General features: G+C 56.3%; 38 protein-coding genes and 1 tRNA gene (2 of these 39 cut by a window edge). 23 read left to right on the top strand and 16 right to left on the bottom strand.

Annotation, left to right across the window (positions count from 1 at the left end; all coding sequences use genetic code 11):
* From Q4G72_RS08605 to Q4G72_RS08580, 6 genes are all read left to right on the top strand, one after another.
* Positions 1-390, top strand: the 3' end of a protein-coding gene (locus Q4G72_RS08605) for a glycosyl hydrolase (RefSeq protein ID WP_303311012.1). The gene continues 810 nt to the left of window position 1, outside the view; the window shows 390 of its 1,200 coding nt (coding positions 811-1,200); its start codon lies beyond the left edge, outside the window; it ends in the stop codon at positions 388-390.
* Between the two features lie 622 nt (positions 391-1,012).
* Complete coding sequence (locus Q4G72_RS08600; protein WP_303311011.1) at positions 1,013-3,742, top strand: Ig-like domain-containing protein; 2,730 nt, start codon at positions 1,013-1,015, stop codon at positions 3,740-3,742.
* A 263-nt stretch (positions 3,743-4,005) separates the two neighbouring features.
* Positions 4,006-5,118 (top strand): GDP-mannose 4,6-dehydratase, encoded by a 1,113-nt coding sequence (gmd, locus tag Q4G72_RS08595; protein ID WP_303311010.1) that lies wholly within the window; start codon positions 4,006-4,008, stop codon positions 5,116-5,118.
* Positions 5,119-5,147: 29 nt separating this feature from the next.
* Positions 5,148-6,104, top strand: coding sequence for a GDP-L-fucose synthase family protein (locus tag Q4G72_RS08590; protein WP_303311009.1), 957 nt, complete (start codon positions 5,148-5,150; stop codon positions 6,102-6,104).
* A gap of 58 nt (positions 6,105-6,162) precedes the next feature.
* Positions 6,163-7,413, top strand: a complete 1,251-nt coding sequence (locus Q4G72_RS08585) for a glycosyltransferase family 61 protein (protein WP_303311008.1) — start codon at positions 6,163-6,165, stop codon at positions 7,411-7,413.
* A 45-nt stretch (positions 7,414-7,458) separates the two neighbouring features.
* On the top strand, positions 7,459-8,499 hold the full coding sequence (locus tag Q4G72_RS08580) for a glycosyltransferase family 2 protein (protein ID WP_303311007.1): 1,041 nt from the start codon (positions 7,459-7,461) through the stop codon (positions 8,497-8,499).
* A 109-nt stretch (positions 8,500-8,608) separates the two neighbouring features.
* On the opposite strand, the gene Q4G72_RS08575 is transcribed toward Q4G72_RS08580, so the two are convergent.
* The 7 genes from Q4G72_RS08575 to Q4G72_RS08545 all read right to left on the bottom strand — a co-directional run bounded on the left by Q4G72_RS08575 (position 8,609) and on the right by Q4G72_RS08545 (position 16,228).
* The gene (locus Q4G72_RS08575) at positions 8,609-9,961 is read right to left on the bottom strand and encodes an NAD(P)H-dependent oxidoreductase (protein WP_303311006.1); all 1,353 of its coding nucleotides are present in this window, start codon (positions 9,959-9,961) and stop codon (positions 8,609-8,611) included.
* Positions 9,962-10,012: 51 nt separating this feature from the next.
* Positions 10,013-10,555 (bottom strand): dTDP-4-dehydrorhamnose 3,5-epimerase, encoded by a 543-nt coding sequence (gene rfbC, locus Q4G72_RS08570; RefSeq protein WP_303311005.1) that lies wholly within the window; start codon positions 10,553-10,555, stop codon positions 10,013-10,015.
* 69 nt (positions 10,556-10,624) lie between these two features.
* Positions 10,625-11,716 (bottom strand): NAD-dependent epimerase/dehydratase family protein, encoded by a 1,092-nt coding sequence (locus Q4G72_RS08565; RefSeq protein ID WP_303311004.1) that lies wholly within the window; start codon positions 11,714-11,716, stop codon positions 10,625-10,627.
* 150 nt (positions 11,717-11,866) lie between these two features.
* Positions 11,867-12,760: a glucose-1-phosphate cytidylyltransferase gene (gene rfbF / locus Q4G72_RS08560; RefSeq protein WP_303311003.1), complete on the bottom strand. Its 894-nt coding sequence runs from the start codon at positions 12,758-12,760 to the stop codon at positions 11,867-11,869.
* Between the two features lie 243 nt (positions 12,761-13,003).
* The gene (locus Q4G72_RS08555; RefSeq protein ID WP_303311002.1) at positions 13,004-13,777 is read right to left on the bottom strand and encodes a WecB/TagA/CpsF family glycosyltransferase; all 774 of its coding nucleotides are present in this window, start codon (positions 13,775-13,777) and stop codon (positions 13,004-13,006) included.
* Positions 13,778-13,912: 135 nt separating this feature from the next.
* Positions 13,913-15,310 (bottom strand): exopolysaccharide biosynthesis polyprenyl glycosylphosphotransferase, encoded by a 1,398-nt coding sequence (locus Q4G72_RS08550; protein WP_303311001.1) that lies wholly within the window; start codon positions 15,308-15,310, stop codon positions 13,913-13,915.
* 237 nt (positions 15,311-15,547) lie between these two features.
* The gene (locus Q4G72_RS08545; RefSeq protein WP_303311000.1) at positions 15,548-16,228 is read right to left on the bottom strand and encodes a metallophosphoesterase; all 681 of its coding nucleotides are present in this window, start codon (positions 16,226-16,228) and stop codon (positions 15,548-15,550) included.
* Positions 16,229-17,075: 847 nt separating this feature from the next.
* On the opposite strand from Q4G72_RS08545, the gene Q4G72_RS08540 reads away from it, so the two are divergent.
* Positions 17,076-30,782, top strand: coding sequence for a DUF4082 domain-containing protein (locus Q4G72_RS08540; RefSeq protein WP_303310999.1), 13,707 nt, complete (start codon positions 17,076-17,078; stop codon positions 30,780-30,782).
* Positions 30,783-30,987: 205 nt separating this feature from the next.
* On the top strand, positions 30,988-31,581 hold the full coding sequence (locus Q4G72_RS08535; protein ID WP_303310998.1) for a glutathione peroxidase: 594 nt from the start codon (positions 30,988-30,990) through the stop codon (positions 31,579-31,581).
* A 30-nt stretch (positions 31,582-31,611) separates the two neighbouring features.
* Here Q4G72_RS08535 and Q4G72_RS08530 read toward each other — a convergent pair whose 3' ends face one another.
* Genes Q4G72_RS08530 through Q4G72_RS08515 form a run of 4 tightly spaced genes read right to left on the bottom strand, consistent with a single transcriptional unit; the run spans position 31,612 to position 35,336 of the window.
* Entirely contained in the window at positions 31,612-32,523 is a 912-nt protein-coding gene (locus tag Q4G72_RS08530; protein WP_303310997.1) for an SMP-30/gluconolactonase/LRE family protein, read from the bottom strand.
* 15 nt (positions 32,524-32,538) lie between these two features.
* Complete coding sequence (locus tag Q4G72_RS08525; RefSeq protein ID WP_303310996.1) at positions 32,539-33,528, bottom strand: 2-dehydro-3-deoxygalactonokinase; 990 nt, start codon at positions 33,526-33,528, stop codon at positions 32,539-32,541.
* 18 nt (positions 33,529-33,546) lie between these two features.
* Positions 33,547-34,695 (bottom strand): galactonate dehydratase, encoded by a 1,149-nt coding sequence (gene dgoD, locus Q4G72_RS08520; protein ID WP_303310995.1) that lies wholly within the window; start codon positions 34,693-34,695, stop codon positions 33,547-33,549.
* Positions 34,692-35,336, bottom strand: a complete 645-nt coding sequence (locus Q4G72_RS08515; RefSeq protein ID WP_303310994.1) for a bifunctional 4-hydroxy-2-oxoglutarate aldolase/2-dehydro-3-deoxy-phosphogluconate aldolase — start codon at positions 35,334-35,336, stop codon at positions 34,692-34,694. The genes dgoD and Q4G72_RS08515 overlap by 4 nt, the downstream gene beginning before the upstream one ends.
* A 200-nt stretch (positions 35,337-35,536) precedes the next feature.
* Here Q4G72_RS08515 and Q4G72_RS08510 point away from each other — a divergent pair, with 200 nt between their 5' ends.
* Both Q4G72_RS08510 and Q4G72_RS08505 read left to right on the top strand, forming a co-directional pair.
* Complete coding sequence (locus Q4G72_RS08510) at positions 35,537-36,853, top strand: family 1 glycosylhydrolase (RefSeq protein WP_303310993.1); 1,317 nt, start codon at positions 35,537-35,539, stop codon at positions 36,851-36,853.
* Between the two features lie 17 nt (positions 36,854-36,870).
* Entirely contained in the window at positions 36,871-37,614 is a 744-nt protein-coding gene (locus Q4G72_RS08505; protein ID WP_303310992.1) for an SDR family NAD(P)-dependent oxidoreductase, read from the top strand.
* 103 nt (positions 37,615-37,717) lie between these two features.
* Here the strand turns inward: Q4G72_RS08505 and Q4G72_RS08500 are convergent, their stop codons facing one another.
* Together Q4G72_RS08500 and Q4G72_RS08495 are read right to left on the bottom strand one after the other, a co-directional pair.
* A complete protein-coding gene (locus tag Q4G72_RS08500; protein WP_303310991.1) occupies positions 37,718-37,933 on the bottom strand; it encodes a hypothetical protein in 216 nt (71 codons plus the stop codon).
* 603 nt (positions 37,934-38,536) lie between these two features.
* Positions 38,537-38,610 (bottom strand) — tRNA-Ile (locus Q4G72_RS08495).
* 151 nt (positions 38,611-38,761) lie between these two features.
* On the opposite strand from Q4G72_RS08495, the gene Q4G72_RS08490 reads away from it, so the two are divergent.
* Genes Q4G72_RS08490 through Q4G72_RS08475 form a run of 4 tightly spaced genes read left to right on the top strand, consistent with a single transcriptional unit; the run spans position 38,762 to position 41,951 of the window.
* Positions 38,762-39,427, top strand: coding sequence for an HAD family hydrolase (locus tag Q4G72_RS08490; protein WP_303310990.1), 666 nt, complete (start codon positions 38,762-38,764; stop codon positions 39,425-39,427).
* Positions 39,390-40,622 (top strand): site-2 protease family protein, encoded by a 1,233-nt coding sequence (locus Q4G72_RS08485; protein ID WP_303310989.1) that lies wholly within the window; start codon positions 39,390-39,392, stop codon positions 40,620-40,622. Before Q4G72_RS08490 ends, Q4G72_RS08485 begins: the two co-directional genes overlap by 38 nt.
* A gap of 39 nt (positions 40,623-40,661) precedes the next feature.
* Entirely contained in the window at positions 40,662-41,297 is a 636-nt protein-coding gene (locus Q4G72_RS08480) for a hypothetical protein (protein WP_303310987.1), read from the top strand.
* Between the two features lie 9 nt (positions 41,298-41,306).
* Positions 41,307-41,951 carry a hypothetical protein gene (locus tag Q4G72_RS08475; protein ID WP_303310986.1) on the top strand — a complete coding sequence of 215 codons (645 nt, stop codon included), beginning with the start codon at positions 41,307-41,309 and terminating at the stop codon, positions 41,949-41,951.
* 57 nt (positions 41,952-42,008) lie between these two features.
* Here the strand turns inward: Q4G72_RS08475 and Q4G72_RS08470 are convergent, their stop codons facing one another.
* Positions 42,009-43,205: a phosphoglycerate kinase gene (locus Q4G72_RS08470; protein ID WP_303310985.1), complete on the bottom strand. Its 1,197-nt coding sequence runs from the start codon at positions 43,203-43,205 to the stop codon at positions 42,009-42,011.
* Between the two features lie 202 nt (positions 43,206-43,407).
* On the opposite strand from Q4G72_RS08470, the gene Q4G72_RS08465 reads away from it, so the two are divergent.
* The 9 genes from Q4G72_RS08465 to Q4G72_RS08425 all read left to right on the top strand — a co-directional run bounded on the left by Q4G72_RS08465 (position 43,408) and on the right by Q4G72_RS08425 (position 53,146).
* A complete protein-coding gene (locus Q4G72_RS08465; protein ID WP_303310984.1) occupies positions 43,408-44,010 on the top strand; it encodes a porin family protein in 603 nt (200 codons plus the stop codon).
* 60 nt (positions 44,011-44,070) lie between these two features.
* The gene (locus Q4G72_RS08460; RefSeq protein WP_303310983.1) at positions 44,071-46,779 is read left to right on the top strand and encodes a D-alanine--D-alanine ligase family protein; all 2,709 of its coding nucleotides are present in this window, start codon (positions 44,071-44,073) and stop codon (positions 46,777-46,779) included.
* Positions 46,780-46,863: 84 nt separating this feature from the next.
* The gene (locus tag Q4G72_RS08455; protein WP_303310982.1) at positions 46,864-47,649 is read left to right on the top strand and encodes a PASTA domain-containing protein; all 786 of its coding nucleotides are present in this window, start codon (positions 46,864-46,866) and stop codon (positions 47,647-47,649) included.
* 383 nt (positions 47,650-48,032) lie between these two features.
* The gene (locus tag Q4G72_RS08450) at positions 48,033-49,781 is read left to right on the top strand and encodes a T9SS type A sorting domain-containing protein (protein ID WP_303310981.1); all 1,749 of its coding nucleotides are present in this window, start codon (positions 48,033-48,035) and stop codon (positions 49,779-49,781) included.
* Between the two features lie 78 nt (positions 49,782-49,859).
* Positions 49,860-50,162, top strand: coding sequence for a rhodanese-like domain-containing protein (locus Q4G72_RS08445; RefSeq protein ID WP_303310980.1), 303 nt, complete (start codon positions 49,860-49,862; stop codon positions 50,160-50,162).
* Positions 50,163-50,359: 197 nt separating this feature from the next.
* Positions 50,360-50,815: a MarR family winged helix-turn-helix transcriptional regulator gene (locus Q4G72_RS08440; protein WP_303310979.1), complete on the top strand. Its 456-nt coding sequence runs from the start codon at positions 50,360-50,362 to the stop codon at positions 50,813-50,815.
* 31 nt (positions 50,816-50,846) lie between these two features.
* Positions 50,847-51,281, top strand: a complete 435-nt coding sequence (locus tag Q4G72_RS08435; RefSeq protein WP_303310978.1) for an organic hydroperoxide resistance protein — start codon at positions 50,847-50,849, stop codon at positions 51,279-51,281.
* Positions 51,282-51,375: 94 nt separating this feature from the next.
* Positions 51,376-52,368 carry an NADP-dependent oxidoreductase gene (locus tag Q4G72_RS08430; protein WP_303310977.1) on the top strand — a complete coding sequence of 331 codons (993 nt, stop codon included), beginning with the start codon at positions 51,376-51,378 and terminating at the stop codon, positions 52,366-52,368.
* Between the two features lie 97 nt (positions 52,369-52,465).
* The gene (locus Q4G72_RS08425) at positions 52,466-53,146 is read left to right on the top strand and encodes a type 1 glutamine amidotransferase domain-containing protein (protein WP_303310976.1); all 681 of its coding nucleotides are present in this window, start codon (positions 52,466-52,468) and stop codon (positions 53,144-53,146) included.
* 201 nt (positions 53,147-53,347) lie between these two features.
* Here Q4G72_RS08425 and Q4G72_RS08420 read toward each other — a convergent pair whose 3' ends face one another.
* Both Q4G72_RS08420 and Q4G72_RS08415 read right to left on the bottom strand, forming a co-directional pair.
* Positions 53,348-55,267 carry a RecQ family ATP-dependent DNA helicase gene (locus tag Q4G72_RS08420; protein ID WP_303310975.1) on the bottom strand — a complete coding sequence of 640 codons (1,920 nt, stop codon included), beginning with the start codon at positions 55,265-55,267 and terminating at the stop codon, positions 53,348-53,350.
* A gap of 81 nt (positions 55,268-55,348) precedes the next feature.
* Positions 55,349-57,671: the 3' portion of a cation-translocating P-type ATPase gene (locus Q4G72_RS08415; protein WP_303310974.1), read on the bottom strand. It continues 233 nt past the right edge of the window; the window shows 2,323 of its 2,556 coding nt (coding positions 234-2,556); its start codon lies off the right edge, out of view — the gene reads right to left on this strand; it ends in the stop codon at positions 55,349-55,351.

Genomic DNA, 57,671 nt, shown 5'->3' with positions numbered 1-57,671 from the left:
GCCGGCCACGATATCCGCTACTTTCAGAACCGGGTGGTAAACAGCGCCCAACTGCCCGATGGCCGTTACCTGCCTTCTACGTTTGCTGGGCTGGCTGTCTTTAATCATTACAATTCAGACTCCTCTATGTTCAACCGCCACAGCATCGACCATAATGTGGTGGGCTACAATAACCAGAATTACAGCATACCTGTGCCCGGCCGGCATGATGAGAACCCCCATGCCTGTGCCACCTGCTCGGCCCAGCAGCACCTACCCAACCCCATAACCTTGCGTACAGAGCAACTGGAGTGGCGCCTGTGGAAGCGCAAGCTCCGCCGTCATCGGGTAAAAGTGGGGGCTACCATAACCAAGCCACCCATACAAGCCAACCCATTGGCCCAGCGCTGATTATCAGAAAACACAAAAAATCTTCCCTCAGGAAGATTTTTTTATGCCCTTGTGAGCAAATCAGTTACATCAAAAAATCTCATTCCGGCTTATATAACCCGGTTACGATATGGATTTTCTATTGAATCTTATTTTAGTCCTATATACATAATTTTGTCGTTGATGTCTGAGTCATTTTATCTTTTGTACATTTGTAATGAATCACGGTATCAGATTTATGACTTTTACAAGTTTATTTCTGATCTGCTTTTTCAAAATCGGGGCATAGTTCGCTGAAAAGGGGATTTGAATTGCACCGGAGTGAGAAGCGAGGAGACAGACGCTTTATGAAGCGTGCTGTTGGAAAGAGTAGAGTAGTGCTGCCGAAAACCTGTAGTAACAGGTAATTAACAACTTTTTAGTTTGCTACTCCGACCTTCTGCGCAGAAGGCCGGCCATCAGGAGCCCGGGGGCTTGCGCACCACCAGGCAAGGAAACAAACAAAATCAGGCTGTTTTGGCCGCTGCCTTCCACGAAGGCAGTAATTGCACAAAAATGAGCTAGACATCTGAACCTAATTAAAACATAAGCGGGTTTAGCTAGTCATTCATTTCCCTGTTTTTCATTTTTTACAAAACACAGAATGCAAAAAACCTCTGGAAACTGGTTTGGGTACGCCCACAACACATCATCCTCTGGTGCACGCTTTCTGCCGCTGTTGGCGTTCGTGCTGTTGGTATTAGGGTTTGGTCCGGCTACATTCCGGGCTTCTGCGCAAGCACCCAACGTGACCTATCAAGGTCCTATTACAATTTCTAAAGGCGGTACTTACACGGGCAACTACCGTAGTACTGATTCCAATACGCCGGCCATTAAAATTGCCACTTCCGAGCCGGTTATTCTGGAGGGCTGCATCATTGCCAGTGCCGGCGACCATATTTCGGCCATTAATGGTGGTGCTGTTCTTACCGTACGCAACTGCAAAAGCTATGGCCTCGCGCCTAGCCAAGATAATATCCGCCGCGGCCGTTTCCTGGCTACGCACGCTGCCAAGTCGATTCGGGTGGAAAACAACTACCTGGAGCAAACGACGGGCATTACCATTCACCAATGGAGTGGTGATGGTTCACCCTCCCAAACCCTAACGGTTCTGCGCAACCAGGTGCGGAACATTGATTCCCGCTACCGCAATGGTGGTGGCACCAAAGCCAACTTCATAGGTCTGGATAAGGTTACCAACATTGGTAACATTGAAATTGCCTGGAACGAAGTAGTAAACGCCCCAAACAACTCGCTGGTAGAAGATAACATCAACTTCTATAGCTCGGGCGGGGTATCGGGTGCCTGGGCCAAAGTACACGACAACTACATCCAAGGTGCCTATCCGTACCCGGCTACTGCTACGTCTTTCTACGGCACGGGCATGATTACGGACGGCCTGAAGGACGGTGCTTTGCCGGCCTACATCGAGTCTTTCAACAACCAGTTTGTCAGCATCTGTAACGGTGGTATGAACCTGGCTGCTGGCCACGATATCAACTACCACCACAACCGGATTGTAACGGCGGCGCTGCTGCCGGATGGCACCACCAAATTGCCCTCGGCTTATTCTGGTGTAGCTATCTTCAACTACAACAACCTGTCGAGCAGCGTTTTCTACAACCATAAGGTAGATAACAACACCATCGGCTACGTGAAGTGGGGCTATAACCGCCCTTACGCTAACCGGAATGATGAAGCCGACTACGGCCTGCAGATTGCGACCAACACCCAACACCTGCCCAACCCCATTACGCTGGATACGGAGAAGAATGAGTGGACGATCTGGCAGAACAAGCTGAGCAGCAATAACGTCAAGATTGGCAATGGCGGCAGCGGTGGCGGTACATCCACTACTCCTCCTGCTACCACTACGCCCACGGCGAACAAGGTGCCAACCGTAAGCCTGACGGCTTCGTCTACCTCCCCTGCAGTAAACACGGCCATTAAACTGACGGCTTCAGCTTCGGATGCGGATGGCAGCGTAAGCAAAGTAGAGTTCTTCTCGGGTGCTACCAAGCTGGGCGAAGACACCTCTTCTCCTTATGAGCTGAGCTGGACGCCAACAGCGGCTGGTTCGGTAAGCCTCACGGCTAAGGCTACCGACAACGCCGGTGGCACTGCAACCTCTTCGGCAGTGAGTGTAAGTGTGCAGGCTGCTACCAGCACCACGCCTCCTACTAATACAACTCCTCCTGCTACAACTACACCAGTGGCCGGTTCTTTCTACCGGGCTATTGACCTGAACGGAGTAGCCTCGACCATTGATGGCAAGAACTGGGAAGGCAATGCCGCCCCTAACTACACCATGAACGGTACGCTGCACAACAGCACCACGGTGGCCCTGAACCCAAGCACAGATGCCACTCGCACGAACATGATTCGTTCTTCGAAGTACACCAATGCGGTAGACTTCAAGATGAGCAGCGTAGCTAACGGCAGCTACCAGGTGTACCTGTACGTGTGGGAGGATAATAACTCAGAGACCTATAACGTATTAGTAGAAGGTCAGCAAGTACAGTCCAGCATTGCCTCAGGCAGCGCCGGCACCTGGAAGAAGCTGGGGCCATATGCGGCTAACGTAACCGATGGCGTGCTGAACGTGACGACCACCGGCGGTACGGTAAACCTCTCCGGTGTGGAAGTATACAAGCAAACCACTTCGACTACTCCTCCGGCCACCACTACGCCTCCGGCAACAACGACCAGCACGACCTTCTACCGGGCTATTGACCTGAACGGAGTGGCCTCGACCATTGATGGCAAGAACTGGGAAGGCAATGCCGCCCCTAACTACACCATGAACGGTACGCTGCACAACAAGACCACAGTAGCCCTGATTCCTAGCACGGATGCTGCCCGCACGAACATGATCCGTTCTTCGAAGTATACCAATGCGGTAGACTTCAAGATGAGCAGCGTAGCTAACGGCAGCTACCAGGTGTACCTGTACGTGTGGGAGGATAATAACTCAGAGACCTATAACGTATTAGTAGAAGGTCAGCAAGTACAGTCCAGCATTGCCTCAGGCAGCGCCGGCACCTGGAAGAAGCTGGGGCCATATGCGGCTAACGTAACCGATGGCGTGCTGAACGTGACGACCACCGGCGGTACGGTAAACCTCTCCGGTGTGGAAGTATACAAGCAAACCACTTCTACGGCCAGCATCTTCACGCCTTCTGCAGGTTCCCTGAACGTAGCCTCAGTTCCGGCAAGCGTATTCCCTACGCCCATGGCCGGTGGCCTGGTGCAGTTGCCCTCTCTCACTGCCTCGGCAGTAGTGGTACCAGCACTGAATGCCCGTCAGTGGGTGCTGGCTCCTAAAATTGGCTAATCCTTCCTAAATACTGGCGGTGCCTGCACCGCTTGCCCTACTCGAAAAGCCCGATTCAGATGAATCGGGCTTTTCTGCTTTCCGTCTATTGCTGACCCCAAGTGAGGAAAACTATAGCTAACAGCGCTTTGTATTTAAACACAATTAAAAATAAATTATTTAATAAAATTAATTGACATTGTCATTATAAATGCAATTATTTGTAAGGATAGTTCTAACAATGGATTATTCAGCTTGGCTTTCACTTTTGATTAGTTCTACTTATGAAACGAGCTCTTATCACTGGCATTACCGGACAGGACGGCGCTTACCTCGCAGAGTTGCTGCTGGAAAAAGGATACGAGGTACACGGCATTAAGCGGCGCACCTCTTTATTCAATACCGACCGAATCGACCATCTCTATCAGGATCCGCACGAAGCTGATATCCGCTTCCGCCTGCATTATGGCGACCTGACGGACTCCACCAACCTGATCCGCATTATCCAGGAAGTGCAGCCCGATGAGATTTACAACCTCGGAGCTATGTCGCACGTGAAGGTGTCGTTTGATACCCCGGAGTATACTGCCGATGTAGACGGCCTGGGCACGCTGCGCATCCTGGAAGCGGTACGCATTCTGGGCCTGACGCAGAAAACCCGCATTTATCAGGCTTCTACGTCAGAGCTTTATGGGCTGGTGCAGCAGGTACCGCAGAGCGAAACGACGCCTTTCTATCCCCGCTCGCCCTATGCTGTGGCCAAGCTCTACGGCTACTGGATTACGGTGAACTACCGCGAGGCCTACGGCATGTTTGCCTGCAACGGCATCCTGTTCAACCACGAGTCGCCGCTACGGGGTGAGACCTTTGTAACGCGCAAAATTACCCGTGGCGTAGCCCGCATTGCGCTGGGGTTGCAGCCCAAAATCTACCTGGGCAACCTGGACGCCAAGCGCGACTGGGGCCATGCCAAAGACTACGTAGAAGCCATGTGGCGCATTCTGCAGCAGGACACACCCGAGGACTTCGTCATTGCCACGGGCGTAACCACTACCGTGCGCGAGTTTGTACGGCTGGCGTTTGCCGAATTGGGCATTGAGGTAGACTTCCACGGCGAAGGCGTGCAGGAAACCGGCTTTGTGGTGAAGTGCCATAACCTCGACTACCAGCTGCTACCTGGCCAGGAAGTGGTTGCCATTGACCCCGCCTATTTCCGGCCCACGGAGGTAGAGCTGCTTATTGGCGATGCCACCCGTGCCCGCACCCGCCTGGGCTGGGTGCCGCAATATGACCTGCCTGCCTTGGTAAGTGACATGGTACAGGCCGATGTGCTGCTATTCCGGCGCGATGCCGTGCTGCTGGAAGCCGGCCACCGCATCCTGAATTATTACGAATAGTTCTCGGTGCCTTACCTCTCTCCCCAAGCATGGAAAAGAACGCCAAAATATATGTAGCCGGGCACCGCGGAATGGTGGGCGCCGCGGTGATGCGCCTGCTCAGACGCGAAGGCTATACTAACCTGATAGTGCGTACCTCCCAGGAACTGGACCTGCGCAACCAGGCAGCCGTTGACGAATTCTTCGCCCAGGAACGGCCCGACTATGTGTGGCTGGCCGCGGCCAAAGTGGGCGGCATTCACGCCAACAATACCTATCGCGCCGATTTCATCTATGATAATCTGTTGATTGAAGCCAACGTCATTCATGCCAGTTTTCGGCAGGGTGTGCGTAAGCTGCTGTATCTGGGGTCTTCCTGTATTTACCCCAAGCTGGCTCCGCAGCCTATCAAAGAAGAGTATTTACTCACGGGCCCGCTGGAGGCTACTAACGAGCCTTATGCCATTGCCAAAATTGCCGGCCTCAAGCTCTGCGAAGCCTACCGCGCTCAGTATGGCTGTCAGTTTATTACGGTGATGCCCACTAATCTTTATGGCCCCCACGATAATTACGACCCCGAAAACTCGCACGTGGCCGCCGCCCTCTTGCGCAAGTTTAGCGAGGCCGCCGAGGCCGGACTGCCCAGCGTAGAAGTGTGGGGTACCGGCACGCCCCGCCGAGAGTTTCTGCACGTCGATGACCTGGCCAGCGCCTGCCTGCACCTGATGCAGCATTACGATGGCGCCGAGCCCGTGAATATTGGCACCGGCGAAGACCTGAGCATCCGGGAGCTGGCCGAGCTTATTGCGGAGCTATGCGGTTATAACGGCGACATTATCTTCAATTTTTCTCGCCCCGATGGCACCCCACGCAAACTATTGGATGTAAGCCGGCTGCATGCTTTGGGCTGGCACCACCAGATTGAGCTGCGGGAGGGACTGGCCCAGGTAATAGCCGCCGCCGACTGGCGACTCCATGTACATCATTCCGCTACTATGATGGTCTGACTCACCTTCTTCTAATGGCACCTCCCCTATCTTCTTTATCCTTCATTCCGGTGGGCATATGCATAATATAGTAGCCCGGGCAGGGCGTAAGGCTAGCCGCTTTTTTCGCGAAATAGTCCCCTATCAGTTGCATTACCGGCCCATTGGCGTACACCCCAGCAGCCGGGAGTTGTCTGCCCGTCCCGGCAGCCAGGTGGCATACTATGAGGTGGTGCCGGCCGGTGTTTCTCACGTGCATGTGCCCGATGACTTTTATGAGCAGGCGTCCAATTTCGGGGGGCTCTACAGCAAGCCCAACCGCACTGAAGAAGTCCCCCCTGCGGCAGTGGTGGTCCTGAAGAACGGCCGAATCTACGCCGATAACCCTAACAGCGTGGCTGTAGTGGCAGCCGATGGTGGTTTGGTAGGCGACATATCCTTTCAGTTTACCAAAAAGGCCTGGGACCTGCTGGATCCGGCCAGCAATAATATCTTTCAGCAGCGCTTTTTTCAGGAGCCACTGGAGGTAGCGGGCACAGTCTGCAGCCTGCTTTCGGGCGGAGGCGCGGCCAATGGCAACTACTACCACTGGATTATCGATTCGCTGCCGCGCCTACACCTGGTGCGCGAAGCCGGGCTGCTCCACAGCACCGACTTTTTTTTAGTGTATGATAAGACCCTGCCGTTTGTAGCGCAAACCACCCAGCAAATGGGAATCCGCCCAGAGCAGCTGCTTGATGTAAAATCGCACCCCCATGTGCGGGCAAAGCAACTGGTAGTAACAACTGCCGTGCGCGGAACCCGCACGCATACGCCCACCTGGGCCTGCGACTTTCTGCGGGATGTGCTCCTGCCCCCACCCCAAATAGACCGGCATTTTGGAGCCTACATCTATATCAGCCGCCGCGACGCGGCGTTCCGCCATGTAGTGAATGAGCCCGAGCTGGAGGCCATGCTACGGCCCTACGGGTTTGAAACGCATATACTTACCCCGTATTCCCAGGCCGAGAAAATTGCGCTATTTGCCCGGGCCCGGGTTATTGTGGCGCCCGTGGGGGCCGGCTTAGCCAATATTGTCTTTAGCTCGCCTGGCACCCAGCTTATTGAGCTGTTTCCGAAGAATTTTGTGGTAGCTGATTTTCTGGAGCTCAGTGCCCGGTTAGGCATGGGCTACCAGCATCAGGTATGTGCCTCGCCCCAAGCCAGCCATTCCCGCTTAGCCGCTAATGCCGACCACTTACTGGTAGACCTGCCCACCCTGCGCCGGCAGGTAGAGCACGCTATGCTTGAGCATTTTTCTCCAGCTTCTTTCGCTCAAGCTGGGTTTTAAGTACTGGCTGTGGGCCCCACCTGTTTCTTTAGCTCTTCTACTGCCATGGTTACCGCCTCCGCCCCCGATGTCATTGCCACAACCCAATCACCTGGCACCGACAGCACTTCCCCCCAGGCACTGGTTACGCTCTCCATTGTAACCTGGAATAGTGCTGAATGCATTGAGGCCTGTCTGCGCTCCGTACTCAACCAGTCGTACGCACAGTTTGAGTTGTGGGTCGTAGACAATGCTTCTGCGGATGATACCTGCGCAATTGTGGCGGCTCTGGCAGAAACCGATAACCGCATCCGGCTGCATCAGCTGGACCAAAACACCGGCTTTTGCGGGGGGCATAACTATACTCTAAACCGCACCAGTACCGAAGCTGTGCTGCTGGTAAACCCCGATACGGAGCTAGCCCCAGATTACCTGGAACGGGCACTAGCTGCCCTACGCAAAGAAGAGGACCTGGGCGTGGTATGCGGGCTTTTGCTACAAAGCCGGGAAGATGATGCCCGCATTGACAGCGCCGGCATGCTGGCGCTGCCCGATGGGCGCTTTGCGCTGCGTTTGCATGGAGTGCGCCAGAGCCAGGCCGGGAAACTAACCTCACAATACGTAGATGGGGCGGATGGCGCCCTGCCCCTTTACCGGCGGCAGTTTATTGATGATTTGCGGGTAGAAGGCGAGTTTTTTGACCCACGTTTTTTTGCACACAAAGAAGACTGGGATATAGCCTGGCGAGGGCAGCTGCTTGGTTGGCGTACGTTGTTTGAGCCAGCCTGCCGTGCCATTCATCCGCGACAGTTCCAGCCAGACAACCTGCGCGTGCGCCTGCGTATGAGCCGAAAGGTACGGGCAAATGCCGTCCGTAATCAGTGGATCATGCTGATCAAGAATACGCCTAAAACCAAAGTTTGGCAGCTGCTGACCCGGGCCCTCCCCCGGCAGCTGGCTATTCTGGGCTATTTGCTGGTGGCTGAGCGGAGTTCCTTAAGTGCCGTGCGCTATGTATGGCAGCATCGGAAGGCTATCCTCGCTTCCCGCCACATTATTCAGAGTCGTGCCCGGGCTGCCTGGGCACCGGCACGCCTGGCCCAATAGCCGCTTACATTAAGCCTGTTAGCATAAAGCCGACTGGCCCGGATGTGTTCCTGCATAGGAAGCACATCCGGGCCAGTCGGCTTTATGCTATGTTAACAGGCTTTCTATATCAGGGAGCGGCGGGTGCCATATTCTGAACTACTTGCCCCACTACTGAGGGAGCGGGCAGTGGAAAGCGCGCTTCCTGCTCCTGCCGGAGCCTGTCAATCAGGCGGCCATCGGGAAGCTCTACGTCATGGTAAGTAAGCACCTGATCCTGTGGAATATCATGGCGCAGGCGGCAGCCTTCGGCTACGCCCAGGGGCAGCAGGTTTTGCTGGCGGGCTACTTCGTAGTTTTCTGCCAGGCCATAGGTATGGTAATGGCCAATGCCATCCAGGACTTGCCCGGCAAAGAGTGGCACTTTCGCGGCGGTAATCACTTCTACAGTGGGGCGGCCTTGGGGAGCCAGCGCGGCATCCTGAAACAGTACCGCCCGGGCCACGGTGGTGGGTGTTTCGAAATGACAAAGGTGATAGGGCGTATAGAAGCAGTACAGCGGGCCGGGTCCCAGCTTATAAAGCTTAAGATAATGCTGCTGCACTGGGTCGTCGTGGGTGCCCAGCACAAATACGCCGGGGCCGGGCTCGGCCCCTACCACGTAGTCTACAATGCCGGGGCCGCCATCCAGCAGGTGCTCATGCGGGTACCATTCGGCGGCTTTGCTGATGGGCGTGCCCGTGGGTACTGTGGGGCCATACATACCCCGCTGGGCTACGCGCATCCCCAGAGCATTGGCTATACAGGCCTGCTCAAAGCTGATTTTGCTGCCATCGGCAAAGCTGGTCACCATACTCGGGTTCTGGCCCCACTGCCGGGCAAACCCTTCCTGCGTGGTGGGGTTACGGTACGGGTCGTGCAGGCCTTTGATGTTGCCGCACAGCACGGGTTTCACCCCCAGCCCTTTTACAAACCGCACCAGGTTGAGCGTAACGCCGGGCTGGTCGCCGTCTGAAACAGAGTAGATAACGCCGGCTTCATCGGCGTATGCTTTCAGAATAGCTCCCACGGTACCATCCAGCTCGGCATTCAGCAATATGAGGTGCTTGTGGTGCCGGATAGCCTCCAGCGCCACATGGGCACCATGCTCTACCGCACCAGTCACTTCAATTATGGCATCAATGCCTTCGGCGCGGCATACCAGCAGGGCATCATCCGTTACGGCCGGCACGCCCTGCCGAATGCATTCCTCCAGTTGCGCCACTGAGGCTACCTCCCGTACCGGACCGCTGCCAGCTGCCAGATAGGCCTGGCGCGCTTTGTCTACGGAGCGATTCGCAATAACGACCAGTTCCATGCCGGGCACGTAGCGACAGATCTGCAGCGCCACGCCCCGGCCCATAAACCCCGCCCCCACCATGGCCACGCGGATAGGATTCTGGGCCTGGGCCCGTTTCTGCAAAGCCGTATCAACTAAAATCATATCCTAAAAGCGTAAAAAGTGAACGGGGAGGGCCGGCGTTCCAGCCCTGCTCTACTGTGGTATCAGGAGCTGAAAATCAGGATGGTTGCTGTCTTTTGCTGAGACGAGCTTGGGGGGAAATGGCCACTTGATGGCAATAGCCGGATCATTCCAGCGCAGGCCACGCTCGGCGCCCGGCGCGTACTTAGCCGACACCTGGTAGAACACATCCGAATTATCTACCAGCGTGAGGAAGCCGTGCGCAAACCGCTCGGGCACCAGCAGCATACGGAAGCTGTCGGCAGTAAGCTCTACGCCCAGCCACTGCCCGTAGGTGGGCGACTCCTCGCGCAAATCCACAATCACATCGTACACGGCTCCGCGGGTGCAGCGCACCAGCTTGGTTTCCTGATGTGGCGGCAGCTGATAGTGCATGCCTCGTAGGGTACCCCGCTGGGGGTTGGAGCTAACATTAGCCTGCAGCGGCGGATATAAAATGCCGTGCTCCCGAAATTCATCCTCACACCATGACCGTGCAAAAAATCCCCGCTCGTCGCTCATTCGCTCCACATCAATGATGTAAGCCCCAGGTAGTTCAGTCTCAGTAAAAATCATAATTGCATATGGTTTAGGGAAAAATGGAAGAGAGACACAGGGAATAAGCAGGGAAAGCAAAACAGATAATTAAGCTACCGCCACGGGCACCGCTGCTGGCGCCACCACACGGACCGGTGCCCAATACAGCGCATCGGTCAATTGCTGGCTTTCACGCAGGTCGGTGAGCACCCGCAGGCGCATGAGGCGGGAAGAGCGGAATTCCGGGTCGCGAAAGCCCATAGAAAGCAGCCCGTCACGCAGTTCGGCAATGGTATCGGTTAGCTGATGCCGGGGCTGATGCTCGGGGGCCAGGGCTCGGAAAAGGCTGAAGTCGACGCGGTAAGAGCGTTTGTCCGGCGGGGCATCGGCGTTGAGCTCCACGGTGGTGCCGGGCAGGGCGTGAGCTACCGCCTGGGCCAGGTCGCGCACCTGATAGTTCCACTCGTCGCAGCCAGCATTAATGGCCAGGAAGGCGCCACCCAGCATGGCCGGGCGCTGCACGGCCCACTCAATGGCGCGGGCCATATCCAGCACATGTATGAGGGGGCGCCACGGGGTGCCGTCGCTCAGGATACTGATGCGGCCGCCGGCCACGGCCCCGGCCACGAAATCGTTGAGCACCAGATCCAGGCGGAGCCGGTCGCTCCAGCCGCAGGCAGTGGCAAAGCGCAGGCAGGTTACCCGGAAATTCTCATCGGCCAGTGGCGCCAGGTCCTGTTCACTCAGCACTTTAGAGCGAGCATAGGCCGTGAGAGGATTCAGGGAGGAGGTTTCCGTTTTGGCCCCCTCGCCCCCTGCACCATACATGCTGCAACTGCTGGCAAATATGAAGGAGCGCACGCCCGCGGCTTTGGCCTGACGCGCTATTTCAATGCCGGCGCGGTGGTTTACTTCCAGTGTTACGTCCTCAAAGGCTTTGCCCATGGGGTCGTTGGAAATGGCCGACAGGTGGACTACGGCATCTACTCCCTGCAGGAGCTCGGCCGGAAAGCGGCGCACGTCGCCAAAGACTTGCCGGTTCAGGCGGGTTTCAGGCAGGCGGGTGGCCCCGGTCAGACAGTGCGCGAAGAAGCCGGTGTCGTAGCCCAGTAGCTCGGCCTGCGGAAAGCGCTGCCGCAGCTGGCGCACTACGCCCGGACCCACATAGCCCATATTGCCAGTGATGAGAATACGATTCATAGTGAAAGATTTGATGGAGAAACAGTTAACACTTTTATATTATATACTATTAATAATCATGCAATTACGTTAATACAACAAAGACATAGTTGAGGTATAAAGGCCGGCTGCCTCTTGTAGAAGGCAGGCTAGCAACTACTTAGAATTCGATTAATCGACTGGGATAATGGTGGGGTTGGCTACCCGCTCACCATGGGGCGCCTGCACCGGAGTGGCCAGGATTTCAGCCAGAACAGGATCCGGGCTTTCGGGTTCGGGTGCATCTGTCCATACTTTCCAGCTGGCCTCGCCTTTGGTCCAAAGCTCATCCAGCAGGTTCCGGTCGCGGAGAGTATCCATGGGCTGCCAGAAGCCCTGGTGGCGATAGGCGGACAGTTGGCCGCTGGCAGCCAGCCGCTCCAGCGGATCTTTTTCCCACACGGTGTCGTCGCTGTCAATGTAGTCGAGCACGCCGGGCTCCAGCACAAAGAAGCCGCCGTTTATCCAAGGCGTAGCTTCCCCTTCGGGCTTTTCTGTGAAGCTACCAATAGTGCCCTCGCCCTCACTTAAATTAAACACGCCAAAGCGCCCTGGCTGGCGCACCGCCGTGAGGGTAGCCAGGCTGCCTTGCTCCCGGTGGAAGCGCACGGCAGCCCGAATGTCCACGTCGCCTACACCGTCGCCGTAGGTCATGCAGAAAGGCTCATTGGGACTGAGGTGTTCCCGCACACGGCGCAGGCGGCCACCCGTCATGGTTTTTTCGCCGGTATCCACCAGCGTCACCGTCCAGGGCTCCGCGTGGTTGCGGTGTACCTGCATTTCGTTGCGGTCCATGCGGAAGGTGACATCAGAGTTCCGCAGGAAATAATCGGCGAAATATTGCTTGATCATATGCCCTTTGTAGCCGCAACAGATAACAAAGTCGCGGATACCATGGTGGGCATATATTTTCATAATGTGCCACAGTATGGGCCGTCCTCCTACCTCTACCATGGGCTTGGGCCGAATCCCGCTTTCCTCACTGATGCGGGTACCGTAGCCCCCGGCTAGTATCACTGCTTTCATGGGAGAGAGACTGTTTAAGAGTGATAAAGAATAGAATAGAAGACAAGTGAAGTTGCTCTGCACCACTTCAGATTGAGAGTAGTACAAGTTGTATGAATGTAGTAATTATTATAATAATGTCAATAAAAATTATAAATAAATTTTACAATAATTATATCTACAATCAGCAAAGTACACGCATAACAATATCCTTCACCGGGGTAGGTTAGCAGGTAATCCAGGCTTTAAGGGTAGCTGGAAGCGCTATTGCGCCGCTACAGAATGGCGGTTTGCCAGTTGGGCCAGCATGCGGGCCGCTACCAGGTACACAAAGCGGGTATTGGTAGTCAGGTAGCGGCGCCACAGGCGCCGGGGTTCCAGCCACAGCCGATAGGCCCACTCCAGCCACAGGCGCCGGGCCCAGGGTGGCAGGCGGCGCTCCAGACCGGCATACACCATAAAGGCCTGGCCTACACCCAGCATACAGGCCGGCACTCGTCCCTTATGGGCGGCCATCCAACGCTCCTGGCGCGGACATCCCAGGGCCACAAATACCAGATCGGCGTCGCTGGCGTTGATGGTAGCCACGTCGGCCTCATCTTCGGCGGGGGTTAGCGGGCGGAAAGGTGGCGCCAGCATCCCGGCAATTCGAAGCGTGGGTAGCTCCCGCTCCGCCCGGGTGGCAATAGCGGCCAGTACTGCGGGGGTAGTGCCGTAGAAAAATACTGATTTTCCCTGGCGGGCAGCGGCTTCCAGCAACTGCGGCAGCAAATCCATGCCGGCTACACGGGGCTGTGGACCACCACCAAACCACCGCACACTGGCCGCTACGGGGCTGCCATCGGGGGCTACCAGGGCCGCCTGGTTTACAATAAGCCGGAACTGCGGGTGGCGGTGCGCTTCCACCACCATATGAACATTGGCAAAGCACACGTACTCCGAGGCCCGCCGGGTAGCCAGCGCCAGAATACTGTCCACAAACTGCTCCGTTGTTCCGGTTGAAATCCAGGTGTCCAGCACCAGCTGTTTGGGCAGCATCTCTTTTCCCTTATTGGTTAATAGTAGATTTAACAAGTTGCCGGTGCACCCAGCTCCTGAAAGGAATAGGTGGGGCTGGAAAACCGGCAGCAGCTTTTGCCGGATCATATGCCTGCAAAAGCAGTTTGCGGCTCCTTAGTAAGCATTTTTTTCGCCCTTTACCATGTTCCAGACGGTGCGGCCGATAATCTTCATATCCAGGCTAAACGACCAGTTCTCCATGTACTGCAGGTCATACTCCACCCTTTTTTCCATGGCCTGGGGGGCGCGGGTTTCACCACGGTAGCCATTTACCTGGGCATATCCGGTAATGCCCGGCGTTACGGCATGGCGCATATGATAAGTGGTGATATACTTGGAGTATTCTTCCAGCTGACTGATCATATTGGGCCGCGGCCCTACCACCGACATGTGGCCCAGCAATACATTAAAGAACTGGGGCAGCTCATCCAGATTGTATTTGCGCAGGTAGCGGCCCACGCGGGTAATGCGCGGATCCTGCTGGGTGGCCTGCAGCTCGGGGTTCGGGTGGTCGGCGCGCATGGTGCGCAGCTTGTAACAGGGAAACAGCTGGTTGCGCTTGCCGGGCCGCATCTGCTTAAAGAACACAGGTCCGGGAGAATCCAGCTTGATGAGCAGCGCCAGTACGGGAAGCAGCACCGGAAAAATACCCACAATCACAAACAGCGAAAAGCACACATCGAACAGGCGTTTCAGGGTTTGGTTGTAGCGGATGCCCAGCGGCTGACTGCGAATAGTGAGAATAGGCAGATGGTCGTAGAAATATACGTTCACCTCTTTGTGCACTGTACCGCAGAAATCGGGGATGATGCGGAAGGTTAGAAAATGCTCGTCGGCAAACTGGGAAAGCTCCTCAATGAGGTGCCGCCGGTCCATGGGCAGCGTGAAGTACAGCGTATCAATCTGGGCGCGCAGGCAATAGTCTTTTAAGTCCTGCAGGGGGCCGCGCACTAAGGGGCGCAAGCCGGGCGCCACGGGCTCATCGGCAAAAAAGCCCATAAACTCGTCGCCAATAGGGTCGTGCGATACCAGGAACCGGTACAGTTCCTGACCGGAGTCGCCGGCTCCTACAATTACGTAGCGGCTATGCGGCCGGGATATTACTTTGTGATAGGTGCGATACAGAAAAGTAAGGAGGAAGCGCATGCTCACGACGCCTACCACCGAGAAGGCATATACCGTAAACAGATAGCGCAAAGGCACCCAGTATATCTGTAGCAGCAAAGCCCCCAGCAACACCACTGCGGCATGCAACAGGAACGTGCGCAGCAGGTACATGAGCTTCTCCGGGTAGGTTATCAGCTTATCTACCCGGTAAATATTGGCGTACTGCCCGGAGAGAATCCACCAGAGCATGCCGAAAATAACGAACAGCAACGGAGTGTAGCCCTCAAAGCCCCAGCTGGTATATAGCACGCGGCTGGTAAGACGGAATGCCATAAAAATGACCAGCACGTCCACGATTGGGAAGATAAGGCGTGAACCGTCTGAATAGTGTCTATAACGTTCCATAAAACTTCTTCACAGCTACCAATTACACTTTATGTGACACCCTAAGTACGGGAATATTTATGCTTTAATCAATATTATTTATAACAATTTTTAAGTTTTAAACAATTTTATTTTAAAAAATTACTATAATTCAATTGGTCTAAAAAAGGTACTGCTTCTGATTAACGGGTTAAAAAGCCAAGCTGCGCCACTTTTTCTGACTAGTTGCCTTCTTACCTTATATCAGGTAGCAGTTGGCTAGCGCCCTTGTATGCCCGGGTAGAGTTCGGGCACTATATCACTCTGCACAAACTCTTTGGTGCGGACGTTCATCATGCTTAATCGGCCGGAAAAGCCGGCTCCCTGATCCAGGTTCCATACGTTGGCCCGCTGGCAGGGCACCTGGCTCCAGTTCCAGGTAGGCGTATGGCCGATAAAGCATTCCTGGTACCCCAGGGCCTCCTCTTTCCTGTTCCACAGCTCCCGCGACCATATTAATTCATAGGGGTCTTGCTCGGCAATGGGCTCGGTGGGGTCGTAGCCAGCGTGCACGTAGAGGTTGTTTTGCTCGTCTTCAAAGTAAGGCCGCTGCTCCCCGAAAAAATCCTTAAAGTGCCGTCCCAGGTCCGCTTTTAGCACTCGTTTATAGGCCTCTAAAGTAGCCTGGCCGCCCTGCATGTACCAGGAGAAGTTTATATCTGCTTCCGAAGACTGGGTAGCCAGCCACTCCGCCGCCCACCAGTCGTGGTTGCCTTGCAGCCAGATGCTGTTGGAAATATTTAATAGCCGCTCGACACACTCCGGCGTTTCCGGCCAGCCGTCCGCTACGTCGCCCAGCTGAATGAGGCGGTCAATGCCCGGCCGGAACGGGCTGCGGTCCAGAACTTGCTCCAAGGCCCGGAAGGCTCCATGAATGTCCCCGATTACATAGGTTTCCATGCTTATCTGTACGGACTTTCAGGAAATGGGGGTTGCCGGACACGGCTGCCTTTACCATGGAATTCCGGGGCGAGTATTACTTACTGAATAGCCACATGCTATGGTCTACACTGCCCTCTGGATAAAGGCTAAAGCCCGGGCTTAAACTCCTCCTTCCCATTCCCATAGAGGGTGAAACAGCCTTACAGCCGGAATGGCCAGGTATTGACCATCTGTACAGGCCTGCCTGTCTATGCTAATATGACGCAGGGAAATGCAACCGGCACCGCATAGCATGTATATACATAATTATCAACTAGTTGATATCAATTAATTGCATTTCTACAGTTGAGGTTAGGAGGTGTCTGTTAGGTTATATTGGGAAAATCATAACATCACTCCAATACAAAAATCAGGTGTATAATTCTGCCTTTACAGGCAAAGCAAAATTTTTTATACATATCTTACTATTACTAAAACACGCCCACTTAGGGCTTATTGCTGTTCGCTAAGCTACCCTCCTACCGTTTACTACCCTATTACTTTTAATTCCACATTTAACCACTACCCTAACGGAGGAAGACAACCTCTAACTGCCCATACGATAGTGCGTATGGCTTGACCTACTTATCCACTACACACCTACACCCTTTTTCTCGAGCTTACCAACTACCCATTGTTATCGGTGGGCATAGGAAATTTTTGTGCCTACTGCACTATGTAGCCCCTTTTTCTAATCGGCTACCTACTACCCCCTCCCTTTTTCTACCCTGACTTATCATCCTGTAAAACAGGGTTCAGGACTTTATTGTGCCCATTGCACTATGGGGAGGGGAAATCTATTGACTTCACTAAACCTGTTATACTCATGGAAACATCTGTCACCACAACCACATGTTGTCGGCATTTTCAGGCATTCCGATTCTCCGTTTTCATTCGCTGTTTTACCTGTATCGCCAGACTTTTAAGTATTAAATCCGCTTTTCAGACAAATTATCCTATTCCACTTAAAACCCTGCTGATTGGAATATTTTGCCTCTCCATTACTACTTCCTGGGCCCAAACCAGCAATGCCATTGTTACCGAAAATGCAAAGGCAGGCACTCCTGCCTCGCAATGGCAGATTAATGGGGCCGGAGATTTATCTATTCAGGGGTTTACTACGGATATCAGCTATAACAAAGGCGACGTTGCACGTTTTAAGATTAAAACCAACGCCAGTAATTATACCATTAACGTCTATCGGTTAGGCTATTATAATGGCAACGGCGCAAGGCTGCAAGGCTCCGCCGCCGTGAGTGCCAGTCTCCCCCAGGCACAGCCCAACTGTGTTACTGACCCGACCACGGGCTTGCTGGATTGCGGCAACTGGTCGGAGTCGGCGAGCTGGCAGATTCCAACTGACGCAGTTTCCGGGGTGTATATTGCCAAGCTCACCCGGGCCGATAACGGCGGAGCCAGCCATATTGTGTTTATTGTGCGGGATGATGCCGGCACCTCTGATCTGCTGTTTCAGACATCTGATGCCACCTGGCAGGCTTACAACATTTACGGCGACAACAATAACGGTAAAAGCTTATATACCGCCGTTTCCGGAAGCAAAGCCTCCAAAGTCAGCTACAACCGTCCCTTTGTAACGCGCAATGGCGGGGGCGGTGGCGGCGCCTCAGAAGACTGGCTTTTCAACGCCGAGTACCCCATGATTCGCTGGCTGGAGGCCAATGGCTACGACGTGAGCTATAGCACCGACGTGGACACCGACCGGCGCGGCAACCTGCTTACCCGCCACAAGGTGTTTATGTCGGTGGGGCACGACGAGTATTGGTCGGCCACGGCGCGGGCCAACGTAACAGCGGCTCGCAACGCGGGCAAGCACCTGGCCTTTTTCAGCGGCAACGAAATATACTGGAAGACCCGCTGGGAAGCCAGCAATGGCCAAACGCACCGCACCCTGGTTTGCTATAAAGAAGGAAACAGCGGCGAAAATACCTGCGGGGGCAAGTGCGACCCTACGCAGGAATGGACGGGGCTGTGGAGAGATGGGTGTGATTTTACCAGTACCGGTGGCGCATGCCGCCCGGAAAATGAGCTCAGCGGCCAAATCAGCTGGACGGAAGCCAGTGGACCCATTAAAGTGCCGGCCAGCTATAAGAACCTGCGTTTCTGGCGCAACACCAGCGTAGCCACGCTGGGCACTGGTGCCACGGCCACCTTCACCGATGGCACCATTGGCTATGAGTGGGACCCGGAGCAGGAAGAATTCCGCAGCTCCTACCCCGCCGGTCGTATTCTTCTTTCTCAGACCGATTTGGGCGGTAAAACCCACCATATTTCCCTCTACAAGCACAGTAGCGGGGCTCTGGTATTTGGAGCCGGCACCGTACAATGGTCGTGGGGCCTGGACAGCAACCACGACCGGGGCAGCGCCGCCGCCAGCCAGGATATGCGGCAGGCTACTGTAAACCTCTTTGCCGATATGGGCGTGCAGCCCGGCGCCCTGCAAGCTGGCCTGGTAGCTACCACGGCATCTTCTGATGCCCAGGCCCCCACAGTGGCTATTACAGCGCCTACCCAGGGTGCCTCGCTGCCCGCGGGGCAGGCTGTAGCGGTTTCCGGCACTGCCTCTGATGCCAATGTGGTAGCCGGCGTTGAAGTTTCCACGGACGGCGGCGCTACCTGGCGCCTGGCCACCGGTACCACTTCCTGGACGTATTCCTGGACCCCGGCAGCCCAGGGTCAGGCTACTATTCAGAGCCGGGCATTTGATGATTCCGGAAACATGAGCGCCCCTGTGGCAGTGAATGTAACCATTGGCCAGGGAGGTACACAGGTATGCCCCTGCACAGTGTTTCAGCCGACAGCAGTTCCAACCGGCACCCTGCAGAACGACAACAACCAGGCTATTCAGGTGGGTATGAAGTTTCGGGCCAGCACCAGCGGCTATATCACTGGGGTGCGGTTCTATAAGCAAAGCGGCAACACCGGCACACACATTGGGCAGCTGTATAGCAACACGGGCACGCTGCTAGCCCAGTCTACCTTCACCAATGAAACCGCCAGCGGCTGGCAGGAAATAGGCTTTGCCAACCCGGTAGCCGTTACGGCCAATACTACCTACATTATTTCCTACCACAGCGCCGCCGGCTATTATTCCGCCAATGATTTTGGGTTTACCTCGGCCATCGTGAATGAGCCCCTGCGTGGTTTGGCGAATAATGATGACGGGAAAAATGGGGTGTATGCCTACTCGCCCACTCCCGCTTTCCCTACCAATAACTTCGAGTCCAGCAACTACTATGTAGATGTTGTTTTCAATACGACGGTAGGGCCAGATACCAATCCACCTACCGTCGTTTCTACCTCCCCTGCCAATAACGCGGCGGGCGTACTGGTTTCTGCCAACATCAATGTTACGTTTGATGAAGCTCTGGCCCCCGCTACAGTGTCAGGTTCTACCATTCAACTGTTGCAGGGTAGCACCCCGGTAGCGGCCAGCGTAACCTACGATGCCAGCAGCCGCACCGCCACCCTCAACCCTACCAGCGACTTAAGCTATTCTACTTCCTATACGCTGGCAGTGAAAGGGGGCACTACCGACCCCCGCATTAAGGATTTGGCAAATAATGCACTGGCAGCCAACTATAGTGCGTCCTTCACCACCCAGGGCGTTCCGCCACCCCCACCCCCACCTTTACCCTCGCCTAATGATGGCCCCGGCGGCCCTATCCTGGTTATCAGCTCCTCCAGCAATGCATTCAGCCGTTTCCCGGTAGAGATTCTGCGGGCAGAAGGCTTCAATGAATTTGCGGCCAAAGACATTTCCGAAGTGCGCAGCAATACGGCACTGCTGAACAGCTACGACGTGATTGTGCTGGGCAATATCCCGCTGCAGGCCGCAGATGTAACCCTGCTCACGAACTGGGTAACGGCGGGCGGTACGCTCATTGCCTTCCGGCCCGATGCGCAGCTGGCCTCCCTGCTGGGCCTGACGCCCGCCGGCGGTACGCTTTCGGATAAGTACTTATTGGTGAATACAGCCAGTGGCCCTGGCGTAGGCATTGTAAATGAGACCATTCAGTTTCATGGGGCCGCCGATTTGTACACCGTGCAAACGGGTACTATCAGCCTGGCTACTTTGTACTCCGCGGCTTCTTCGGCTACCAGCAACCCGGCTGTTACCCAGCGCCTGGTGGGCACCAACGGGGGCAAAGCCATTGCTTTCACCTACGATCTGGCCCGCTCTGTAGTATACACCCGCCAGGGCAACCCCGCCTTTGCCGGGCAGAAGCGCGACGGCCAGAGTGGCCCTATCCGCTCCGATGACCTGTTTTTCCCCGACTGGGTAGACCTGAACAAGGTATCCATTCCGCAGGCCGATGAGCAGCAGCGCCTGCTGGCCAATATTATGGTGCTGGGCAGCAAGAAGCCCCTGCCCCGGTTCTGGTACCTGCCCAAAGGCCTGAAAGCCGCCGTGATTATGACCGGCGACGACCATGGCAGCGGCGGCACCAAGCCTCGCTTCGACAGCTACCTTCAAAAAAGCGCCTCCAACACGGCCCAGGCCGTAGCCGACTGGACGGCCGTGCGGGGTACATCCTACATCTACCCCAACACGCCTATCAGCAACGCAGAGGCTGCCGCCTACGAAGCCCAGGGCTTTGAACTCAGCCTGCACCTGAACACAGACTGCGCTACCTGGACGCCGACTACCCTGCTGGGGATGTTTAACACCCAGCTGGGCAATTTGGCGGCAAACTTCCCCGGCCTCACTCCCCCTTCCACCAACCGCACGCACTGCATATCCTGGAGCGACTGGGCCAGTGAGGCTAAAATACAGGCCCAGAAAGGTATCCGGCTGGATGCCAACTACTACTACTGGCCCGGCGCCTGGATACAGAACCGCCCTGGTATGTTTACCGGCTCCGGTATGCCCATGCGTTTTGCTGATCTGGATGGTACCCTTATCGATTGTTATCAGGCCACCACGCAGCTCACCGACGAGTCGAACATTACAGTTTCCACGCACATTAACACCCTGCTGGATAACGCCCTGGGCGCCAAAGGCTACTACGGTGTATTTACGGCCAACATGCACACTGATTTCCTGACCGAAAGTGTACAGGGCTCCGACGCAATTATTGCTTCGGCCCAGCAACGGAATGTACCCGTCATTTCGGCCAAGCAAATGCTGACCTGGCTGGATGGCCGCAACAGCTCTGCCTTCGGGAATATGACCTGGAATGGTAACCAGCTGAGCTTCTCCGTGAGCGTATACAACAGCGTAGCAAACCTGCAGGGCATGCTTCCTCTGGCCGGTGCTACCGGCCGATTGATCAGCCTGAACGTGAACGGCAGCCCGGTGAATTACCGCACCGAGAAGATTAAGGGTATTGATTACGCCTTCTTCCCTGCTACGCCCGGCAGCTATGTAGCCTCCTATGATGGTACTGCCTGCGTAACCCCAACCGGCACCCTGGCGGCTGCCCCGGTGCAGGAAGGGCAGAATGTCAACCTTACCTATACTTCTACTGCCGGAACCGGTCCGTTTACCCTGGTTATCAATGGCAAAGACTATCCGGGTGTAGTTAGCGGCACGGCCTTCGATACGGGCGTGAAAGCCACGTCTTCCACTTCCAGCAGCCTATGGAATAATACGGCCACCCCAGCCACTGCCTCTGTAAATGATGCAGCCGCGGTTGAGTTAGGCGTGAAGTTTCAAGCTAATGTGGCCGGCCAGATTACGGGCATCCGCTTCTACAAAGGGTCCGGCAATTCCGGAACGCACACGGGTTCTTTGTGGAGCAGCACAGGTACTTTGCTGGCAACAGCCACCTTTACCAACGAAACTGCCACGGGCTGGCAGGAAGTGCAGTTTGCCACTCCTGTTTCCATTCAGGCCAATACCACCTATGTGGCGTCTTATTTCGCGCCGCAGGGTAGCTACGCGCATTCCGGTAGCTTCTTTACTTCTGCCTTCACAAACGGCCCATTAACAGCCCTGCAGAGTGGTACGGATGGGCCCAACGGCGTGTACAAATATGGCAGCAGCAGTTCATTCCCGACGGAAACCTTTAGTGCTGGCAACTACTGGGTAGATGTGCTCTTTACGGCTCCTAACAGCGGTGACGGCTCCATCACCTTCTCCCTCACCAGCATTACCGACTCTAAAGGATGCGTGCAGCAAGGAGACCTGCAGGTGCTGACAGTACAGCCTACTGCCACGCCCAACCAAGCGCCGGTGCTGGCCCCAATCGGACCAAAATCAGTGGCGGCTTCTTCCCTGCTGACCTTTACTGCATCCGCAACCGATAAAGAAGGTAGTGTCCTGACCTACAGCCTGTCTGGTACAGTGCCTGCCGGCGCATTAATCAGCAGTGCCGGTGTCTTCACCTGGACGCCTACACCAGAACAGGTTGGCTCACACAAATTTAAGGTGGTGGTTTCTGATGGCGTGGCCTCGGCTGAGGAGGAAATTACCGTCACCGTGACCGGCGGGACGCCTACGGCCACAGCCTGCTTCCAGGATCAGAATGCGTCTGATTTCAGCAATGGCACAGCGGGCACTGGCACGTACAGGCCGGCTTCCGGCGGGGTAATACTCAAGCCACAGGTAGCCCATGACTTTGCGGCCGCACCACCCACTACCGAATGGCAGAGCTTCCCCTGGGCTCCGGGTGGCGGCACTACTACCTTCTCGGGCACCCAGGCTGTGGTAGATGGCGCGCGCTTCAATACTGAACCACTAACCAGCACGTCGTCACCAGGTACCTCGCTCGAATTTGTAGCCACCTTCGGGGCCGTCGGATTCCAGCACATCGGCTTTGGGGCTGGTAATGATGTGGACATGTACAACAATACGCCTACCTGGGCCATGTTCAGTACGGGTACAAATGACAATTTTTCCACCGGCCTTAAGGCCCGGGTCAATAACAATGGCACCCCCACGGATGTCGTGCTTCCGGGCAACCTGTATGGCACGGCCCACCGCTACCGCATCGACTGGAAAGCGTCCAGCATTGAGTTCTACATAGATGGCGCCCTGGTACAAACCACCAATGTAGCCATCAGCACGCCCATGCGGGTAGGAGCCAGTGACCTGACGGCGGGCGGACTAACCCTTTTCCTTGACTGGGTGCGCGTTACTCCCTTTGCCCAATCCGGCAGCTTTACCTCCCGGATATATGACGGCAGCACTGCCAAAACCTGGAGCCAGGCCACCTGGGATGCTGATACCCCAAATGGCACCAGCGTAAAGCTGTTCCAGCGGCAGGGTAACACGCCCACGCCGGATGCCAACTGGACGGCCTTTACGGATATTGCCAATAGCGGTGCTAACGTAGGCGGCACTTCCCGCTACATTCAGTACCGCGCTGATCTGGCCACATCGAATACCGGCCAAACGCCTACCCTGCGCAGTGTTGGCATTAACTGCGCCACACCTTCCTGTGTAATAGCCTTCACGCCGGCTACCGGCTCGGCCTTACCAGCTGCTACAGTGGGCGCTGCCTATAATCAGACCATCAGTACCGATCCTACGGGCTACAGTCTGGTTGCGACGGGTTTGCCTGCCGGTCTTTCGTTGGATGCCACTACGGGTGTTATTAGCGGAATGCCTACGCAGGCAGTAGCTTCGGCCAGCGTAACGGTAACGGCTTCCAAGGATGGCTGCTCGGTGGACGCGGCTTATACGCTCGTGGTGAATGCCGTCAGCAGCCCCACGGCCCAGACTATTTCGTTCACACAAGCCCTGCCTGATGTGAAGACCAGCGCTGGCCCCATTACGCTCAGCGCTACTGCTTCCTCCGGCTTAGCTGTTTCCTACTCAGTCACGGGGCCGGCCACTATCAACGGCAACGTCCTCACCTTAACAGGGGCAACGGGGCAGGTAAAAATTACGGCCTCGCAAGCCGGTAATGCTACGTATGCTGCTGCCCAGAGTGTAGAGCGTTTCTTCAATGTTACTTCTGACGCTGTTGCCTGCTTCCAGGACCAGAGTGTGGCTGACTTCAATGCCGGTACGGCCGGTGCCACGGCTTCGGTATCTCAGTCGGCCAACGGTGGGGTTACGCTAATGGCTAAGGCCGCAAATGACTTTGCGGTAGCACCCACTGCAGCAGAATGGCAGAGCTTCCCTTGGAACAGCGGCGGTGCTACTAACTTCTCAGGCGGGCAGGCCGTGGTAGACGGTGCGCGTTTCAATACGATGGCAGCTTCTGCCGTAGTGGGCCCAGGTGCTTCCCTGGAATTTGATGCTACGTTTGGGGCAGCCGGATTCCAGCACATCGGGTTTGGCGCCGGCAATGATGTGGACATGTATAACAATACGCCTATCTGGGCCATGTTCAGTACGGGCAATGGTACAACTTCCCTGCAGGCCCGGGTTAATAACAATGGAACTGCAACCGATGTAGTACTCACCGGTACTGAACTCATTGGCAAGGCTCACCACTTCCGCATCGACTGGAAAGCCGCCAGCATCGACTTCTATGTAGATGGAGCGTTGGTACAAACCGCCAATGTGACTCTCTCAACACCTATGCGGGCAGGTGCCAGCGACTTTAATGTTGGTGGGCCTGTGCTTTCTCTGGATCAGGTCCTGCTGACACCGTACGCTTCCTCGGGCAGCTTCACTTCCCGGGTGTATGACGGTGGCAGTACCAAAGCCTGGCAGGAAGCTACCTGGACGGCGGATGTGCCCACCGGCACGAGCGTGCAGCTGCTGCAGCGGCAAGGCAACACGGCTACCCCGGATGGCAGCTGGACAAGCTTCAATCCCATTGCCGGCAGCGGCACGAAAGTGGGCGGCACCTCCCGCTACATTCAGTACCGCGCCGATCTGGCCACATCTAATACCGGCCTGACGCCTACCCTGCAAAGCATGGGTATTAACTGCGCGGCACCGGCTGAATGCCCCACCGTGGCCTTTACGCCCGTTGCCAGCTCAGCTCTGCCAGACGCCTCTGTAGGCGAAGCTTATTCTCAGACCATCAGCACAGATTTACCCGGGTACAGCGTCTCGGCTACCGGGTTGCCCGCCGGCCTGACGATAAATGCGGCTTCCGGCGTTATCAGTGGTACTCCTACTGCGGCGGTTGCTTCGGCCAGCGTAACGATAACGGCCACCAAGGAGTCCTGCTCGGCTAATGCTGCCTATACGCTCAAGGTAAAAGCAGCCAGCGTTGCCCAGGCGCAAACCATTTCGTTTACCCAAGCGCTGCCTAATGTAACCACCAGTGCTGCGCCTATTACGCTCACGGCTACGGCTTCTTCGGGGCTGTCAGTATCGTATTCGGCTACCGGACCGGCCACTGTAGAGGGCAACGTACTTACGCTGACCAAAGCCGCCGGGGTTGTAGTCATTACGGCTTCACAAGCTGGTAATGCTACTTATGCGGCGGCCCAGAACGTGGAACGCACCTTTACGGTAACGGCAGAATCTACGGCCACGGCGTGCTTCCAGGACCAGTCGGTCAGCGACTATAACGCTGGCACGGCGGGAACCGGAATTTCTGTGGCCCAAACAGCCAACGGCGGCCTGACGCTGAAGGCGCAGGTGTCACAGGACTTTACAACTACGCCTTCTTCCTCTGAATGGCTGAGCTTCCCCTGGGGCACTGGCGGCGGCACCACCTTCTCGGCCGGGCAAGCCGTGGTGAATGGTGCCCGCTACAACACGGAGCCGGTGACGGCTGCCGCGGGCCCGGGGGCTTCCCTGGAGTTTGAAGCCACGTTTGGAGGGGCCAATTTCCAGCACATCGGCTTTGGGGCGGGTGATGATGCGGCCATGTACAACACGGTATCTACCTGGGCCATGTTCAGTACCGGAACTAATGCAGCTACGGGCCTGAAAGCGCGGGTGAGTAATAATGGCACTCAGCAACCAGATGTTATTTTACCTGGTAGCCTGTATGGCACAGCTCACCGCTACCGCATCGACTGGAAAGCGGCCAGCATTGAGTTCTACGTAGATGGAGCCCTGGTACATACAGCAAGCGTCGCCCTTTCGGCACCCATGCGCGTCGGAGTTAGTGACTTTACCGTGGGTGGCCCTGCTGTGAGCCTGGATCGGGTACTGCTTACTCCGTATGCTTCCTCGGGCAACTTCACTTCCCGGGTGTACGACGGTGGCAGTGCGAAAACCTGGCAGGAAGCTACCTGGACGGCCGATACCCCAAATGGCACCAGCGTACAGCTGTTCCAGCGGCAAGGCAACACGGCCACGCCGGATGCCAACTGGACAAGCTTCAATCCCATTGGCGGCAGCGGCACGAAAGTGGGCGGCACTTCCCGCTACATTCAGTACCGCGCCGATCTGGCTACATCGGATACCAAGCTAACGCCTACGCTCTATACAGTGGGTATCAATTGCGGAACACCAACCTGTCCTGCCGTGGTCTTTACGCCTGCAGACGGTTCGGTATTGCCTACTGCTTCGGTGGGGGCTGTGTATAGTCAGACCATCAGCACGGACGTCTCCGGGTACAGCTTCTCGGCTACCGGGTTGCCGGCCGGCCTGACGATAAATGCCGCTTCCGGTGTAATTAGTGGTACTCCCACCGGAACCGTGGCCGATGCTGCCATTATCGTAACAGCCACCAAAGAGTCCTGCACAGTAAGTGCAGCCTATACTCTCTCCATCATTTCCACCAACCAGCCGCCTGTTCTTCAGTCAATTGGTTCGAAGTCAGTACCCGCGCTCAGCACGCTGACCTTTACAGCCGCTGCTACTGATGCTGATACGGATGAAAGCCTGCTGCGCTTCAGCCTGGCCGGCACGGTACCAGAAGGTGCGGTAATTGAACCTGTTACCGGTGCATTCAGCTGGACGCCCACCGAAGCCCAGATAGGTGAGCATAACTTTAAGGTGATGGTTTCGGATGGTCAGGCGACCGGCCAGGAGCAGATTACGGTGACTGTCAGCACCCCGGCCCCCACGGATATCAGCCTGAGCAAGCAAAGCGTAGAAGAAAACAAGCCCATTGGTACGGTGGTGGGCACTTTGAGCACCACTTCTGCCAGCGCCGCTCAAAATTATTCGTATGCTCTGATAGAGGGTGAAGGCGGCACCGATAACGCGTCGTTCCAGGTGGTGGGCAGTGACCTGCAGACGGGAGCAGCGTTTAATTTTGAAGGCAAGCTCTCCTACTCCGTCCGGGTGCGCGCAACCAGCAATGCGGCCAGCGGCGCCACGTTTGAAAAGGCCTTTGTTATTACGGTAACGGATGTAAACGAGGCCCCGGTTTTGGCAGCGCAGACATTCTCCGTTGGGGAAGGCAGTGCCACCAGCTCTGCCGTGGGCACAGTGGTAGCCTCGGACCCCGATGCCAATCAAACCCTGACCTACAGCATCACAGCCGGCAACACCAACGATGCCTTCAAAATGGTGGGCAACCAGCTGCAGGTAAACAATGGCAGCGCACTGAACTACGCTACCACGCCCAGCTTCTCCTTAACAGTGAAGGCGCAGGATTCTGCAAATCCATCCTTGAGCACGTCGGCCACCATTACCGTAAACGTGACCGATGTAAATGGGGCGCCGGTTATTGCTGCGCAGAGTTTCTCACTGGACGAGAATAAGCCCAATGAAAGCACGGTGGGCACAGTGGCGGCCTCTGACTCTGATGACGGGCAAACGCTGACCTTCAGCATTACAGCCGGTAATGATGCCGGAGCCTTTAAACTGGAAGGCAATGTGCTGAAGGTTGCCAATGCGGCGGCCCTGGATTTTGAGCAGACGGCAGAGTTTAGCCTGACCGTGGCTGTTACGGATAACGGAGACCCGGTGCTGTCCAGCTCGGCTACCATAACCATAACCCTGAACCCGGTAAACGAAGCACCCGTGCTGGCCAATGTTCCTGCCTCGGCCGTTACCATTCCGGAACTGGCAGCCTACACCTTTACGGCCACCGGCTCCGACCCCGAAAACGACAACCTCAGCTTCTCGCTGGTGAATGCACCGGCCGGCGCAGGCATCGGGGAGTCATCGGGCATATTCTCCTGGACACCCACGGAGGCCCAGGGCCCGGGTACCTACGACTTCAGTGTGCGCGTATCTGATGGTAAGCTGACCTCTGAGCTGGCATTGCGCCTGATAGTAAGCGAGGTAAGCTCGGCGCCGGTGCTTGCCGGCGTGCCCGAATCGGCCACTATTCCGGAGCTGGCGGCTTACAGCTTCCAGGCAACCGGAACTGATGGTGACGGCAACGAACTTACCTACTCCCTGGTAAATGCTCCGGTAGGCGCTGGCATTAACAGCAGTGGCCTGTTTACCTGGACACCCTCCGAAGCACAGGGCCCCGGTGAATATGACATTACGGTGCGCGTTTCGGATGGCAGCTCCAATGATGAAGCCCTGGTACACCTCACGGTGGAGGAAGTAAATGCGGCTCCGGTATTAAGCAGTATTGCCGATGCTTCCATCCCGGAGCTGGCAGAATACACGTTCAAGGCGGCAGCTTCGGATGCAGAGAACAGCACGCTTCTTTACTCGCTGCTCAATGCTCCGGAAGGGGCTTTAATAGATGGAGCAACGGGTGACTTTAAGTGGACGCCTACCGAAGCACAGGGACCAAACAAGTATACTTTCTCCGTGCGGGTTTCGGATGGCTCATTAACAGATGAGCAGGAATTCAGCCTGACCGTAACGGAAGTTGGTTCGGCGCCGGTGCTTTCCGCAGTGCCCGCATCAGCTACTATACCGGAACTCTCGGAATATACCTTCACGGCCAGTGCCACGGACGTGGATAGTGAAAACCTGACGTTCTCCTTGGTAAATGCCCCTCAAAATGCTTCCATCAATGAAACGACGGGCGTCTTTAGTTGGATTCCCTCGGAGGAACAAGGACCGAATGAGTACACCTTCACCGTGCGGGTTTCAGATGGCTCGCTGGAGGATGATCAGGCCATTACTTTAACGGTAACGGAAGTATCGGTGGCGCCGGAGCTTACGGGGGTACCAACGGAGGAAACTATCCCGGAGCTGACTACCTACAGCTTCACGGCCTCGGTCAGCAATGTTGATGGCAGCGCTGGTGCTTCTCCAACCGTTGCCCCGGTGTATTCGCTGAAAGATGCCCCCGTTGGAGCGAGCATCAATCCCAGCACCGGGGTGTTCAGCTGGATGCCGACCGAGGCGCAAGGCCCGGGTGATTATACCTTCACGGTGAACGTAGCCGTTGGTAGCATGCAGAATGAGCAGCAGGTTATCCTGCATGTGGAAGAAGTAGTACTGGTGCCCACCATTGCTTCCTTCTCGCCCACGGCGGGGCCCGAAGGCACCGTGGTGACCATATCGGGTACCAACCTTGGCCAGACGGAATCGGTGCGCTTCAATGGGCTGAGTGCCCAGTTCAGCATCCGCAGTGATGCCCAGCTCGTGGCAACGGTACCGGCGGAGGCGACGACCGGGTTGATTTCGCTTACTACCCCAGAAGGAAAGGCTACCAGCCAGGCCGCCTTTACGGTCACACCGGTCATTCTCTCCTTCACGCCTACTACTGGCCCGGTCGGTACGGAGGTGCTCATCACCGGTACCAGTCTGCTAGGCGCTACCTCGGTGCAGTTCTTTAATGGAGTAGAAGCAGGCCGGTTTGAAGTGCGGAATAGCACTACCATTATGGCCGTGGTACCGGTGGGAGCACGGACCGGCAAGCTGACGGTCATCACGCCCAATGGGCAAGCAAAGAGTACGCAGACCTTCACGGTAACGAAGCCCAGCACGCCCGTTCTGGTACCGGCCATCAGTCTCTTCACCCCCGTTTCCGGGCCGGTCGGCACCACGGTAACCATTCTGGGCAGCAACCTGGAGGGGGCAACCGAAGTAACCTTTAATGGAACGCCTTGCCTGGAAATCCTGTCCAAATCCGCTACCGAAGTAGTGGTTCAGGTGCCCAGCGGGGCGCAAAGCGGAACTATCTCCGTGAAAACGCCACTGGGCGTGGCCACCAGCAAAGACCGGTTTAAGGTAACCACGGGTACCCCATCCGAGGCCCCGGTTATTACGTCCTTTACCCCGGATTCGGGCCCCATCGGCACGCTAGTGACCATCTACGGCAGCAACTTGGGCAGTAGCGTAGCCGACATCTCCCAGGTGACCTTCAATGGAACCCCCTGCGACCGGCTGAAGCTGCAGTGGATTTCGGCCAGTCAGATTAAAGCGGTGGTGCCGGCCGGGGCGAAGAGCGGCCAGATTATGGTAACGACGGGAAAAGGCTCGGCCACCAGTAAAGACCGGTTCCGGGTAACTAAGGGCATAGCCACGGTCAGCCTTTCCAGCGGCCTGATTACCGAGCCAGCCGGTGCGCTGCCAACCGCTCTGCAGGCCCTGCAGGCTTACCCCAATCCCATCCAGGGTAAGTCGCAGCTCAGCTTCTCGCTGGCCAAAGACGAAAGCTTCATGCTGGATGTCTATGATATGCGGGGCAGCAAGGTGCGGAGCCTTGGCAAGGGCACGGCCCAGGCCGGCCACCTGAATACGTTTGATATAGATGCCCGCCTGCTGGAAGAAGGTATCTATATCGTGCGGCTGGTAACGGGTTCCGAGGTACAGACTACCCGGATTACGGTTCGGAAGTAACCCGCCTCCAACAGAAAGCCCCGGCAGAAAATCAGCGTGACAGGCTGGTTTTCTGCCGGGGCTTTCTTGTAAGAAATGTCTAAGGGTATCTGGTGGCTGGGCGGACATTTTTAGCCCGGCGCAAACCTTTTGGCCGTAAAAGCTATACTGTAGTATTCCGGCGGCTTGCTGCGCCGGGCATTCCGCTACTTTCATCCCCGAACCTGTGCCTACTTTCCGCCAGAAGCTGCTGAAAACGTTCTACCCCCTGATTATGCGGCTGTCTAAGTCGAGCAGCCGGGGCAAAGTGCTGGCCAGTACCCAGAAACTACCCGCCCCGGTACCTTTCTACCAGCTCGACAGCCAGCTTAATTCGGGCAAAGATTTCTCCTTTGAAAGTCTGAAAGGCAAAAAGGTATTGCTGGTAAACACCGCCTCCAACTGTGGCTTTACCAATCAGTATGCCGAGCTACAGCAGCTTTCTGAGCAGTTTGCTGACCAGCTGGTAGTGCTGGGCTTTCCTGCCAATGACTTTGCGGAGCAGGAAAAAGACGACGATAAGACCATTGAGCAGTTCTGCCAGGTAAACTTTGGGGTATCGTTTCCCTTGATGAAGAAAACCGTAGTGGTAAAGCAGGCGGAGCAGCACCCCGTATACCGGTGGCTTTCAGAAGCCCGGCAGAATGGCTGGAATGAGCAGGCCCCGGACTGGAACTTCTCCAAGTACCTGATTAGTGAGGATGGGCGCCTGACCCACTACTTTGGCCCGGCCGTTTCACCACTCAGCGACACGGTGGTGCAACAGCTGAAAAGCCGCTAGCACTTCCGTTTTCCCGGCAAGTCTCTGTGGCTACGTCTCAGTAGGTGTAGCACCAGCTTCCGGCAGGCCACTTTGGGGCTCATAAAAACAAGTCGGCAAGCCACTTACTCCCGGTATTACGGCAAAAACGTTTCCACTTAAAGGGAATTGCGCTAGCTGCTCGGGACTTAGCTCTTTGCGGGCCGAGGTAATATATAAGGTCTGTAAGTCCGGCCCGCCAAAAGTGCAGGAAGTAGTAAAGGGCGCTGGCACGGTGATAACCTGCAATAGTGCCCCCGTGCCGGGGTGGTAACGGTGTACAGCCCCGCCACCCCACACGGCTACCCAAAGCATGCCCTCCCTATCGATGGTCATGCCATCGGGCACCCCGGTTTCCGGGGCAATGCGCACGATGGTTCTTGCGTTGGAAATGCTGCCGGAAGCTTTATCGTAGTCGAATGCCTGCACCCTGAGCGTAGGCGAATCGATGAAATACATGGTAGAATGGTCTAAAGACCACGCAATGCCATTGGAGGTGGTAATGCCGCGCAGCATCACGTGCAGGCTACCATCGGGGTCCAGGCGGTACAGCGTGCCGGTACCCGTACGCAATTGCATATCGCAGGTGCCTACCCAGAACCGGCCTGCCGGGTCGCACTTCCCGTCGTTGAAGCGCAGGCTGGGGTCAGTCAGCGGGTTGACCAGTAGCGTAAGCTGGCCGGTGTCTAGGTGAAGCTGATGGATTCCACTTTGCAGAGCCAGCAGCACTCTGCCGTGGTGCATAGGAGCGGCGCTGCCAACCCGGGCGGGCATAGAAAAGGCCTGATCCTGACCGGTAGCCGGGTTAAAAAGATGGAAAGCACACCCGTCAATGTCTACCCAATACAGCTGTTGCGTTTCCGGGTTCCAGAGCGGGCCTTCGCCTAAGGTAGCTTGCGCAGGCAGGATAGAACAGGCTTTCATGGCAACGCGGTAGTTTCAGGCTTCTTCCTTGATTTGACTCTTACGGAGAACGGTCCACTGCCCTTTTATGGTCACTTCCTCACCATTTTTCACGTCAACAGGCACCTTATCAGCAATACCCAACACACGTAACGCGGCACTATATTGCGCCACCAGCACCGGTTTTCCGGCCAGGACAATTCCTGCCGGCAGGCTCCTGACCAGGTCCTGGCATTCACAGCCAATGACCAGGCCGCTTAGGTAAAAATAGTTTTCCTGCCGGCTGGCTTTCCGGAATAAGTCCTGGGTGCGTACCAGAAAAGCATGGTGCAATAGATTGGCCTGCTGGCTGTCCTGTAGGCCTTTGGCAAACCAATGCTGGTTATTGCCTTCCTCCAATTGGCCGCCTTCTTCTACCGAGGACGCCAGAATACTTTCTTTGGATAACAGAGAAAAGAATTCGCCGGTCATGTAGGTTTTCAAGGCTACTGCCTGCCCCTGCTGCACCAGCACATGCTTGGTATGCGTGCCCGGATGCAGAAAAAGCTGCCGCTGCGGGGTATTTCCCAACTCGCAACCCACCAACTGGGTCTCCTCGCCCCGCATCACATCATCCTCGCTTTTCACCCCCGAAATCAGCAGTATCGGGTGCTCAAAACTGGCGGCAGACGGGGTGTATTTGGTTTGCAGATCTGCGCCATCGGTAGCGAAAGGCAGCGGCTTATACGGCAGCTCCTCCATGCCGATGGTGGACGAAGCCATACCGGAAATAACCAGGGGCACCCCCTTCAGCGACATTTGTACACTTTGTTCCAACTGCTGTAAATGCGGCTGCACAATGGCCAGATAAAAGCTCAGGCGCTGCCCGGGAGGCTGGTTTGCCTGCTGCCAGCTTTTGGCAATGGCCGCGTTGCCTTCTTTGGAGCTTACCTGCGCCAGCACGGCCAGCGTATGGCGCTCCACCAGCAGCAGGCGGAAGGAAGAAGTGCCCCAGTCGCAGCTGAGGAAAGTGTTTTTGGGGTCCATACGCCAATAAGTTGGGGCTTACCACTCTGCCAGACTGCCGTCGGGGTTGCGCCAGATGGGGTTGTGCCAGTTGTGGCCAATAGCAGCACGGCTCAGTAGGTACTCCTCATTGATTTCAATGCCCAGCCCGGGACCTTCGGGTATTTTGCAAAAACCCTTTTCATAATCGAACACAGTTTTATCCACCAGATAGTCCAGCAGGTCGTTTTCCAGGTTGTAATGAATCCCCAGGCTTTGCTCCTGAATAAAAGCGTTGTGGCAGGTGGCATCCACCTGCAGACAGGCGGCCAGGGCAATAGGCCCCAGGGGGCAGTGCGGCGCCGCGGCCACGTCAAAAGCCTCCGCCATTGAAATAATTTTCTTGCACTCCGTAATGCCGCCGGCGTGTGAAAGATCGGGCTGGATTATGTCAGCGTAGCCATCAATAAGCAGTTGTTTGAAATCCCAGCGCGAAAACATTCGCTCGCCCGTAGCTACAGGAATGGCGCAGTGGCGGGCTATATCACGCAGCGCCTCGTTGTTCTGCGGCAGCACGGGCTCCTCAATAAACATGGGATGAAAAGGCTCCAGCTCATTGGCCAGCACCTTGGCCATAGGCTTATGCACCCGGCCATGAAAATCGATACCGATGCCCAGACCGGGGCCGCCGGCTTCGCGCACGGCCGCCACGCGGGCCAGCACCTGGTCTACTTTCACGTGCGAGTCCACGTAGCTCATCTCATCGGAGGCATTCATTTTGATGGCTGTGAAGCCTTTGGCCACCATGCCCGCCGCCGCCAGTCCCACCTCCGTAGGCCGGTCGCCGCCAATCCAGGAATACACCCGCATCAGCTCGCGCACCCGCCCGCCCAGCAGCTGATGGATGGGGGCGCTGTGGTACTTCCCCTTAATATCCCACAGGGCCTGATCAATACCTGCCAGAGCACTCATCAGAATGGGGCCGCCCCGGTAAAAGCCACCCCGGTACATCACCTGCCAATGGTCTTCGATGTTGAGCGGATTCTTACCCAGCAGGTTTTCCATCAGCTCGGTGACGGCCGCGGCCACGGTGGCGGCCCGGCCTTCAATCACCGGCTCACCCCAGCCTACGATACCGGCATCGGTTTCGAGCTTCAGGAACAGCCACCGGGGCGGTACCTGATACAGGGTAAAGCGAGTAATTTTCATGCTGTAGAGCTTGAGGGGGCGGCTACCGCTTCTACAAAGTGCCGGGCCGTGTCAGTGAGCTGCCGCAGGTATGCGTCCGTGACCTGCTGCGTGGGATTAACCAGGGCGCTGGCCAGCCCAAAAGCTACGGCGCCGGCCTGCTGAAAGCTTCGGATATTATCCAGTCGCACGCCCCCGGTCGGCATCAGCGGAATATGCGGCAGCGGACCGGCTATGTCTTTGAAATAGGTAGCGCCCATAGAAGCCGGAAATACCTTGATTATGTCGCCGCCAAATTCGTAAGCCGTCAGGATTTCGGTGGCCGTGTAGGCGCCAGGGATACTCACAGCGCCGTAGCGACGGGTTATCCGAATGGTTTTCTTATTTAGGGTGGGTGAGATAATAAAGCGGGCGCCGGCCAGCAGGGCCGCCCGCGCTGATTCGGCATCGAGCACGGTGCCTGCTCCTACCAGCATCTGCCCTTCCATTTCGCGCGCGAGTTCTGCTATTGCGCCCAGGGCGCCGGGCGAGTTGAGCGTAATTTCCATGGTCCGGATGCCACCGGCATGCAGCGCCCGGGCAATGGACAAGAGTTCCTTCGGCTCGGCACCGCGGATAATGGCCACCAGCTTATTCTCCAGTATATGCGCAAGGGGCGTCATGGCAGTCCGGAATAAGTCTTTGCCCGCATGGGCTTTCCTGACAACGTAGAACCTGCGAGCCTGGTTAAGGCAGAGATGGGTTGTGGCGGGCAGAAAGCCTAACTCATGTCGACAGAGTAGCATAGGCGCAAGCAACATCCTGCCCCTGAACTAAGTAAGCGTGAAAGCATCTGCCCTGGTTCTGCTTAATTCTTACTTCTATGGGTCCTCAGTTTCTTTTTGCCACCGGGATTGAAAATAGTAACCCCACCATCCAGAACGGCAGGCTGCGGGTAGATGAGATGGAGAAATGCGGCCATTATCAGCATTGGCAGAAGGACTTCGACCTGGTGCAGGAGCAGGGTATTTTCTTTCTACGCTACGGCCCTCCTATTCATACCACATGGCTGGGCCCCGGTAAGTATGACTGGTCTTTTGCTGATGTTACCTTCCAGGACTTGCTGCGCCGCAACATTGCCCCCATTGTAGACCTGTGCCACTTTGGCTTGCCAGACTGGCTCGGCAATTTTCAGAACCCCGATTTCCCGCACCTTTTTGCCCGGTATGCCCGGGATTTTGCCCAGCGCTTTCCCTGGGTCCAGCTCTACACGCCGGTAAATGAGATGTTCATTTGCGCCGAGTTTTCCGCGCTTTTTGGGTGGTGGAATGAGCAGCTAACGGGCCATCAGCACTTTGTGACGGCGCTCAAGCATATTGTAAAAGCTAACCTGGAGGCCATGCGCGCCATTCTGGAGGTGAGGGCCGATGCCATCTTTATTCAGAGCGAATCGACGGAGTATTTTCATGCCGAAAACCCTGCTGCTATCCGGTCTGCAGAGCTGATGAACGCCCGCCGCTTTTTGTCGCTGGATCTGAATTATGGGCGTCGGGTGGAATCGGAGATGTACGAATACCTGATGGACAATGGCATGAGTCGGGAGGAGTACCATTACTTCATGCACAACAAGATGAAGCATCATTGCATCATGGGCAATGATTACTATAAAACCAATGAGCACCGCGTTTTAAAAGATGGCAGTACGCGGGCCTCAGGCGAGATTTTTGGCTACCACGTCATTACCCGGCAATATCACGACCGTTACCGCCTGCCGGTGATGCACACAGAAACCAACCTGGCCCAGGGCAGCACTGGCGAGGAAGCCGTAAACTGGCTCTGGAAAGAATGGGCCAACGTGCTGCGCGTGCGCAATGACGGGGTACCCATTGTGGGGTTTACCTGGTATTCCCTCACTGACCAGGTAGACTGGGACACCGCCCTGCGTCGGAACAATGGCCACGTAAACCCACTCGGCCTCTACGACCTGGACCGCAATATTCGCCCGGTAGGCAAAGCCTATAAGCAGCTGATTAAGGACTGGCAGCAGGTGCTGCCTACGCACAGCGTTTGCCTACAGGTACCCATTGTAATGCCGCAGGAAAGTAACCGCATCTGGGCCCGGGAGCAGGAAGCTGCCGCCCAAAAAACCAGCGCTGACAGCTCTACCTCTCAGGCCAACGCTCCTACCACTGTCGCCTAACCTTACTCCTATCCGCCATGGAAGCCAGATTTCAGGATAAAGTTGCCCTTATCACCGGCGGGGCCAGCGGGATTGGCCTGGCCGTGGCAAAGCGCCTGGCCAGCGAGGGTGCCCGCATTGTATTAGCTGATTACAAACAGGAAAACCTCGACACAGCTGAGCCTGCCGTGAGGGCAGCCGGGGCTCCAGAGGTATGGACCAGCCTATGCAATGTGGCCGTAGAAGCCCAGGTAGAAGCTACCGTGGCCGGTACCCTAAAGCGTTTTGGGCGGCTGGATGTGGTGGTAAACAATGCCGGCCTCATGCAGTTCAAACCCTTGGAACAGCTTACGGGAGAAGACTGGATGCGTATTTTGAATGTGGACCTGCTGGGGGCCTTCTATTTTACGAAGCAGGCATTTCTGCATATGAAGCCCGGAAGCAGCATTCTGAATGTGGCCAGCATTCATGCCGTGGAGACTAGCCCCCTGGTTGCGCCCTACGCTGCCGCTAAAGCTGCTTTGTTGTCGCTCACCCGCTCCTCCTCGCTGGAGGGCAAGCCCAAAGGCATCCGTACCAACGCAATTCTGCCGGGTGCCATCGACACACCCATGCTCTGGGAAAATCCCAACATAAAAAGCGGGGTTGAAGTCATCAACAAAACCGATGTAGGCCGACCAGAGGACGTGGCCGCCGTTATAGCCTATCTGGCCTCGGACGATGCTCATTTTGTGCAAGGTGCCGAGGTACGCGTAGACGGAGGTCGGCTGGACCGGCTATAATAGCCTTATGCACTATGTAGCTGCGCAGAAAGGAAATAGCTAAAATGCGGTTGCCGGGAAAAGCAACCGAATTTATGATAAGCAAGCTCCAGGAAGCACGCAGTTAGCGTACAACAAATCCTTTGGCTTCCCAGGCGGCTACGTTGTGGGTGCGCACGAAGCGCGTTTCAATATGCCCCCAGGCATCCTGCTTATACATAACGGTTTTGCCTTGTTCGCGCGCATGCAACACCTGCAGGTGCTCGGCATGAGAGAGTACAGTTACTGGGGCAGATTCTTGTGGTTTCCGCTTTCGAATGCGTTTGGTCGGTTGTGTCATAAATTGGTAACGCAAATTGCGCGAAAAAAGAGCAAATCCACCGAGCGTAGATAACTTCTTCTTGTAAGAGAAAGTAAATACCCGGGTTTTATTGCCTTAGCCTGCGCCTTTACGGGTTTACAGATTGCAGACTAATGCTGGCTACGCCTCACAGCAGGTTAAGTTCGGGGCTGATGCAGAAATCTAATGTAGCATGCCCTGTCGCATACTTAGTCGAACCGTTGAGTAGGGCCATGAGTGTAATAAACAACAAAGCCACTGTAAAGTTGCGCTCTGTTGTTACTTCTATTATTATATATACTGCAGTAGCTGTAACCAGCCATATACTCACCAATTGACTAAGGAAATCAACTTAGCAATGAGGCTATTCAGCTTATTTATCACTACCAACTACAGGCAGGCCACTCAGGGGGTGTGGCTTAGATGTTAAGCATGCTGCTTGCTTCTATACTTTTTGAAAGCTTTTTTATAAGCTTGCCACAAGGCCATTTGAGAAGCTTCCCAGAAGATAGGCACGGAAATGTCATCCAGCATAATGACACAAAAATAAAAAAACTCAGAGCAACAATCTCATTATAAGCTTGTTGCTCTGAGTGTTTTTTGTGGGCCCAACTGGAATCGAACCAGTGACCTGCTGATTATGAGTCAGCTGCTCTAACCGATTGAGCTATAGGCCCGGCGCAAAACCAGCCAAGGCGGTTGGTTTCGGCAGCGCAAACTTCGACTTTTGTAGGCGGATTTGCAACGTGGGAGTGGGTGGAATGTGGGCCGCTTCGTAACTTTTTAGGCGTTCTAGCTTTATCAGCGCTTCTCCAATTACCTATTTGTATGGCCAAAAAGCCCAACCTATTGTTCGATTTTGGTGGCATTATCATCAATATTGATTACCAACGTACGCTTGATGCCATGAGCAAACTGCACCGGAGCGGTAGCACTATTGCTTTTACGCAGGCAGCCCAAGCTGAGCTATTTGATTTGATGGAAACCGGCCGCCTCACCCCCGCCGATTTTTGGGAAGGGCTACGCACGCACTACGAGTTGGAAGCCACAGATGAGGAACTAAATGCGGCCTGGAATGCTATGCTGCTGGATGTACCCGCAGAGCGGCTTTCGCTCATAGCCGACTTACGGGCTCAGGGTTATGAAACAGCACTTCTCTCCAATACCAACCAGGTGCATATTGAGGAAATAAATCAGCGGCTGCATCAGCAGTACGGGCTGCAAAACGGCATTGCCGACGCGCTGGACCGGGTTTTCTACTCCCAGCACGTAGGCTTACGGAAGCCCGGCGAAGAAATTTTCCGGCATGCCCTGGCCGAGATGAACTGGAAAGCGGAGGAAACACTTTTCATCGAGGACAGTTTTCAGCACATTGAAACGGCGCGGCGCCTGGGTTTACATACTTTGTTCCTGACTCCGCCCCTCACCCTCACCGACGCCCTTCCCGACGCCCTCCGTGCCTTCCACTCCTCCGCCACTTCCCTTTCCTCCTGATGCCCATTCTCCTGGCCTAAACGACGAGGAAGATCTTCGGCAGTTATTTACCCGTTACGAGCGGCCTGCGCCGCCTCGTTGGCGGCGGTATGCCCTGCACCTGCTGCTGTTCGTCATCACCCTTACCACCACTACCCTGGCTGGGGCAGAATGGATTACGGGTAAAGCCTTCTTTTTACAAGGAGACGCACTGAAGCTAACCGGCTGGTTGACGAAACCTGAGATTTTGGGCGGGCTATGGTTCTCGCTACCGTTTCTGGGCGTACTTACGGTGCACGAGTTTGGACATTATTTCACGGCCCGTCATAACCAGGTACGCACTACGCTGCCATACTACATTCCGTTTTTTACGGGTTTGTTTAATACCATTGGCACATTTGGGGCAGTAATTCGCATCAAAGACCGAATTTTCTCGCGGCGGGAGTTTTTTGATATCGGTCTGGCCGGGCCATTGGCCGGTTTTCTGGTGGCGGTGCCGGTACTCATTTACGGCTTCACTCATTTACCCCCGCTGGAGTACGTCTTCCAGATTCACCCGGAATACCGCGTCTACGGCCCGGAGTATGTTCGCCATGTGTACCAACAGGGCAATGGCCTTACCCTGGCCAAACCCCTATTGTACCAGGGTCTTGAATATCTGTTTGCTGATCCCACGCGCCTACCGCACCCGAATGAGCTGATGCACTATCCAATGCTGCTGGCTGGGGCCTTGTCGCTGTTTTTCACGGCCTTGAATCTGTTGCCAATCGGTCAGTTGGATGGCGGGCACATCCTGTACGGCCTGTTGGGCTTTCGGCGTTTCAACCGGTTATCGGCGGCGCTGTTTATCGGGTTTATTTTTTACGCCGGGCTAGGGCTTTTTTCGCTGCATAGCCCACTGAATACCTGGCTTTTCTGGGGTATACCCTATTTCCTTTACCTGTTGCTGGTCTTTCGGCGGGTACTACCGCAGCCCCTGCAGAGTGTGAAGCTAGCTTTGGGAGTGCTGGTTGCTCAGTTGGCGGCTACTTTGGCATTTCCTGGACTAGAGGGCAACCCGGGCTGGCTGGTTTTTGGGTTGCTCCTAGGCCGGGTAATGGGCATTTATCATCCTCCCGCTCCGGATGAGCGCCCACTTTCACCGGGACGCAAAGTGCTGGGCTGGCTGATGCTGGTTATTTTTGTGCTTTGCTTTACCCCTTCCCCTTTCAAGTAACCTAGTTGAACAGTGCTTTATAGCGCGGTTCTATAGCTGATGCTCCTCGAACAAAACCGAATTTTACTAGGCACAACCCAACTGGTTATGCGCGAGCATGGCCTCTACGCCTGCCAGCGCACCACCCAGAATATTCCTTTACTGGAAGTAGAAGTCCCCTACGAGAAAATTCTGCCGGTACAGTTGGAGCGCACCCGTCAGGTGCCCACCCGCTGGCTGCTCTACATGCTAGCCCTCATTGTGTGGGTGGGCCTTGAGCCTGTGCAGGAGTCCTGGGCTACCGGCACCGTTACGGCCAGTCTGGTGGGTGTACTGGTTTTCCTGGCTGTATTAGGCGCTTTTATTGCCTTGGAATGGGACCGACGCTGGTTCCTGCTGCACTTCCGCACGGCCCACCTCAGCCTCACCTTCGCCGACCGTCGCCGCGACCGGGCCCAGTTCTACACCTTTGCTCAAACCTTGGAAAAGCGTGTGAAGGAGTATCTGCGAGGCCACTATGCCAGCATCAACCCCCTGGGGCCCATTGAGCTACAGGTGCGCCGTCTGCAATGGCTACAGGAAATGCAGGTCCTGAGTGAGCCCGAAGCCCGCGCCCTGATGGTGCGCCTCACCGGCCGTCAGCAGGAAACCCTGCAGGGCATGGGACACGAGTTGGAAGGCCTGTACGAGAATTAACTTCCCACTATGGCCTCTATTTCCAGTATCCGGCAGAACTATCCACTGGTAGGGTATACCTACTTAACCCTGACTGACAAGAGCCTTCAGGTTGAGCAACGGCGCTTGTTCAACTTGACTAAAGTTGAGCTTCCTTTCGAAGAATTGATGCCTATCGGGGTGGCGCATCACCACTCTATTCCTTTTCGACTTCCGCTCGTTGCTTTATTTATTTCATTCGGCTGCCTTAAATCACTGTATTCCATTTATGCTCAACCCAATCAACGCGAGTCAGCCATATGGCTTTTGCTTATTCTAACCGGAATATTATTAGCACTGATATATCAAATTCTGCGCGACTGGCACCATGATTTTGTGCTTACAACTGGTCGCGGAAACATTGTCTTATTCGACAGCCGTCGTAAGAAGGCTACGCATTACGAATTTGCCAATGAGCTTCGTGACCGCACCATTCTATATCTACGCCACCATTACACGGATATCAATCCACTACTGCCTGCCGAGCCTCAATTAGCACGTTTAGAATGGCTACGCGAAAGAGGCGTACTTAATACGACGCAGTTTCACCAATTGAAAACCCGCCTTCTTGGCCGGTTTTACAATGAAGAATTGCTTCCTGGCCAATCAGATAGTATTTCGCCTTCAGCGAACTAAAGACAACAAAAAACCCACTTGCTTCGCAGCAAGTGGGTTTTTAATTAAGGTTTGAAACTACCGGCCTTCCAGCGCCGCTACGCCGGGTAGCTCTTTGCCTTCCATATACTCCAGCAAGGCGCCGCCACCGGTGCTGATGTAAGATACTTTGTTGGCGAAGCCCAACTGATTGACTGCCGCAGCCGAGTCCCCGCCGCCGATGAGACTGAAAGCGCCGTTTTCGGTTGCTTCGGCAATAGCCTGAGCCACAAACTCAGTGCCTACCGAGAAGTTCGACATCTCAAACACCCCCATAGGACCATTCCACAGAATGGTTTTGGAGTTGCGAATGATGTCGGCGAACAACTCGCGGGTTTCGGGGCCGATGTCTAAGCCCATCCAGGTAGCGGGAATGTGGTGGCTGGCCGCTACATCAATATCGGCATCGTTAGCAAACTGGTTGGCAATAACACTGTCGACGGGCAGGACCAGATTCACGCCTTTCGCCTTGGCTTTGCGCATGAGGTCCAGCGCCATATCCATTTTGTCGCCTTCCAGCAGGGAGTTACCAATTTCGCCGCCTTCGGCCTTGGCAAAGGTGTAGGACATACCCCCACCGATGAGCAGGTTATCGACCTTATCCAGCAGCTGCTCAATAATCTGAATCTTGTCAGAAATCTTGGCGCCGCCCATAATGGCGGTGAAAGGCCGGTCAGCATGATCCAGCACGCGCTTGGCATTTTCCAGCTCTCCCTGCATCACGTAGCCAGCTACGCGGTTTTCGGGGGTGAAGTGCTGGGCCATTACGGCTGTAGAAGCGTGCCGGCGGTGCGCGGCCCCGAAGGCATCATTCACATATACGTCGCCGAGGCGGGCCAGCTTTTCGGCGAAGGCATCGTCGCCTTTTTCCTCCTCAGCATAGAAGCGTAGGTTATCGAGCAGCAGGATTTCGCCGGGCTGCAGCGAGGCCGCCAGATCAGCGGCTTCCTGGCCCAATACATCATCGGCAAACTTTACTTCCTGCCCGTACTCTTGCTGCAGGCGCAGCACCAGGTTGCGCAGGGAGTTTTTCTTGTCGGGGCCGCCTTTGGGCCGGCCCATGTGCGAGAGCAGAATAACGGAGCCGCCATCGGCCAGAATTTTTTTAACCGTGGGCGTAGCCGCCCGAATGCGGGTATCGTCGGTGATGCGCAGGTCGCTGTCGAGCGGCACGTTGAAGTCCACGCGTACCACCGCCTTTTTGCCGGCGAAGTTGTACTGGTCGAGGGTTTTCATAAGCAGGAATAGAAAGTTGGGTGTCGTCTTATACGAGGTTGCGGCGCGTAGTTCGGGAGTTTTTGTGCCGAATGCAATATTCTATTGGAGTTCACGTATTTCAACGGCGCTGACTCCCGCCTGCATTTATCGAGCGGATTCTTCACTTTATTTGCCGCACTTCTACTGGTATCAGTATTTGTCAACCCTCCCTCTACTCTGTATGAAAAGTACCTTTTATCTGACTATTCCCGCCTTGCTCCTGAGTCAGATTGCCGCTGCTCAGCACCTTCGTTTTGGCGTGAAGGCCGGCGTCAATTATTCCAAGGACCGAATAAAAAACACCGTTGGGCCCGACCGACTACTCGGCATTAATGGCGGGCTGGTATCCCGCTACTCTCTGACCGATGACGGCTTCTGGAGCATTCAATCCGAGCTGTTGTATTCAGCAAAAGGGGCAAAAGACAAATACGGCAGCACCACTACCGGCGCCCGCACCACCAATTATTACCACCGTAATTACCTGGATTTGCCGGTCCTGGCAAAAATCAATGCCAAAGGACTCACATTTGAAGCAGGTCCGCAGCTCAGCTATTTGCTCAGTTTTAAGAATGATGTGAACAACGACCTGTATGAACAGCCCCAGCGCCGCGACTTCAACAGCCTGCAGTTGGGATATGTAGCCGGTATCGGTTACGAGCTGCCTTCCGGCCCGAATATCACGCTACGTTATTGTGGTGATATAACTCATCCTCTCCAGTATAGCCCCACGCGCAACTCAGTATTTCAGGCCCAGCTAGGCTATATGTTTAGTGCGAAACAGTAACGCAGCAAGTTGCCCGCAGGTAGCGCCATGCTGTCCGACATTCGTACCTTTGCACTACGTATGAAAATAGGCATCTTCTTCGGCGGACCGTCGCGTGAGCGGGAAATTTCCTTTGCGGGCGGCCGCACTGTATATGACAACCTGGACAAGTCGCTGTTTCAGGCCGTTCCCGTGTTCGTGGACAGCCGCGGCAACTTTATCCTGCTGGACTGGCACTACATTTATAAAGGCACCATCCGGGACTTCTACCCACCCGTTTCGGCCCTGCCTGCCTCCGAGCACAAGCTGCAGGTATACCTGGAAAGTCTGGGCGAGCTGAGCATTGCCCAACAGGACGAAATCATCAACCAGGTAGGCCGCCGTATTCAGCCGCAGGAGCTGAGCAGCCTCATGGATTTTGCCTTTCTGGCCCTGCACGGTCCCGGCGGCGAAGATGGTGCCATTCAGGGCTTGCTGGAGTGGTACGGTATTCCGTACTCTGGCTCCGGTGTGCTGCCTTCGGCCTTTGGCATTGATAAAATTGCCCAGAAAAAGCTGCTCCACGCCCTGAACCGGCCCACGCCGGAATTCCGCGTAGTAACAGCGGAAGAGTGGGATGCCGCCGACCCGGCCGCTTCGCTTGCTTATTTGGAGCGCGAGCTGGGTTTGCCGCTGGTGTTCAAAGCCCCGCGCCAGGGCAGCAGCATCGGCATCAGCATTCTGCGCGAAGCCAAAGTAGAGGCGTTCCAGCGCGCCATGGAGCGCAGCCTGTTCCGCAAAACCGTTACCCGCGACGACTGGCAGCGCCTCTCGGAGCGCGACAAAATCATGTGGGTGCAGCAGCTCACCGACATCCGCGAAGGCATCGGCCTGCCCGTGATGCTGGATGCTGATGATGAGCACATCATCTACCACCCCGAAGCCCTGCTGAACACGCTGGAAGAGCGCCTGCAAACCGCCGAGCAGGTGCGCCTGACCAATGTGGATGGCGAAACCCAGGTGCTGGTGGAAAGCTTTGTGCAGGGCCGCGAGTTCTCCTGCATTGTGGTGGAAGACCCCAACGGTCAGCCGCTCGCCCTGCCGCCCACAGAGATTGTGAAAGGTGAGGAGATGTTCGACTACCGCTCGAAATACCTGCCCGGCCTGGCCCGCAAAATTACGCCCATTGATTTGCCGGAAGCCGAAATTCAGCGCATCCGCGAAGCCTGTGAGGAGATGTTCCGCACGTTCGGCTTCCAGGTATACGCGCGGCTGGATGGCTTCCTGTCCACGGATAATCAACTGTTCCTCAACGACCCTAACACCACGTCGGGCATGTTGCCGGCCTCGTTCTTCTTCCACCAGGCGGCGGAAATCGGGCTCAATCCTTCCCAGTTCCTGACCTATCTGATTCGTACCTCACTGGCAGCACGCCGCCGGGCGGGCATGCGTCCCGTGCAGCTGCAGCGCCTGCTGCGCGGGCTGGATGCGGCCGTAGCTGCCCGCGGGCACGAGGAGCGCCAGCGCATTAAAGTAGCCGTGATTATGGGCGGCTACTCTTCGGAGCGCCACATTTCGGTGGAAAGCGGCCGGAACATCTACGAGAAGCTTAGCTCCTCTATTAAGTATGAGCCGGTACCCGTGTTCCTGACCGGCAACAGCCAGGATTTCCGTTTGTATGTGCTGCCTATCAACGTCATGCTGAAGGACAACGCCGACGACATTCGGGAGAAGATTGAGCACGCGGAAGCGGGCCACGGTCTGCACCCGGTGCTGGAGCGCATCCGCCGCGAGGCCCAGAGCATTACCAGCACCTATGCCGGGCAGCCCACCGCGCAGCCGCGCCGGGTGTCGTTTGAGGAGTTGGCCGAGATGGTGGACGAGGTGTTTATTGCCCTGCACGGCCGCCCTGGCGAGGATGGCGCCCTGCAGCAGCAGCTGGAGAAGTTTGGCCTTCCTTACAACGGCTCGGGCGTGGGCAGCAGCAGCATCACCATCAACAAGTTTGAAACTAACCGCCGCCTGCGTGAAGCCGGCCTGCGCGTAGCCGAGCACCGCATGGCCAACCGTCTGGAATGGCAGGCCGATGCCGAAGGCTTCTACCGCTCCCTGGAAACGCAGTTCCCCTACCCCTTCATTGCCAAGCCCGCCGACGACGGCTGCTCTTCGGCCGTGAAAAAAGTAAAAAACCGCGCCGAGCTGGAGGCCTTCACGCGCCTCATCTTCCGGGAGCAGGAAGACCTGATGATACCGGATGCCGAAACCCTGCACCTGGGCTTTAAGGAAGAATTCCCCCGCAAGGATGCCTTCCTGGTGGAAACCCTGATTGAGCGCGACGGCGCGGCGCACTTCCTCGAAATTACGGGCGGTCTGCTCACCCACTGGCGCGCCGATGGCAAGCTAGATATTGAGGTATTTGAGGCATCCGAAGCCCTGGCCACCGGCGAAGTGCTGAGCCTGGAGGAGAAATTCCTGGCCGGCGAAGGCCAGAACATCACCCCGGCCCGCTACGCCGCCGATGCCAATGAGCGACAGCGCATTTCCAACGAGGTGAAAGAGGAGCTGCGCCGCGTGGCTGAAATCCTGAACATTCAGGGCTACGCCCGCATCGACGCCTTTGTGCGGGTGCGTGACAACGGCGCGGTGGAGGTCATCATCATCGAAGTGAACTCCCTGCCCGGCATGACGCCCGCCACCTGCATCTTCCATCAAACTGCGCTGGCCGGCTACACGCCCTACGATTTCATCGACCAGATTCTGGAGTTCGGCAAAGAGCGTACTCGTAAAGAGAAGCTGGCCGTGCAGAGCTAGTAGAATGCCTCCCTGCCTGGAAAAAAAGGTGGGGAGCTTCTTATCACTAACTTTCCAGCAAATACTACCCCATTATTTCCTTCCATGTCTTTTTTCAAATCAGATACGCCGCTTGATGTACTGAAGCATTTGCTGGCTATGGCGGTGCTGGTGGCCGTGCTGGTGCTCGGGTTTTTCTACGTGTATCTGCCCATGACCACCAACCACGGCGAAACCATTGTGGTACCCAAAATCACGGGTATGCAACAGGCTGATCTGGAGGATTATCTGGATGAGCGCAACTTGCTCTTCTTCGTGGACGACAGCAGCTACAACCCTGGCACGCGCCCCGGCACGGTACTCACCCAGGACCCCGCCCCGGGCGAAAAGGTGAAGGAAGACCGCAAAATCTACATCTCCGTGTCGATGAAAAATCCGCCGGTGATTAAGATGCCCCGTCTCACGGATGGCTCGGTGAAAAACGCCCAGATGATTCTGAAAAGCTACGACCTGGTAGTGGGCCAGATTCAGCTGGTGCCCGACTTGGCCCAGAATGCCGTGCTAAAGCAGCTGGTGAACGGCAAAGAAATTGCGCCCGGCGCCCCCATTGCCAAAGGCACTAAAGTAGACCTGGTGGTAGGCGACGGCCAGGGCAACCAGGAATTCCCGGTACCCAACGTAGTCAATATGCCCGCCGATGAAGCGGCTACACTATTGGCCGGCCAAGGCCTGCAGGTAGGTGAAATATTTTATCAGGCACCCGAAGAAGGCCAGGAAGACGGTACGGTGGTAAAGCAGCGCCCGGTATCCTCGCCTGGTGCCACCATACGCACCGGCCAGCTGGTAGATTTGTGGGTGGCTGGGCAGGCTCCTATTAAGGCCGTAGAATAGTTGGTTAATACCGTTACAAAAGGCTCGTTGCTTGCGCAACGAGCCTTTTTTGCTAATACATCATCGGTAATTACATTATTCAGATGGCAGTCGATGAGTCTAGCGTGCTCATACGGTAATGCCATATAATTACTAGGTTATTGAGCTTCGTCTGCTGCCCTTGGGAGTTGACTGGCTGATAATTCTGTGGCATTTCCTCCTGCTTTTCTATCCATATTTACCCCAGGCATACGTTGTAGCACACCGTGCCGCACCCCGACCCAACCGCCTTACGTACCTTGCCTCTGATGATGCGTTCCAGCTTTCTACTCTGCTTGCTTCTGACTTGGGCCACGCTATTGCGGGCGCAAAACGTACAGCCTCTTTCCGCTGATCCCACCCGCATGGCTTCGGCTTCTAAGGCGCATCCCGTGGCCCGCGGCAGCAGCGCCACACTGCCTTTTTTCGATGATTTTGCCCAACAGCCGGAAGGTCCGCCTAATGCTGAGCATTGGGAACCGCGCGGTGGCACGCTGGTGAACAACCGGTTTCCGGTAGCGCCGCCCTCGCGTAACGTCGTGACGTTTGACGGGCTAAAGGCCAACGGCCAGCCTTATGGCAGCTCGTCCTTTTACAGCGACACGGATACGCTCACGTCACTGCCCATTGATTTAAGCGGACTGACAGCCGGCTCTAACCTGTACCTGAGCTTCTTCTGGCAGGCGGGCAGCATTGTGGGGGCACCTTCAGCAGCCAGCTCTACCCGGCAGGTAGCTTTCACGCTGGAGTTTCTGAATAACGCTGGTCAGTGGCAGTCTATCTGGTCGCAGCGCAGCCCGGGTAAGCGCACCGATTTTGCCCAGGAAATTGTGGCTGTGGCCGAAGCGCAATACCTGCATGCCAACTTTCAATTCCGTTTCCACAGCATCGGTAACCAAGCCACTACCCGCGACTCCTGGAGCCTGGACTATGTAAAGCTAGACCGGAACCGCTCGGTAGCCGACACCACCTACCGCGACATTGCCACCAGCGCGCCGCTTTCTTCCCTGCTAAAGCGGTACGCTAGCATGCCCGCCGTGCAGTTGGCAGCTTCTCCAAATCCTACCGATGAGTTAAACGACCAGACGGGCACTACCATCAATAATTTTGATATCGGCCCGGCGCCCACTCCCATTTTATGGCGTGGCACGGCCCAGCGCCTGCCCAATGGCGCAGAGCTGCAATTCCTGACGGGTGGCCGCTCGCTGGATGCCAGTGCCCGGCAGGTACCCATCACCGGCAACGTTCGTACCGTAGCCGCTGCTCTGCTCACGGGAGGGCCTCAGCGTGTCCGCCACCGTATCCTACTAAGCACTAACGAAACCGACCCACGCACCCAACCCAACGACTCTATTTCGCGCGTGACCGAGCTGGCTGACTATTATGCCTATGATGATGGCACAGCCGAAGCCGCTGTAAGTCTGCCGGCCCTCACCGGCGGCCCTGCCACTTTCTTCTCCTACCGCATCGACCTAAACCAGCCCGACCAGGTGCGCAGCGTACGTTTATATCCCGTGCTGCCGAATGCTGCCGGCCGGGCTATTACCCTAGCTGTTTGGGCCGATGAAAACGGGAAGCCCGCCGAAAAACCGTTAGCCTCAGTTCCCTTTACCGTGCCGGCTACGGCACCGGCGGGTGGCTTCCTGGAAATTCCTTTTCCGCAGCCGGTAGGCGTTAGCGGCACTTTCTATGTGGGATACGGGCAGGCCTCGGCCGGGCAGTTTGTGCAGTTTGGGCTGGATTTGAACAGCTCCCCCCCCACCAACTATTTTTTCTATCAGGTCCGAAATGAGTGGGCAGCGGTAACAGACTTTTCTGGTGCCCTCATGCTGCGGCCGGTTATGACGGGCAACGTAACCGCGGCCACGCCTTCCCGGGCGGCAGCCCTGCTTACGCTTTATCCTAATCCCACTACCGGAATAGTGCAGGTGAAGGGCCGCTATACGCACGCTACCGTGCTGGATGCGCTGGGGCGCACCGTATGGCAGCAATCCGGCAAGGCAAACAGCCAACCTACGCTGGACTTATCCGGGCTGCCGGCCGGGGTGTATCTGATGCGGCTAGCCCTGGCCGATGGTAGTGTGGCCACCAAGCGGCTGGTGCTTACCCGCTAGCAGTTTTCAACTTCTTGTAGCTTTGTGGTTAGTTGCCCGCGCAACTACTACTCCCTTTTCCACCTTTCCCTTTTACTCATGCCCGACATCACCCCCGCTGAACTGAAACAACGCCAGGCCGAAGGCACCGCTCCTATCATCATTGATGTGCGCGAGACCTGGGAAAACGAGGAAGGCCGCATCGAAGGTAGCCGCAACATTCCGATGGGTGAGCTGCCCGGCAAGCTGGAAGATCTGGAAGACCTGAAAAACCAGGAAGTGGTGGTACACTGCAAAGGCGGTGGCCGCTCGGCTTCGGCCAAGGCTTACCTAACCCAGCAGGGCTTCACTAACGTGCGCAACCTGCTCGGCGGTTTTCAGGGATACCAGCAAGCTGAATAAAGCTGTATTGGCAAAGTGCTGCCTCTCCTGCGCTTTTTCCTTTTGACATCGTTTATAGTAGCACAGCACTCCGGAAAGAGTGCTGTGCTTTTTTATGGCAAATATTTCTCCTGATAATCAGTCTTTTAACTCGTTCAACAATTATTTCAATTGCACACAATCAAACATTAGACAACCTAAGCTGCTTTATACCCCCGATGAGCAACCCCGACCATTCAACACCCCCAGATCTTTCCTTGCTGAAGCTGGAAAACCAACTGTGTTTTCCGCTGTATGCGGTTTCCCGCATGCTAACCAAAGCCTACCAGCCTTTGCTGCAAGAGCTGGACCTCACCTACCCGCAATACCTGGTTTTACTGCTGCTCTGGGAGTATGAGCAACTGACGGTAAAAGCGCTGGGCGATAATTTACTGCTGGACTCGGGTACGCTGACGCCATTGCTTAAGCGCATGGAGCAGAAGCAATGGGTAAGCCGCCACCGCGACCCGCAGGATGAGCGCTCCGTGATTATCAGCCTTTTGCCGGCCGGCCGTGCCCTGCAGGCCAGCGCCTGCCGCATACCTGAGCAAATGCTGGCCAAGCTGCACCTCTCCCCTGAGGAAGTAGCAGACCTGCGCCGGCAGTTAAACACGCTCCTTACCCGCCTGACCTAATTTTTCCAACCACTCTTCCTTTCAGTTTCTGATGAAAATCGAGAAAATCTTCACGGCGCAAGCCAAAGCAAAAGGCGGCCGCGACGGCCACGTTTCTTCCAACGATGAAGTGCTGAACATTGCTCTGAGCACGCCCAAAGCTATGGGCGGCCCCGGCAAAGCCGGCGCTACCAATCCCGAGCAGCTCTTTGCTGCTGGCTACGCTGCCTGCTTTGAAGGCGCACTGGGCGTAGCCGCCCGCCAGGCCGGTGTGCGGCTGGAGGGTGTAACGGTAGAGGGTCTCATCGGTTTTGGCAAAGCAGAAGACGGTGGGTTTGGCATTTCCGCCGACCTGCACGTGAATATTCCCGGCGTGGCGCAGAGCCAGGCAGAAGACCTAGTAGAAGCAGCTCACCAGATTTGCCCCTACTCTCGCGCTACCCGCGGCAACATTGAGGTGAATCTGCACACTACCACCAACAACTAGTCTGGCGAAATAAAAGGAGCCCGCAGAGGCCAGAATTTTCTGGTTTCTGCGGGCTCCCGCTTTCGTATTACCTCATTCCTGCAACACCAATCCTATGAAAACCATACTGCTGGCCAGTCGCCCACAGGGCGAGCCTACCCTCGATACTTTTCGTTTTGAAGAACACGACATCCCGCAGCCCCAGGCCGGACAGGTGCTGCTGAAAATGCGCTATGCTTCCGTAGACCCTTATATGCGGGGCCGCATGAGCGCCGGCAAATCCTACGTGGCGCCGTTTGAAGTGGGGCAGCCTATCAGTGGGGGCGTAGTAGCCGAAGTGGTCGAAAGCCACAACGAGCAGTTGCCGGTAGGCAGCGTGGTAGTAGGCAACCTGCCCTGGCAGGAATACAGCGTGTCCGGGGGGCAGGGGCTCACCCGCGTGCCCACCAACCAGGCACCCCTCAGCTACTACCTGGGCCTGCTGGGCATGACGGGCCTCACCGCTTATTTCGGCCTGCTGGATATCTGTCAGCCCAAGCCCGGCGAAACGGTCGTGGTGTCTGGGGCAGCCGGTGCCGTGGGCATGGTGGTGGGCCAGCTGGCCAAAATCAAAGGCGCCCGCGTCATAGGCACCGCCGGCTCCGATGATAAGTTAGCCTACCTCAAACAACTGGGCTTCGATGAGGCCATCAATTACAAAACCACCCCGGACATAGCGCAAGCCCTGGCGGCCGCGGCCCCCAACGGTGTGGATTGCTACTTCGATAATGTGGGCGGTGCTATTACGGATGCCGTTTACGACCTGTTGAACAAGCACGCCCGCATTGCCCTTTGCGGTCAGATTTCGATGTATAACGCTACCTCGGTGCCCATCGGCCCGCGCCCGGAGCCCAAGTTACTCAAGACCAGCGCGCTGTTGAAAGGCTTTATTGTGAGCGACTACCTGGACCGCTGGCCCGAGGGCATTCAGCACCTTGCCGAGTGGTATCAGCAGGGCAAGCTGCAGGCAGAGGAAACCATTACCGAAGGCTTCGACCAGCTGCCGGCTGCTTTCATGGGCTTGTTTCAGGGCGAAAACACCGGCAAGGCAATTGTGAAAGTTGCCTAGTAATTCAGTAGCGTGCAACTCCGGCTGCGTATAGGCTTATGCCCTTTACCTGCACTAATTCATCCTACACCTTTCTTTCACCTTACCACAAGCAACCATGAACATACTGATGGTATTGACCTCCCACGATCAACTGGGAAATACGGGCCATAAAACCGGCTTCTGGCTGGAAGAATTTGCGGCGCCGTATTACGTGTTCAAAGATGCCGGTGCTACTCTCACGCTGGCCTCTCCCGCCGGCGGCCAGCCCCCGCTGGACCCCAAGAGCGACGACCCCAGCGCCCAGACCGAAGCAACCGAGCGGTTCAAAAAAGACCCCGAAGCCCAAAAGGCCCTGGCCAATACGGTGAAGCTGGTCAGCGTTTCGGCAGCTGATTTTGACGCCGTGTTCTACCCTGGCGGCCACGGCCCGCTGTGGGATCTGGCCGAAGACAAAAAGTCGATTGAGCTGATTGAAACGATGTATGCTGCCGACAAGCCCGTAGCGGCCGTATGCCACGCCCCCGGCGTGCTGCGCCACGTGAAAGCCGCCGATGGCAGCTCCATCGTGAAAGGTAAATCAGTGACTGGCTTCACCAACACCGAGGAAGAAGCGGTGCAGTTGACCAACGTAGTGCCCTTCCTGGTGGAAGACATGCTGAAGCAGAACGGCGGCAACTACTCCAAAGGCGCCGACTGGCAGCCCTACATCGTAACCGCCGGCAACCTGATTACCGGCCAGAACCCGGCCTCCTCCGAGCCCGCCGCCAAAGAGTTGCTGAAGCAACTGGCTAAGTAGGTTTAGCTTTTTCAAATGCATAAAAGGCCGCTCTGGTTGCTCTTGTAAAAGGAACAGCCGGAGCGGCCTTTTTCTAATGAAAATGAACGTCATGCTGAGCGCAGTGGAAGCATCTCGCTAGTGTGGTATACCTCCACAACCTCAGCACGCGAGATGCTTCCACTGCGCTCAGCATGACGGTTTAGAAAACGAGTACCATCTCTACCCCAACCTTCCATCAGGCGCGTATTTTAGCTCGCCTAGCTCTACCAACTCCCGCAACAACTCCGTCACTACTGAAGCCTGTCCCGGTACGAAATGCACCAGCACTTCCCGCGGGGTTTGCGGGGTGGTGCGAAGGAGCTTAAGCAGTTGTTCCCGCAGCGCAGGCGTAGGCGCGGCGTCCTGCTTGGCTTTCTTTTTAGCCAAGCAGATGTTGCACACGCCGCAAGCCGGCGCATCCAGCTCGCCAAAATACTCCAGCAACAGCTGCTGACGGCAACGCCCGCCGGCAGTGTACCGAATGACGGACTCTGTTTTATGCACCGCGAGTTCCTGTGCCTGCAGCAAGCGCTTCTCGTCCAGCGGAAGCTTGTCGGCATCAAAGCGCGGCGTGGTAAACAGCGCTTGCGGCGACTCGTGCTTGGGCTGGTACTGGATGATGCCCGAGCGGTGCAGGAACAAAAGCATCTTGCGCACATCCACCACGCTTAGCTTCAGGTGCTGGGCCAGGCTGTTTTCAGATATCCGCTGGAAGCCCGCGAACAGCTCGCCGCCATTAAAGCGCAGCAGGCTCTTGATGAGCTGGTCGTGCTGCTGGTTGGCTACCTGGAAGCGGTACAGGTCGGTGTGGTTGATGGGGATGTGCACCCGAGCCGGGTTGTTCACGGCTTCGTTCAGCTGCACGAAGCCTTCCCGAGCCAGCGTGCGCAGGCTGTTGTGCGCATCCAGGGCCTTGAGGCGGTAGGTTTCGGCGAACTGCTGCAGGTCAAAATCGAAGGCAACCAGCTCACCGCCGCCCACGGCTGTGCGGGAGAAGTTGGCCAGGGCCTGGTACACGCGGCGCACCACGTCCAACGGCGGGTAGGCCTGCCGGGTGCGGCGGCGCAGCTCGTCGGCATCATTGGGGCCGGAGAGCAGCACGGCAAAGGCATACTTCTCGTCTCGGCCTGCGCGGCCGGCTTCCTGGTAGTAGGCCTCCAGGTTGTCGGGCGCATCCAGGTGCACTACCAGGCGCACATCAGGCTTATCGATGCCCATACCGAAGGCGTTGGTAGCCACGATGCAGCGCGTTTTGTTGGCCATCCAATCCTGCTGGGTGCGGGTGCGCTGCTCGGCGGGCAGACCGGCGTGGTAGGCGGCGGCGGCTACGTTGTACTGCTGCAGGAAAGCGGCGGTATCTTCCGTCTGCCGACGGGTACGGGCGTATACAATGCTCGTTTTCTCGGCCCCTACCCCGCGCACTACTTCCAGCAACCGCTTAAGCTTGTCTTCCGTGCTCAAGACCGAATAAGAGAGATTAGGTCGGGCAAAGCTTTGCTGAAATACCCGGTGCGTGGCCCCGAAATGCAGCTTTTCCACAATATCCTGGCGCACCTGCTCGGTGGCGGTAGCCGTGAGGGCAATGCAGGGTACGCCGGGCAGCAGTTCACGCAGCTCTGCAATTTTCAGGTACGGCGGGCGAAAATCGTAGCCCCATTGGGAAAGGCAGTGGGCCTCATCTACGGCCAGCAGGCTTACCTTCATCTTGCCCACGCGTGCCCGGAACATATCCGTCAGCAGCCGCTCCGGGCTCACGTAGAGGAACTTCACCGGGCCGTACACGCAGTTGTCCAGCGTCTGGTCAATTTCGGTGTGGGTCATGCCAGAGAAAACGGCCTCGGCCTTGATGCCCCGCTTGCGAAGGTTTTCCACCTGGTCCTTCATCAGGGCAATAAGCGGGGAGACCACCAGGCACAGGCCCGGCCGGGCTAGTGCCGGCACCTGAAAGCAGATGCTTTTGCCACCGCCTGTGGGCAGCAGGGCCAGCGTGTCCTGCCCCGCCAGCACCGACCGGATAATGTCCTCCTGCAGCGGCCGGAACTGGGTGTGCCCCCACGTCTGGCGCAATACGTGCAGAATGTCGTCGGTGGGGTGCGGCATAGACCACGAAGGTAACACCGATTGCCCCGCGCCTCAAAGGCAAGGTATTTTCTAGCTGGGCCTTTTGCTGCATTTAGACCGTCAGGATTTTCTTTCAATGGCATCTGCGCCGCGGTACCGAACGGCTTTATATACCTCAAACCAGCCCACACTTACCAACGCTACTGCTGTGCATATTGTCAATTGCCGGAGCGTGAGCGGCTGCAGCTGGAACAGATGCTGCATGGGGCTAAATGTGAGACAAACTACCAGCAGCACCAGCGTGATACCCAGCGCCAGGGGCACCAGCGGGTTCCGGTAGCGTAGCGTGGTAAGCACAGTGAGGTGGCGGGAGCGGCAGACCAGCGTCAGCACAATATTGGCCAGCACCAGCGTGGTGAAGACCAGCGTGCGGGTCAGGGTTTCGGGGTGCGCTACTTGCAGGGAATAGAAGTACACGCCTAGCACGCCGGCCGCCACCACACTCCCCTGCACGATGCTTAAGCCCAGCTCCCGAAACGAGAGAAACGTATCCGAAACCGGGCGGGGTTTTTCCAGCATGGTACCCGCTTCCATTGGCTCGTTTTCGAACACGATGGAACAGGTAGGCCCCATCAGAAGCTCCAAGAAAATAACGTGCACCGGCCCGAATAGCGCCGGGTACTTCCAAGCCAGCAACGACGGCACCAGCACCGTGAGAATGAGCGGGATGTGGATGGAAATAATGTACTGAACGGCTTTTTTGAGGTTATCGTAAATGCGGCGGCCAAACCCTATGGCCGTGACCATGCGGCTCAGGTCATCATCCAACAACACCAGGGAAGCCGCCTGCCGGGCCAGTTCCGTGCCGCGATGGCCCATGGCAATGCCGATGTGCGCGGCTTTCAGAGCGGGCCCGTCGTTTACTCCGTCGCCGGTCATGGCGGTTACTTCGCCGTTAGCTTTCAGGGCGTTAATAACGCGCAGCTTGGCTTCCGGGAACATGCGGGCGTACAGGCCTACCTGCTTTACGCGCTGGGTCAGGGCAGTATCTTCCAAGGCCATGACTTCGGCGCCGGTGAGTACGGGCTCGGGGTGACGGAAACCAATCTGCCGGGCAATGGCTGCGGCCGTTACGGCATTGTCGCCGGTAATAATTTTTACTTCGATGCCGGCCTGGTAGAACTGTTCCAGTACCTGGGCAATGTTTTCCTTGGGTGGGTCGCTGAAGCCTACCAGGCCCGCGAATTGCCAAGAGAAATCCTGCTGCTGTTCCGGGTATTCGTGGCCGGCATACTCACTCCAGGCCGCACCTAACACCCGCAGACCCACAGTCGTGAGGGTTTCCAATGCTTGTTGGGTTGCCTGCTGTTCTGCCGTGGAAAGATGGCTAAGCACCATAATGCCTTCGGGCGCCCCTTTGCAGGCTATGATCTTACGGCCATCGGCCGCGGCGAAAACGTGGGTCATCATGGGTGGGTGACCACCCAGCGGGTACTCGTGCACCAGCTGAAAGTGGGGCCGCTCATCCACCGAACAAAACCGGGCATACGCTTCGTGCAGGGCTTTTTCCATGGGGTCGAAGGGCTGCGGTTCGCTGGCCCACATGGCGGTGGCCAGCAGGCGGGCCTGGGCGGGGTTTAGTCCCTTTTCCGGCTGTATATCCCAGGGGGCGTTGTCGCCGGGGCAGTAGGCGCGGGTGAGCGTCATGCGGTTTTGGGTGAGCGTGCCGGTTTTATCGACCCCGATAACGGTGGCCGAGCCCAGCGCCTCTACCGTTTGCGGCTGTTTGGTGAGAATCCCCTGCTTCATCAGCCGCCACGCGCCCAGGGCCATGAAGGTGGAGAGGGCCACCGGTATTTCCTCCGGCAGCACCGCCATGGCCAGCGCCAGCCCATGAAGCAGGCCGTGCACCAGACTACCCGACTCCCACCAGTTATACCCGAACACCAGCACAAAAGCCCCACTACCGATCAGCGCCATGCGGCGTACAAACACGGCAATTTGCCGCTGCAAAGGTGTTTGCTCCGGTTTCACTGCCTGCATCAGGCCCCCAATTTTCCCCAGCCGGGTTTGGCTGCCCACGGCCGTTATGCGGGCCCACATGGCCCCGCTGGTGAGCGTAGAGCCCAGGTACACGGCCTGCGTGCCATCGGCTGCCTTGTCTACGGGCAAAGACTCCCCGGTTAGAAAGGATTCATCCGCCTGCGCGTCGTGGGCTTCCAGCACCAGGCCATCAGCCACTACCTGCTCCCCTTCTGATATCAGGAGCACATCCCCCACTACCACGTCTTCGGCCCGCACATCTATCAGTTCGCCAGCGCGGCGCACGTGAGCCAGGGGCTGCGAGAGCTGCTGCAGGGCACGCAGGGCCTTGTCGCTGCGCGCTTCCTGATAGAGCGAGATACCCGCCACCAGAACAATGGCGCCCAGCATGGTGAAGCCC

The sequence above is a fragment of the Hymenobacter sp. BT730 genome, assembly GCF_030542105.1.
Taxonomy (GTDB): domain Bacteria; phylum Bacteroidota; class Bacteroidia; order Cytophagales; family Hymenobacteraceae; genus Hymenobacter.
Note: the sequence above shows the minus strand (reverse complement) of the source record. Positions and strands in the feature narration are given on the sequence as shown.

Excerpts from the sequence above, each read along its gene's own strand:
- Q4G72_RS08470 (WP_303310985.1), bottom strand. The coding sequence starts at position 43,205 with ATGAAAACCCTCGACCAGTACAACTTCGCCGGCAAAAAGGCGGTGGTA.
- Q4G72_RS08445 (WP_303310980.1), top strand. The coding sequence starts at position 49,860 with ATGCCCGACATCACCCCCGCTGAACTGAAACAACGCCAGGCCGAAGGC.
- Q4G72_RS08540 (WP_303310999.1), top strand. The coding sequence starts at position 17,076 with ATGGAAACATCTGTCACCACAACCACATGTTGTCGGCATTTTCAGGCA.
- Q4G72_RS08460 (WP_303310983.1), top strand. The coding sequence starts at position 44,071 with ATGAAAATAGGCATCTTCTTCGGCGGACCGTCGCGTGAGCGGGAAATT.
- Q4G72_RS08480 (WP_303310987.1), top strand. The coding sequence starts at position 40,662 with ATGCTCCTCGAACAAAACCGAATTTTACTAGGCACAACCCAACTGGTT.
- Q4G72_RS08440 (WP_303310979.1), top strand. The coding sequence starts at position 50,360 with ATGAGCAACCCCGACCATTCAACACCCCCAGATCTTTCCTTGCTGAAG.
- Q4G72_RS08580 (WP_303311007.1), top strand. The coding sequence starts at position 7,459 with ATGGTTACCGCCTCCGCCCCCGATGTCATTGCCACAACCCAATCACCT.
- rfbF (WP_303311003.1), bottom strand. The coding sequence starts at position 12,760 with ATGAAAGCAGTGATACTAGCCGGGGGCTACGGTACCCGCATCAGTGAG.
- Q4G72_RS08515 (WP_303310994.1), bottom strand. The coding sequence starts at position 35,336 with ATGACGCCCCTTGCGCATATACTGGAGAATAAGCTGGTGGCCATTATC.
- Q4G72_RS08435 (WP_303310978.1), top strand. The coding sequence starts at position 50,847 with ATGAAAATCGAGAAAATCTTCACGGCGCAAGCCAAAGCAAAAGGCGGC.
- Q4G72_RS08555 (WP_303311002.1), bottom strand. The coding sequence starts at position 13,777 with ATGCTGCCCAAACAGCTGGTGCTGGACACCTGGATTTCAACCGGAACA.
- Q4G72_RS08545 (WP_303311000.1), bottom strand. The coding sequence starts at position 16,228 with ATGGAAACCTATGTAATCGGGGACATTCATGGAGCCTTCCGGGCCTTG.
- Q4G72_RS08450 (WP_303310981.1), top strand. The coding sequence starts at position 48,033 with ATGGCTTCGGCTTCTAAGGCGCATCCCGTGGCCCGCGGCAGCAGCGCC.
- Q4G72_RS08430 (WP_303310977.1), top strand. The coding sequence starts at position 51,376 with ATGAAAACCATACTGCTGGCCAGTCGCCCACAGGGCGAGCCTACCCTC.
- Q4G72_RS08550 (WP_303311001.1), bottom strand. The coding sequence starts at position 15,310 with ATGGAACGTTATAGACACTATTCAGACGGTTCACGCCTTATCTTCCCA.
- rfbC (WP_303311005.1), bottom strand. The coding sequence starts at position 10,555 with ATGATTTTTACTGAGACTGAACTACCTGGGGCTTACATCATTGATGTG.
- Q4G72_RS08500 (WP_303310991.1), bottom strand. The coding sequence starts at position 37,933 with ATGACACAACCGACCAAACGCATTCGAAAGCGGAAACCACAAGAATCT.
- Q4G72_RS08420 (WP_303310975.1), bottom strand. The coding sequence starts at position 55,267 with ATGCCGCACCCCACCGACGACATTCTGCACGTATTGCGCCAGACGTGG.
- Q4G72_RS08465 (WP_303310984.1), top strand. The coding sequence starts at position 43,408 with ATGAAAAGTACCTTTTATCTGACTATTCCCGCCTTGCTCCTGAGTCAG.
- Q4G72_RS08530 (WP_303310997.1), bottom strand. The coding sequence starts at position 32,523 with ATGAAAGCCTGTTCTATCCTGCCTGCGCAAGCTACCTTAGGCGAAGGC.
- Q4G72_RS08600 (WP_303311011.1), top strand. The coding sequence starts at position 1,013 with ATGCAAAAAACCTCTGGAAACTGGTTTGGGTACGCCCACAACACATCA.
- Q4G72_RS08575 (WP_303311006.1), bottom strand. The coding sequence starts at position 9,961 with ATGATTTTAGTTGATACGGCTTTGCAGAAACGGGCCCAGGCCCAGAAT.
- dgoD (WP_303310995.1), bottom strand. The coding sequence starts at position 34,695 with ATGAAAATTACTCGCTTTACCCTGTATCAGGTACCGCCCCGGTGGCTG.
- Q4G72_RS08565 (WP_303311004.1), bottom strand. The coding sequence starts at position 11,716 with ATGAATCGTATTCTCATCACTGGCAATATGGGCTATGTGGGTCCGGGC.
- Q4G72_RS08510 (WP_303310993.1), top strand. The coding sequence starts at position 35,537 with ATGGGTCCTCAGTTTCTTTTTGCCACCGGGATTGAAAATAGTAACCCC.
- Q4G72_RS08525 (WP_303310996.1), bottom strand. The coding sequence starts at position 33,528 with ATGGACCCCAAAAACACTTTCCTCAGCTGCGACTGGGGCACTTCTTCC.
- Q4G72_RS08490 (WP_303310990.1), top strand. The coding sequence starts at position 38,762 with ATGGCCAAAAAGCCCAACCTATTGTTCGATTTTGGTGGCATTATCATC.
- Q4G72_RS08590 (WP_303311009.1), top strand. The coding sequence starts at position 5,148 with ATGGAAAAGAACGCCAAAATATATGTAGCCGGGCACCGCGGAATGGTG.
- Q4G72_RS08505 (WP_303310992.1), top strand. The coding sequence starts at position 36,871 with ATGGAAGCCAGATTTCAGGATAAAGTTGCCCTTATCACCGGCGGGGCC.
- Q4G72_RS08585 (WP_303311008.1), top strand. The coding sequence starts at position 6,163 with ATGCATAATATAGTAGCCCGGGCAGGGCGTAAGGCTAGCCGCTTTTTT.
- gmd (WP_303311010.1), top strand. The coding sequence starts at position 4,006 with ATGAAACGAGCTCTTATCACTGGCATTACCGGACAGGACGGCGCTTAC.
- Q4G72_RS08425 (WP_303310976.1), top strand. The coding sequence starts at position 52,466 with ATGAACATACTGATGGTATTGACCTCCCACGATCAACTGGGAAATACG.
- Q4G72_RS08475 (WP_303310986.1), top strand. The coding sequence starts at position 41,307 with ATGGCCTCTATTTCCAGTATCCGGCAGAACTATCCACTGGTAGGGTAT.
- Q4G72_RS08455 (WP_303310982.1), top strand. The coding sequence starts at position 46,864 with ATGTCTTTTTTCAAATCAGATACGCCGCTTGATGTACTGAAGCATTTG.